The sequence below is a fragment of the Bacillus sp. ISL-35 genome, from assembly GCF_018613355.1.
Lineage (GTDB): Bacteria > Bacillota > Bacilli > Bacillales > Cytobacillaceae > Mesobacillus.
In genome coordinates this window covers 346,029-403,699 of record NZ_JAGGQK010000004.1, presented here as the reverse complement: position 1 = coordinate 403,699, position 57,671 = coordinate 346,029, and the positions used below count along the sequence as shown (strand labels likewise).

Here is a 57,671-nt window from a genome sequence, read left to right as displayed (position 1 = left end):
TGCGTCCGACCGAAATTTTTTCCGGGAACATGACATCCAGCATGACCATCAACGCAAAAGAAGTCTGTTCACCGATCTTCATCCGTAAAAATGTACGGTACAGCCAGTTTTTCATCCCGAGAAAGGGCGTGTAGCGTGCTGCCTGGATGACGACAAAATTCTTGACGACCTTCCAGAAAGGGACGGTCTTATAAACATGCCAGAGTGAATTGGCGCCTTCTACACGATAGCGTGTCGTCCGTCTCATCCTACACCCCGAGGATCGGCAGGATATCAGCCATATTTTCCAGCATATAATCCGGATTGTATTGCTCCAGATGCTCTCTCCCCTTGATGGACCAGGCTACAGCAGCAGTCTTTGTGCCGGCATTTTTGCCGCCAAGGATGTCATGGTGGTTATCGCCGACCATGATCGCGCGTTCAGGCGAGGAACCAAGCATGTCCAATGCTTTTAAAAGCGGCTCCGGATCCGGCTTTGCTTTTTCGACATGGTCCAATGCGACGACGACTTCGAAAAACTCATCAAGCCCTGTCAGCTTCATGCCCATCTGCACAACATCCGAAAGCTTTGTCGTGACGATTCCAAGGTGGAAGCCATTCTCTTTCAGCGTCCTCACTGTTTCGTACACACCTTCGAAACTTTTTACCAAGAGGTCATGGTTTGCCAGGTTGTAAGTACGGTAGGTTTTAATCATTTCCTCGTAGCCTTCGGGATCCATTGGCTCAAATGTATCCTTGAGCGATGGCCCTAAAAACGGAAGGACATCCTCCCGTTTGTACTGGCCCGGAAAATAAGTTTCCATTGTATGGAGGAAAGATGAAATAATCAATTCGTTGGTATCAATCAAAGTCCCGTCGAGATCGAACAGGACCGTATCTATTTTATTGCTCATATACTGCTTCCTTTCTCTTTGCAAGATCCGCGCGGTTCCACACGAATGCAACTACTGTTGTCAATAAAATTGCCACCCCAAGGCGGATCAGCAACAGCGGCAGCACCGGGATTCCAAGCGGAACAAAAATTAATGTATCCTCAACGACTGCGTGGCAGGAAACAAGGAAAATGAACGCAAGCGTGACATCCTTTTTGCTGACTCCATCCTCCTGGACTGCCTGGATCATTACACCCGCACCGTATGCGAGGCCGAACAGCAGGCCGGCTGCCATCGTCGTCGAGGTGTTCTCCTTCATGCCCAGTGCTCTTGTCGCCGGCGCCATCCATCTTGAAAAAACGGCAAGCCATTGTCGATCCTTCATGATCTGAACGATGACCATCAGCGGGATGACGATGATGGCCAGCTGGAAGATACCAATACCGGCTTTGGTGATGCTTTCAAGAAGAATCGGTCCCCAGCCAGAAACCTCTTCCCCTTTAGCAGGGATCATCCCATATTTTGCGATTTCAGTACCGCCATTCCAGACAAGGTTGATGATAATCGCCGATAAGAACGCAAGCCCCAGCCGGACAAAGACGATGATCCAAAGCTTGACGCCGACCTTGACGGCCACACTTGATTCCACCAGCATATTATGCGAAAAGCTCAGCATCACGGCGATGATGAACACTTCTTTTACCGTCAAATCAAGCGTCAGTATTGCTCCGATTGCCGCATACAGATTAAGGAAGTTCCCGATGACAAGCGGAATCGCCGCATCTCCCGACAAGCCGAGCAATGACATCAGCGGTGTAATAACGTCGATGATCCACGGCAGGACAGGAGTATATTTAAGGATTGAAACAATCAGTGTCACTGGAAAAATGACTTTTCCCAGTGCCCATGTTGTATTCAAGCCAACCATCAACCCTCTTTTCAATGAAGAACCCATTGAAGCATCTCTCCCATTTTTCAGCCTATATATAATGTATTGAGTTGGTTGCCTTTTTAGTAACCCGTAGTTTTTCTAGTTTTCTAAATATCTTACTTTTGAATAACCCTTGACTCTCCTGTAGACCCATACCCCAATTGCAAAAACAATCAGTGCGATCGAGATGGTCTGGGCAATCCTTAGCGTATCTGTCAGCATCAAGCTGTCGGTGCGCATGCCTTCGACAAAGAAGCGTCCGATTGAATACCAGATGACATAGCTGAGGAAAAGTTCGCCGCGGCCAAGGTTGACCCTGCGCAAGGACATAAGCAGGATGAAACCAAGCAAATTCCAGATCGATTCATACAAGAATGTTGGATGATAATAGGTTCCGTTGATATACATCTGGTTGATGATGAACTCCGGAAGATGCAGGTTCTCTAAAAATGCCCGGGTGACTTCCCCGCCATGCGCTTCCTGGTTCATGAAATTGCCCCAGCGGCCGATTGCCTGGCCAAGGATGATGCTTGGAGCAGCGATATCCGCAAGCTTCCAGAATGAAACATTCCTTGCCTTCGTAAAGAAATAGGTTGTGGCTACAGCTCCGATCAATGCGCCATGAATCGCAATCCCGCCATTCCAGACCTTAAAAATCTCGCCTGGATACTGTGCGTAATAATCCCACTGGAAGATAACATAATAAATCCTCGCTGAAATGATGGCGATCGGAATCGCCCAGAGCATCAAGTCTGCAAATATATCTTTTGGCAACCCGCGTCGTTCGGCTTCGCGCATGGCAATCCATAACGCCAGCGCAATTCCAAGTCCGATGATGACGCCGTACCAATGCACCTGGATCGGTCCAAGCGTAAAGGCAATCGGGTCGATCGGCTGAATATTCTTTTCCATATCATTTCCCCTTATTCTATATAAAAGTTAAATGTACCAGCACTTTGACCGTGTTTAATCAAACGTTTGATTAAGGCTCTTTTTGTAAACTTTCTTTCTTTTGTCATGCGTTCTACTATAGAAGTACTTATCAAAAGCGTTTCAATTTAATGTTCATCATGGTCGCCATCCTCAATGACGTCAGACAGCCTGTTGGTGAATTGTTCTGCTGCGTTCATCCCCATGCGCTTCAGCCTGAAGTTCATCGCGGCTACCTCAATGATGACAGCGAGGTTACGGCCTGGACGGACCGGAATCGTAAGCTTTGTGATATCGGTGTCGAGGATTCTCATTTTTTCTTCATCAAGACCCAATCTGTCATATGATTTTTTCTGGTCCCAGATTTCGAGATCGATGATCAGGGAAATGCGTTTATGTGAGCGTACAGCACCTGCTCCGAACAGTGTCATCACATTGATGATGCCCACGCCGCGAATTTCGAGCAGATGTTCAATGAGATCAGGCGAGTTTCCGACGAGTGTCCCGATATCCTCCTGGCGGATCTCAACACAATCATCCGCTACCAGACGGTGTCCGCGTTTGACCAGTTCCAGCGCGGTTTCACTTTTACCGACACCGCTTTTGCCTGTGATCAAAACGCCAATCCCATATAGATCGACCAGTACACCATGTACGGCAGTAGTTGGTGCCAGCTTGCTCTCCAGATAGTTTGTCAGATGACTTGAAAGCCTTGTTGTTTTTTGCTTCGACCTCATAACCGGAACAGATTCGCGTTCGGCCGCTTCAATCAATTCAGCCGGAACTTCCATGTCCCTTGTAACGATGATGCCCGGCGTAATATCTGTACAGAGCTTTTCCATCCGCTCTGTCCTTTCACGAGGGTTCAACTTTTCAAAGAAGGTCAATTCTGTTTTACCAAGCAACTGCAGGCGCTCTGCAGGATAATATTCAAAATAACCGGCAATCTCGAGTCCCGGCCTGGAGATATCAGTGGTCGTGATCGGACGGTTGATGCCTTCCTCTCCACTTAGCAATTCCATTTCGAATTTCTCGATGATGTCTTTAGTGCGGACTTTTGGCAAAGAAAGTTCCTCCTTTATTAGGACATTTTTTTCCACATGATCACAATACTTTATATTTTAGCACTTTTTCAGGCAGAACCAAATACAAGGAGTCAAAAAACACCATTGTTGTTATTCAATCTAAGTAAGGTTTTTTTGAAACAAATGTCTATACCAGTCACAGTTGATGTTAGTTTTTGTATAGTGGTATAGACAACCAAAAGTTTCTCTTTGTATAATGAAAGTAATTAGGACACATTTTTCGGGTGATAGGATGAAAGAATTATTGCTTGTTAACGCCAGGATTTTAACCGAAGAGACCCTGATCCAAAGAGGATATCTTTATATTAAAGATGGGAAAATTTCTGATATCGGGCCTGTTTCTTCCCTCCCCCAGCATCATGCAGACTTAGTGGACCTGCCCGAGGACAGCACCATCGTCCCCGGGTTCATTGACGTGCACATCCATGGAGCCGGCGGCGCTGATACGATGGACGCAACCATTGAAGCTCTGTCCACCATGGCTTCGATCCTGCCTGCGGAAGGCACCACCAGTTTTCTTGCTACAACAATCACTCAGGAGCAATCGTCCATTATCAAGGCTTTGGAGAATGCAGCCGAATATATGGGCGGTCATAATCATCCGGGAAAAGCGGAGATGCTCGGGATTCACCTGGAAGGACCCTTCATTAATGAAACTCGCAAAGGGGCCCAGCCTGAGGAATTCATCATCAAACCCGATATCGGACTTTTCGCGAACATGCAGCAAGCATCAGGGAACAATATCAGGCTTGTCACGCTGGCGCCGGAACAAGAGAACGGAATTGAATTTATAGCCTATTTAGTACAAAATGGCGTCATTGCTTCGGTTGGCCATTCAGACGCTACATATACACAGATGTTTGAAGCTGTAAAAGCCGGTGTGAGCCATGTAACCCATTTATTTAATGGAATGCGCGGCATGCACCACCGCGATCCGGGAGTCGCAGGGGCTGCGCTGCTTTTAGATGAGTTAAAAATCGAGCTGATTGCGGATGGAATCCATGTTGTACCAGAAATGCTTGATTTAGCGATCCGGACAAAGGGAAAAGATGGTGTCATTCTAATTACCGATTCCATGAGGGCGAAATGCCTTAAAAATGGTATATACGACCTTGGCGGGCAAGCAGTGAAGGTTGCGGACGGTAAAGCTCTTTTAGCAGATGGAACGCTTGCCGGCAGTATTTTAAAAATGAAGGATTCCTTGAAGAATATGATGGAATTCACTGGCATCAGTCTTGAGGATGCAGTAAAGCTCGCGAGCGAGAATCCTGCCAGACAGCTGAAGGTTTTCGATCGGAAAGGAAGCATTGCTGCCGGAAAGGATGCCGATCTTGTTGTGCTGGACAGCAGCCACGAAGTATCTATGACTATTTGCCGGGGGATCACCAGCTATATGCGCTTATAACCATACTGAAAGAGGTGATGATGTGAAACTGATCCAAATTATAAATTACGCAGAGCTTAGCCAGCAGGCAGCAGCGCAAATCATCTCCCGCCTCAAAGAGAATCCAGCGCTCAACCTTGGCCTTGCTACTGGAAGTACACCGACCGGACTTTATCAGGAACTTATAAAAGACCATCAGCAGAACGGGACTTCCTACCAACAAGTAAACACCTTCAATCTTGATGAATACATTGGCGTTCCGAAAAAGGATCAACACAGCTATCACTACTTCATGTGTGAGAAGCTGTTCGAACACATCGATATCCCGCTTGACCAGACCCATATACCTGATGGGACAGCAAAGGATTTTACCAAAGAATGTACACGTTATGAACAGTTCATTCAGGAGCATGGAGGTATCGACCTGCAGGTTCTCGGGATCGGACAGAATGGCCATATCGGTTTTAACGAACCAGGAACGTCCTTTGAGAGCAGGACGCACATCGTCGACCTGTCGGAAAGCACACTTAATGCAAATTCGAGGTTTTTCACTTCTATTGATGATGTCCCCAGACAGGCGATTACTATGGGAATTGCAACAATCATGGATAGCAGGGAAATCTTCTTGCTTGTATCCGGCACTGCCAAAGCTGAGGCGCTTGCCCGTTTGATGAATGGCGAAGTCAGTGAACAGTTTCCTGCTTCCATCCTGAAAAAGCACCAGAATGTGACGATATTTGCCGATAAAGAAGCAGCAGCTATGCTTTAATCATGCCATAAAGGAAACGATAGCAGTCAGGAGAATGACCGATGATTGATAAAAACTCACCCATACCGATATACCATCAGCTTGAAGAATATATTAAAAGTCAAATCGAAAGCGGCGAGCTCAAGCCTGATGAAGCCATTCCATCAGAACGCGTCTATGCCGAACAGTTCAAAATCAGCCGAATGACCATCAGGCAGGCGTTGACGAACCTTGTGAATGATGGCTATCTGTACCGTCATAAAGGAAAAGGCACCTTCGTCAATCAAAAGAAAGTCGAACAGCATTTGCAGGGAATGACAAGTTTCACCGAGGACATGAAGGAGCGAGGCCTTACTCCGGGCAGCAGGCTAGTGTCATTCGAAATCATCCCGGCCAGCCGAAAAATTGCCGATACGCTCCATCTCGGTGAACATACACCTCTATTTGAAATCAAGCGTGTCCGACTTGCCGATGATGCCCCGCTGGCTCTTGAAACCACCTATCTCCCGGCCAATCTGGCAAAGGGATTGACGGAGGAAATCATCAATCATTCCCTTTACAAGTACATCGAGGAAAAATTATCGCTGACGATCCATGAAGCGACACAGGAAATCGAGGCGGCAATCGCGAAGGAACACGAATTGCCACTGCTTGAAATTGACAAAGGCTCGCCTGTTTTGCTGATCCACAGAACTTCTTACTTAAAGGACGGCACACCTTTCGAATACGTAAAGTCAGCCTATCGCGCCGACCGCTATAAATTTGTTCATAGTATGCAGCGGTTATGACCATTTTGCAGAGACCCTAGAGCAGGGCCTTTTTTTTTTCGCTGATATTTAAAACTGAAAATCCCCCCTACTAAGAAAGCATCCATTCCAAAGCTCACCCAGCTTTTCATGCTTGTCGCGCCGTCCATATAAATTCCTACAAAAATTTTAGTTAAGGGCTCTATTGTCGATGCCATAAGAAAATTTAGCTTATTTCCACGGAAATAATCGAACGTCTTTGTCGAATAGTTTGTCTGATTGGCTTAAAATGGGGGTAATAAATGTTAAGGAGTAGATAAGATGCTTAAGAACTTCCAGATTGATGATTCTGCGAGGAATCAAATGACCGAAGAAATCAAAAGGTATTTCCTTGAAGAACGAGGGGAAGAGCTGGGGGATTTGGCTGCTATGTTGATTCTTGAATTTTTCGCGGACAAGCTCGCCCCTCAATTTTACAATAAAGGAATCCAGGACGGGCATGAGTTCATGTCACAGCGTCTGGACGACATATTTGAACTGAACAAATAAGGAAACACCGTATGGATAATCGCCTATATCCCATCTCACTATGTCCTTTTCCTGGCTTTGGTCATATATATACTGATGAGGAAATCTTTTATCGGAAGGTGTGAAAAACATGAAGATCATGCTTGATGCTGGGCATGGCTACAACACCCCGGGTAAGCGAAGTCCTGATGGTTTGAGAGAATATGAGTTTAACAGGGCCGTGGCGAACTACGCCAAACAGCTGCTGGAAAACTACAAGAATGTCACCGTGTACTTTTCTCATTCCGATCAGCGAGATGTGTCTTTGACAGCAAGGACTGACAAGGCAAACAGCCTGAATGTGGATATATTTGTATCAATTCATGCCAATGCGTTCGGCAGCGGGGGCTGGAATAATGTCGGCGGTATTGAGACATATGTCTATCCATCCAGGCCGCCTGTAGCGAATCAGCTGGCCCAAAAAATCCAGCGCAATCTTGTCATCGCTACAGGTCTCGAGAACCGAGGGGTAAGAACGGCCGATTTCCATGTCCTGAGGGAAACAAAAATGGATGCCGTCCTGGTGGAGGGCGGATTTATGACAAACCGGAACGAAGTGGAACTGCTGCGCTCCGAAACGTACCGAAGAACAGTAGCCGAAGGCATTGTCACGGCTTTGGCAGAGCAGTTCAAGCTCCAGAGAAAGGATAATGCGAAACCTGTTCCTGCTGCCTCTTCTGCGCCGGCAAAATCTGCTGCAGCAGCGAGAAAAGGCGGATTGTATAAAGTCCAGGCAGGGGCATTCGAAGATGAGCGTAACGCCGAAGAGCTTGCAGCACGTTTAAGGAAGGCGGGCTTTGAAGCCTTTATTGAACAAGAATAGGAAAAGGCCGACACTCCAAGTGCCGGCCTTTGCTTTTTTATTTAGCGAGATTCATTTATCAGCGCTTTTTATCCGATTCACGCAACACCGTGTTCTGGATAACCAGGTTTGCGATGGACATGATCACCGCTGTAAGCAGCGCCATGCCAAAACCATCTATTTCAAAAGAACTCCCCATCAGGCTGTCTGTCAGCATCAGCGTGACCGCGTTAATGACAAACAGGAACAGCCCCAGGCTAAGGACTGTGACAGGGAGCGTCAAAATGATTAAAATCGGCTTAACCAGTATATTCAAGATTGAAAGAATGAAGCTGGCGCCTAGTGCAGCACCGAATCCTGACAGATAAATTTCATTTTCGAAATACCCGGCAAGAGCCATGAAAAGAATGGCGTTAATGACGATCCCCAACAGCCATCTCATTTTTAATTGCCCTCCCTGTTCGGCAGTGCAAACACAAGCACAAGATACAGGAGGGCCATCGGAAAGAATGCGGTACTGAAAAGCAGAATCACAAACAGGATTCGCAGCAGGGCTGCCTTCACTCCAAAGGATTCTGCCATACCCCCTAGCACTCCTGCAAGCATCCGGTTCGTCCGGGAACGGGATAATTTCATGATTAACACCTTCCTACTGCTGTTGTATTAGTTTTTTCACCACTATCGAACCCGTTTTGGTGTCAGCGTGAAGCCTGACAGCTTTTTGCCCGCCATCAGCAGGCTTGAAGCGAAGGTGTTTCTGGACCATATCACTTTTCTCCTCAACGACCTGTATGCCATCGAGCTCGATGGTAAATCCGCCAAGATTCGATTTGAGCTCACCACTGGCCGGCGTTTTTTCCGGCAGGTGCACCTCGATGCTTCCTGTTGTCGCCTTCACTTCCACGCTTTCGCAATCCTTGTTATTTACAATGCATGTCACATTTCCATTAAAGGACTGAAGATCGACTTGGTCAAAAAAGCCATCCGCCTTGATTGCGCCATTGATTGTTTCAACTTCAAGATCCTTGATTGCGCTTCGCTGGATGCTGATTTGGCCACTCACCGTTTCCGTTTCCAGCTTGCCACACTCAAGATTCTCGAGAGACACTTTGCCGTTGGCTGTTTTTGCGCGGCAATCCTTTACGGTTAAGTTTTCACCTTCAATGGATCCATTAAACAAGCGGATCCGAACATTTTCATAGTCTTCTTTCGGAATATGGATAACAGCATCAACCTTCATCCATTTTTGCTGGACCGAAAACCGGAGCTTTTGATTTTCAACCGTAAAAATCGCGTCCTCTAAAAACTTCTTGCGTGCCTCATCCTGGTTTTCGACCCGGTACACTTTCGCACTACACTCGACCCGCACATCCTTTTGTTCCCACGGTACTACTTTTACCGAACCATTCGCCATATCAATGTCCACCTGGTTCAAATAAGTATCTCCCTGCTGGAAGATATGCGTGATATCAACGGAGTGGCCAAAATTCAGGTCCAAATCGAAATCCTTAATTTTTTTGAAGGCAGAATCAACAAAATCAAGTACTTTATCTTTTACAGAATTGAAATTATACGCAGTGAAATCTTCTTTTTTGAATTCTTCTTTCTTGGCTTCTTCAAAATTCACATTCGTTGATAGAGCAGTTGATTTTTGGGCCTGTGTTTTCCCCTGCTCCAGCTGCTCGATCAGGAACAATGCTTCATCCACCGTCATTTTTCCCTCTTCAACAAGCTTTAAAATCCGTTTTCTTTCCTCTTTCATGGTTCATCCTCCTCAATTTGTGTTAAGCACTTTTATTCCTTTAACCAAATTCCATACCAGGACAATGAAACTCAATATAACCATTAAAATCGCGCTGCTGAACATGAATATGGGGAATTCCCCTGCTCCTCCGTTAAAATCAATGAACACGGCAATTAAAATAAGCGGTAAAGGGATCAGTGGTATAAGATGCGACATCAGCGCTTTCTTCGCATGAAACTTAACATCACTATCATCTGAAGCAAAATAAGCAACCAGAGGGAACAAAATCCCGGCAAACATAATACTGAAATAGCACAAAGCTGACAGAATCCTTTTCGTATCCATCCTCTTCATCTCCTTAGCAATTAATACGCAGCGGAGTCTAAGAAGTTTCATTTATTTAGGCTCTTTTCTCAAATTTTGTTACTATTGCCTACAAAATAGGATTGAATTACCTAGGATTATTCACACCATTCACGACTATTGAGAAAAGAGCTTGCAAACTTAGTACCGATATCCAAAATGGCTATCATCACGTTAGAATCGGCTTTAGGATTTTAACAATAACCTTTACGAAAACAGCCGTTATTTAAGAAATTAGTTCGACAAATCGCCTAAAAACCCCTGTCACCTCCCGTTACATTTAACGAACCTTCTGTGAACTTCGGATTTATGAATTCCCACTATTTTCTTATTCAAATTAAGCTGGTATACTATTATCCTGTAATTATATAGAAATATTTCTGTAACAAACATGAAATATACACGTCTAAGTAAGTGAAAACATTTTAGAAATCAGCGAGGGATGCAGAGTGTTCAGCTTGAAAAGTAAAACAGCCAGATGGTGCACTGTTGTTTGTTTAGTTGGGGGACTAATCACTTCCTCTTCTGCCGTGGCAAGCCAGGTGAAAAAGCCTGTGGTCCAGGGATCCAGCGAGCATCAGGAACTCACATCAACTTATCATCGAACCGACGAAGTGTTAAAAAAACTTGAAACAAAGCCTCCTAGATTTATAGTAAGTGAAACCCAATATAAAGATCAACCGACTCCAGACGTAGCAGACCCTCCCTCTGAAGACCCAGCCAAAGCGCCTTCAAAAACTGTCTACCTAACATTTGATGACGGACCACATAAGGTCTCAGGCCAAATCTTATCGCTCCTGGATGAGTTTGACGCAAAGGCTACCTTTTTTATGCTGGACGGCAATATCAGGAACTTTCCAGACGCTGTAAAAAAGATGGCAGAAGCCGGCCACAGTCTCGGAGCGCATGGAGTCACCCATGACAAAACGAAAATCTATCAGTCTCCGCAAACCGTCGTCGCTGAAATGGACCAGACACTGAATACGATCAAAGAAATCACTGGGATTGATTCGACGCTGATTCGCACACCATATGGAAGCGCCCCTTATATGAAGGATCCTTATAAAAAAGCGGTCAGTGACAAAGGATACCAGCTGTGGGATTGGAATGTCGACAGCAAAGACTGGTATTACCGCGATAAACGGCTGGTTGACAACACAATTGCCCAGGTTGCTGAAAAGGCAAAGAAGGATGAGCCGCTCGTCATCCTCCTGCATGAAAGAGAAGAAACCCTTGCCCAACTTCCTGAATTGCTGGAGTACTTGAAAAAGCAAAACTATGATTTTAAAGCGCTCGATACCGAAATGATCCCCATTCAATTGAAATAGTGCAATTTAATTCTTCACGCAAAAAATCTCTTCCTGAAAAGGAAGAGATTTTTTCATATAGATTAAGCATTGCTCGTGCTTTTTTCTTTTTCCTGAATCTGTTCTTTCATCCGCAGTCTGTCTCGTTCCAATATTGGCTTAAGGTAACGGCCGGTATAGGATTCTTCCACTTCGGCGATTTTTTCCGGAGTGCCGGTAGCGACGATGGTGCCGCCGCGGTCTCCGCCTTCCGGTCCGAGGTCGACGATATAGTCGGCAGCCTTGATGACATCGAGATTATGCTCGATGACCAGCACGGTGTCACCATTTTCAACAAGACGCTGGAGGACCACAAGCAGACGGGAGATATCATCCACATGCAAACCGGTTGTCGGCTCATCGAGGATGTAAAGTGAACGTCCCGTTGAGCGCCGGTGAAGTTCGGATGCCAGCTTGACGCGCTGCGCTTCCCCGCCGGAAAGGGTTGTCGCCGGCTGGCCGAGTTTGATATAGCCAAGGCCGACATCGTAAATCGTCTGCAACTTGCGGGCGATTTTCGGGATGTTGGCGAAGAATTCGACCCCTGCTTCTACCGTCATATCAAGGATATCGGAAATATTCTTTCCTTTGTACTTCACTTCCAAAGTCTCACGGTTGTAACGCTTGCCATGGCAGACTTCACATGGGACGTAAACGTCAGGCAGGAAGTGCATCTCGATTTTGATGATGCCGTCCCCGCGGCAGGCTTCACAGCGTCCGCCTTTGACATTGAAGCTGAAGCGGCCTTTTTTATAGCCGCGCACTTTCGCTTCATTCGTCGATGCAAACACATCACGGATATCATCGAACACGCCGGTGTAGGTTGCCGGGTTTGATCTTGGCGTACGGCCGATTGGTGACTGGTCAATATCGATGACCTTGTCGAGGTGATCGACACCTTTCATTTCCTTGAACTCGCCTGGCTTGCTTTTTGCTCTGTGAAGCTTCATCGCCAGTGACTTATGAAGGATTTCGTTGATCAGCGTACTTTTACCGGAACCGGATACACCAGTGACGGCCATGAAGGTTCCGAGCGGGAACTTCACATTGACATTTTTCAGGTTGTTTTCCTTTGCACCTTTGATTTCGATATAGCGGCCGTCTGGTTTGCGGCGCTCGATTGGCAGCGGAATGAACTTTTTACCAGATAGATACTGGCCCGTCAGCGAATTCGGATCATCCATTACCTCAGCGGGCGTACCCTGGGAGATGATTTCCCCACCATGGACACCTGCGCCAGGGCCGATATCGATCAGGTGGTCAGCTGCAAGCATCGTATCTTCATCATGCTCGACAACAATCAAGGTGTTGCCGATGTCACGCATGTTTTTCAGGGTATCAATCAGCCTGTCATTGTCGCGCTGATGCAAACCGATGGACGGCTCATCCAGAATGTATAGAACTCCGGTGAGACGCGAACCAATCTGGGTTGCCAGCCGGATTCGCTGGGCTTCCCCGCCGGATAACGTCCCGGCAGCTCGGCTCAACGTCAGATAATCCAGACCCACATTTATCAGGAAGCCAAGTCGCTCCGTGATTTCACGGAAAATCATGTTCGCAATCTTCATTTCTTTTTCAGAAAGTTCAAGGCCCTCGAAAAATTGGTGTGCTTCCTCAACCGACAATGCTGTCACTTCACCGATATGGCGGCCATCAACTAGTACTGCCAGGGTTTCACGCTTCAGCCTGTAGCCCTTGCATGTCGGGCAAGCATGCTCGCCCATATACTTCTCCATCTGCTCGCGGATAAAGTCAGAGCTGGTTTCTTTATAGCGGCGTTCAACATTTTTCAACACGCCCTCAAATACAATATAGTTCTCGCGGACCTGTCCCCAGTCATTTTCGTAACGGAAATAAATCCGGTCCTTTTCCGAACCATACAGGATTTTTTCCAGCTGATTGTCAGGCAGATCCTTTACCGGCATATCCATATCGATTCCATAATGATTGCAGACAGCCTCAAGCAACTGCGGATAGTATTGCGAGCTGGTTGGCTCCCATGGGGCGATCGCATGCTGCTTTAATGAAAGCTCCTTATTGGGAATGACCAGGTCGACATCAACCTCCAGCTTTGCGCCGAGCCCGTCACATTCCGGGCAGGCACCGAATGGGCTGTTGAATGAGAACATGCGAGGCTCAAGCTCGCCGATTGAAAAACCGCAAATCGGGCAGGCATGGTTCTCGCTGAACATCAATTCCTCCTCACCCATTACGTCAATCAGCACATTCCCTTCACCAAGCTTGAGCGCCGATTCAAGGGAATCCGCCAAACGTGCAGCAATCCCTTCCTTGATGACAATCCGGTCGATGACGACTTCAATCGAATGCTTCTTGTTCTTTTCAAGCTCGATTTCATCACCCAGGTCGAGCATCTCCCCGTCAACACGGACACGGACATAGCCCTGCTTTTTGACATCCTCGAGGACTTTGGCATGGGTGCCCTTACGGCCGGATACGAGCGGTGCCATGATTTGCAGCTTTGTTCTCTCCGGATATTCCAGCACGCGGTCGACCATCTGTTCAATCGTCTGTGAGGTAATCTCGATATTATGCACCGGGCAGGTTGGTCTTCCCACCCTTGCAAATAACAGTCGTAAGTAATCATAAATCTCAGTCACCGTTCCCACAGTTGAACGCGGGTTCCGGCTTGTTGTTTTCTGGTCGATGGAAATCGCCGGGGACAATCCTTCGATCGAATCGACATCCGGCTTGTCCATCTGGCCGAGGAACTGGCGTGCGTATGCAGACAATGATTCCACATAACGGCGCTGCCCTTCAGCGTAAATCGTATCGAACGCCAGCGAGGACTTCCCTGAACCGGAAAGTCCTGTCAGCACAACAAGCTTGTCTCTCGGAATGGTGACATCTATATTTTTCAAATTGTGGGCCCTGGCGCCTTTGACAATCAGTTTATCCATAGCCATATTATCGTCATCCTTCCGCTTTTAACTCAAGAATGAGGTCACGCAGCTCGGCCGCCCGTTCGAAGTTGAGAGCCTTCGCTGCTTCCTTCATTTCCTTTTCCATATTTAAAATCACTTGTTCGCGATCTTTCTTTGTCAGCTTCTTCAGACCTTCTGCCGGACTGTATGCTTCCTGATCCTCGGCAGCAATCGTCGCACGAATTACGTCGCGGATACTCTTCTGGATCGTCTGCGGTGTGATGCCATGCTTTTTGTTATATGCTTCCTGGATTTCACGGCGGCGCTTCGTTTCACTGATCGCCTTTGTCATCGAATCGGTCATTTTGTCAGCATACATGATGACATGCCCGTTCGAATTCCTCGCCGCACGTCCAATCGTCTGGATGAGAGATCTTTCTGAACGGAGGAAGCCTTCCTTATCGGCATCGAGAATCGTCACCAGCGAAACCTCAGGGATATCCAATCCTTCTCTCAAAAGGTTGATTCCGATCAGGACATCATATTTACCAAGCCGCAGCTCGCGGATGATTTCAATCCGCTCAAGCGTCTTGACCTCTGAGTGGAGATACTGGACCTTGATGCCGATTTCCTTCAGGTAATCGGTGAGATCTTCGGACATTTTCTTCGTCAAAGTTGTTACCAGTACACGCTCGTTCCGCTTCGTCCGCTCCTGGATTTCACCAATCAGGTCATCGATCTGGCCTTCAATCGGCCTAACATCGATCGTCGGATCAAGCAATCCAGTCGGACGGATGATTTGCTGAACCATTTCCGGCGTATGCTCCAGTTCGTACGGACCTGGAGTTGCCGATACAAACACAGCTTGTTTGACATGTGTCTCAAATTCGGCAAAAGTCAGCGGACGGTTGTCCATCGCTGACGGCAGGCGGAAGCCATGGTCTACCAGCACCTGCTTACGTGCCTGGTCACCATTAAACATTCCCCGTATTTGCGGCAATGTAACATGCGACTCATCGACAACAATCAAAAAGTCATCTGGGAAGTAATCAAGCAATGTATATGGAGTCGCACCCGCAGGCCTTAAAGTCAGGTGGCGCGAGTAGTTTTCGATGCCGGAACAGAAGCCCATTTCGCGCATCATTTCAAGGTCATACCTTGTACGCTGTTCAAGCCTTTGGGCCTCAAGCAATTTCTCCTCGGCACGAAGCACTTCTAGGCGCTCCTCCAATTCTTTTTCGATATTCTCAATGGCAATCTTCATCTTTTCTTCGCGGGTTACGAAGTGGGATGCCGGGAAGATCGCGACATGGTCACGTTCACCGATGATCTCGCCAGTGAGCGCATCGACCTCGCGGATCCGGTCAATCTCATCACCGAAAAACTCGATCCTCATGCAATGCTCATCACGCGATGCCGGGAAGATCTCGACGACATCCCCGCGGACACGGAACGTCCCGCGCTTGAAGTCAATGTCATTCCGTTCATACTGGACATCGACCAGCTTGTGGAGCAGTTTGTTCCTTTCTATCTCCATGCCGGTCCTCAAAGACACGACCATGTCACGGTATTCATCTGGATTACCGAGACCATAGATGCAGGATACACTGGCAATGATTATGACATCCTTGCGCTCGAATAACGACGATGTAGCCGAGTGTCGCAGCTTGTCGATCTCATCATTGATGCTCGCATCTTTTTCAATGAATGTATCTGTTTGAGGCACATATGCTTCTGGCTGGTAGTAATCATAGTAACTGACAAAATACTCAACAGCATTGTTCGGGAAAAATTCCTTGAACTCACTGTAGAGCTGCCCTGCCAATGTCTTGTTGTGGGCAATGACAAGCGTGGGCTTGTTCACTTCCTTGATGACATTTGAAATCGTGAACGTCTTCCCTGTTCCTGTCGCACCAAGAAGCGTCTGATGCTTCTTGTTATCGCGAATGCCTTTCACCAGCTCAGTTATTGCCGCAGGCTGGTCTCCCTGCGGGGAATATTTCGAGACTAATTCAAATTGGTCCTTCACAGAAAAGCCTCCTGTAATTAAATTTCTGTCGGCTCTATTTCGTAACGAAATAAGAACCTTCCTATATATAAGCCTTACATGGTTGTCAAAAAAGTCATATCCTCATTCTACCACAAAGCAGGTAAAACAAACCAACAAAAAGCGAACAAACATTCGAATTGTTATTCTTCTTTCATAAGAGCTGTTGAGCCATGTCGAATGATTGTTAATCAAATGTTTGATTGAACTTCGTTTTGACTTGCTGCAATAGGAAAAACCTGCCGAATAGAATTCGACAGGCTTGATTTCACTTTTTTCAGCTATTTCTTATTCCGTCTCCTCATCTGATTGGCCAGAAAGAAGCCGAACGTCAAAGAGAACGCATCGACGACAATCAGCAGGAAGGAATCCGTATACCCTTTATAAACAGAAGCCGCGATCAACGCGACCGTCAATACAAGCGCAAGGACATGGTTATAGGCAACCCGGGTAAAAAACACGACCATGAAACCAGGCAGGAGCAGTGCGGATAAATATTTCAGCACCAATGGAAAAACACCTCATTCAGAGAGAATTTCGAACTTTTTCAAAATGACTTTATCTATGTAAAAAATATAGCTTTTTTGGCGGCAGGTTACAAGAATTTACTTTACAAAAGAAAAAAGCATGCAGCTGCATGCTTTAAAGATTATGGATTCACTTCAGTCAAAACCTTGGCGGCCCAGTCACTTGCTTCGCCATACAGCCTGAAAAGCTCTTCCTTTGTCATCGTGGTCGGGTTAAAAGCAAGCTCAAGATTTTCATGGAAGGCTTGCTCAATATCTTTTAAAAACTCAAGCATAGCGTATTCGTCATTCTTTTCACCGGATAAGGCATCCTTCAATTCATTGCTCAGCGGCAAGTCATCCAGCAAGTCCTCCATTGGGTGGTGCAGCAAAGAATCCATCAGGGAAAACATTCCAAGCAGGAAGTATTTGGAGGCAAGCACTTCTCTTCCTACCTTCCTGCCAATCAGTTCCCCAAGCTTTCCCCGCTTAAGGGACAATTCGATGATTTCCCGTTCCTTGGAATTGCCGGCTCCTTTGTCTGCTCCTCTTATTGCCAATACATAAATCCATTTTTTGATTTCATTTAGACCCAATAGAATGATCGCCTGCTTTATAGAGGAGACCTGGTTTCTTGGCCGGAATACCGGATTATTGATCAACCTTAATAGTTTATAGGAAAGCGAGATATCCTTTTCAATGACATTCTTGATTTTTTCAAGGTCAGGTTCAGGATTCTCGACTTCTTTTAAGATTTGAAAATAGGAATGGTAGTATGACGGAATATCATAGCTATTTAAAATAACCGGCTTGCTGAAGTAAAAACCCTGGAAATAGACGAAGCCATCTTCTTTCGCTTCCAAGTATTCTTCGATTGTTTCAACTTTTTCAGCAAGAAACTGGATGTCCCTGCCCTTTAAAAACCGAACCATTTCCTGCCTGTCCGTTCGGCTTGTCGACCGGAAATCAATCTTGATGATATCAATATAGTCCAATAACTGGACAGTCAATTCATTCCACTGGGAAACAAAAAAATCATCAAGTGCGATTGTGTATCCATGAGACTTCAACTCTTGGCAAATATTTAAAATCTCTTCATTCAGCTCAACGGTCTCAAGAATTTCCACAACGATTGATAATGGATTAAAATAAGAAGGCACACCAAGTTTTAATAGTTTTTCAGTAAAATTAATAAAGCAAGGTTTGCCATTCGATAACTCTTTAACACCGATATTCAAGAAACTATTTACAATGACATCCGTTGTAGCCTGGTCCCCATCAGTGTGCTGATAATTATTGACCGTGCTGCTTCTATATAGCAATTCATAAGCTACAGTTTTTTCATTCAGATCAAAAATAGGCTGCCTGGCAACATAAATATCCATACTGACTCCTCCTGGGGACAAGAACCACCATACCTGTAAAAATTAAACAATATTATTATAGGAAAAATATACTATTAATTTACAAGTATTACAAGATGATTCTTTATTTACCAGAAATTGTGAGTTCAAGAATGAATAATCCGTTTGATTTTCTTGCGGATTGATTCTCGCGTCCTCCCGAGCTTTTCCGAGATTTCTCCGAGTGACTTGCCGCAGCAGTAAAATTCCATCAGGAGCTTTTCTTCTTTCTTGGTCCAGGATTTATAATTCGTGACTTGCTTGTCTATTTTGCGCTCCTCTGCCACCCACTCCGGTTCAGGAGGAAGTGTATCAGGTTCAAGTTTGGAAAAATCAATTTTATGGCGGTTGCTTTCCGCCCATGTCCAAAATTCATCGATGTTGATGAAGGTGAATTTCTTCTTATTTCGGGTAATCCGCTGATGGGAATCCAACTCGTGATTAAGGATCCATTGCATGACGGTATTTCGGTCAATCTTGAGGATGTTTGCCAGTTCTCCGGCGGTCAGCATTCCTGTGTATGATTTGGTGTGGGATAGGCCCAATCGGGTGATCTTTACTTCAAGGGCTGTCATACTTCGATTAAGTCTTCTGGCAATGGTAGATAAAGATTGGCTGCCAAGCTGGTCTTTGATTAGCTGTATCTCTTCAGGTGCGTATTTCATTTTAGAACTCAACCGTCCTTTAAACTATCATCATTTTTCTTTAGCTAATTAAAGCACATTTGAACCCGTTAAATAATACCCCATTATGTAAATTTAATAATATTCCAGTAAAGTAATAAACATACCATTTTTATCCACAACTCACCACTTTTTTACAAGGTATCGTTGAAAGTGACGAGACCTTCTTTCTTGAGTCTTTGAAAGGTCGCGAGGTCAAACATCGTAAGGCGAAAAACGTGTGACAAAAGACGAAAAGAGAGGGTTTCTAATCTTAAAATTGCAGTTGTAGTTGCACAAGATAGAAACCACAATATCATAGCTGTTAAGGCAGGAACAGGGCGTGTTAAGGCAGAAGAAATAGATGCTGCAATTGGGAAGTATATTGAACCATCCTCTTTGTTATGTACGGATACAGCCACCAACTAAAAGAAGACCGCTAAACTAAAAGGATTGCAACACGAAACCGTGAATGAACGCCAGAAGCAACGCGTAAAAAAGGGGATTTATCACGTTCAGAATGTGAACAATTTTCATAGCCGTTTAAAAACTTGGATTGACCGCTTTCAAGGTGTTGCGACTAAGTATTTAGATAACTACCTGTACTGGTTCTGTTGGTTGGAGTTGGACAAGCATTTATCCTTTGATAAACAAGTCGAACAAATGCTTATTTCAGCGTGTCAAAAATCCAATAATACTACTGTAAATATGTTTAGATGTGCCTAGTTTGTAAATTAAAATGGAAAAAGACCCCCTATTAGAGGTCCTCAGTTTTGTATATCTTTTTTTCTTTACTTTTTATTCTGTAATAACGAATTATCCAAAAGAAAATTAAAGGAATAATCCAATATCCTTCTTTTCCATTAGGGGTTAAGTAGATTATTGATATTCCAACAAGTAAAGTAACTACAAACAAAATTTTTTCAAATTTATCTTTCAAGTAATTCACCCCAGTCAAGGTTAAAAATTCGAGAGTGTTTTCTGAAATTTTGCAAACTCGAATTCCTAATTGATATTATCATATATCAAAAAATTGTTAAGAAAAACAACAAGGTTTACGAAAATGAGCCTTTAAAAAACAAAGCAGCTAACCCTGATTAGCTGCTTCCTATCAAAAATCAACTATATTTTAAAATTACCTGATAGTTTCTTCAGTTTCTCCGCCATATTGGAGAGGCCTTCAACCGTATGAGCCAGGTCTGTGATGAGGTGGCCTTGCCGGTTGGTAATCGCAACTGTTTGCTGGGTGCTTGCAGCAGCTTGTTCTGCAATCTTTGCTGTCTCAATGGCAGAAGCGGTGATTTCTTCTGCAGAAGCCGACATTTCCTCGGAAGTTGTTGTCACTTCTTGAATTTGGCACGATACACCCTCAACAGATGATTGTATGGAATTGAATACCTCACCTGCCTCTGACACTGCGCTCATCCCCTTATTCACATCTTCGAGGACAGTCTCCATGGCAACAACTGTATGATTTGTATCACCATTTATGCGCTCGATAATATCTTTAATGTTTTCAGTCGACTTTGAAGAGAGCTCAGCCAGCTTCCTGACTTCCTCAGCGACAACTGCAAAGCCTTTTCCCGCTTCACCTGCACGCGCTGCCTCAATTGCAGCATTCAAAGCCAGTAAATTTGTTTGGGAAGAAATACCGTTTATGATTTCAACAATATTTGATATTTCATTCGAATGTCCTTTTAATGTTTGAATCATCAAAGATGAGTAATTGACCGATTCGCTAATTTTCTGCATTTGTCCAATGACGTTTTCCAGCTTCTCATTCCCCATGCTTACTTCATTTAATGTACTGACAGCTAATTTCGAGGCTGTTGAAGTAGATCCCGCAATATCGTTCACACCCGTGGACATCTCTTCGACGACCCGAACACTTTCAATCAGGCTCTGATGCTGCGAAGCCGACCTTCCCGAGATTTCTTCCATGGTGCTTGCAATTTCCATGCTGGCTGATTTCGTGTCATTTGCCTTAGCCAATAATTCAGCTGATGTTTCGTTCAGCTCCAGACTATAATCATTAAGCGTTTGGATAATGACTCGCAAATCTTGCAACATCTTGTTAAAGGAACTTGTTAAGATGCCAATCTCATCCTTCCGCCGGGACTCAACAGGAACCGTTAAATCACCTTTACCCACCGCTTCAGCATTTTTAGCTAGTAGCTGGATTGGTTTAGTAATCGAAAAAGTGACGGTAGTCGTGATCAAGATACTTATTAATAGTGTCACTCCAATGATGGCAAGCATCTTTAGCGTATTTGCTTCTATTCCGTCATAGACATTGGTTACATCCAGGTCAGAGCCGACAATCCCGATGATTTCCCCGGTTTCTGATTTAATTGGAACATAGGCAGAGACCAATCCACCATACTCCGCTGTATTGGTCATTTCGATTTCCGTCTTACCGGTTTCGAATGCCCTGACAATGGCAGGGTACTCCTCAATCCCATCCTCTTCATCGCCAAGCTGGGAGGCGTCCTCGGAATCAAAAGGCATTCCATCCACTATATAATAATATTTATAACTGTCTCCAGACTTTTCACGCTTCAGCGTATATAAATAGGTAAGTCCATTCGCTTCCCGAATGTCATTTAACTGACTGCGCAGTTCTTTGTAGTACTCTGTTTCACCTGATTCCAAAATCTCTTGATAGTCTTCTATGTTTATCATCTTTGCCGCTCGCTGAGAAATTCCGGCCGCTTGTTCACTGACAGTTTCTTCAACCAGGCTTGCCGTCGATTTAATAGAAACATATCCAATGATTAAACCAGAAATTAGAATCAACCCTGAAAAAATTAGCAACATCTTCAACTTGATGCTCTTGCCCATGCAGTTTTCTCTCCTTAGGAATATTAATAGGAATAAAGACCTACTATGGTATTTTACTTTATTTGGTTATATTGTAAAATACTTCTCCAGGTAAAAACTTCATGATTTTTCTTAGAAGACTATCTCCTTGATAACGGACATCCAACTACTCCTTGTTCCAGCTTGAAATAAATTCACCAATAAAAAACAGCCTTGATTGGCTGTTCAATACTTTCGATACATTCCATGAGAGGTTGGATACGTATATTCAAACCCATATTGTTCATAAAGTTTATTTGCCGGATCATCAGCGATCAGGCTTACATAAGACCCTTCATATGTATGTTCATCCAAATAGTTCATAAGTTCGCTCATGACCAGCTTTCCCAATCCCCTACCCTGATAGGCTGGCTTGACAGCGATATCAACAATCTGAAAAAACGCCCCGCCATCGCCAATGATCCGGCCCATGGCCACCAGGACAGAATCATCATAAATGGAGACGACGAATAATGAATTCTTCAATCCAATCTGGGCCGCCTCGAGAGACTTACCGCTCATTCCTGCTTGGATTCGAAGATTGATATAATCTGCAGCTTCTGGTGGATCATACGAAACCTTAATTTTGCTCATACAAAACAACTCCTTCTAAAGTGATACTAAACAATTCAGCTAAATCTTCTATGATAAAATCGGCCTCAGCCTCTTCCCAATAGTCATCTCGCTTCCAGATTCCAACCATCCCTATGTCCCGGGCCGCTCTCACGTCATTTTCAGGGTGGTCTCCGACAAATATACTGTGTGCTGCCTTTACTCCAAGTTCGTCAAGCGCTTTCTGGAAAATCCTCTGGTCTGGTTTTCTCAGCCCCACCGCTTCCGAAATCAGGATTGAATGAAAGAACCCTTCAATTCCCAATGCTTTTACATTGTCCATCTGGAAAAGAGTTTTGCCATTCGAGACCAAGCCAAGTTTAATCCCCATTTGTCGGAGATTCCTAAGAACCTCATGCAAATGCGGAAAACCAATGCATGAATGCTTAAAATTCTTTACGTAGTCCTCGAGGAGATCTTCCCATGTCAAACCCGTGATGTTGAATTCTTTCAAAAGCTGGCTGTACACTTTGTCTTTCCACACATAACCCCTTGCGTCCAACTCTATGAATCTGTTTATATAGCTTTCCTTCTCTATCAAGCTTAATTCATGATTAAAACGGTCATACTGGCTTCCAATAAATTTTAGAAGAGATGATTCCCGGTCGAGTAAGGTTCCGTCCAAATCGAATAATACCGCTGAAACTTTGCGCAAACAGATTCCTCCCTTCCATAAAAAAGAACAGACCAGATTGACTGGCCTGCCCTTATTCTACCTTACTTTAAAAATGCATTATAGTACCGTGTCATCGCAACTGCAAAGTCGCCGCGTGTGTTTTTTACATTTGGGCTGAAGCTTACTGTTACCTTTGGTTTCAGGTCATACGGTCCTTGTGTTACAGCGAATTTAGCATTGAGGATATTCAGGTCTAGCGCTATCTGTACATAGCCTCTCAGATGTTCTGGTACTTCTGCTGCATCTGAGATCGCGATTCTTTCATCGTTATACTGGACGGTCAGCTGGCCGTCGAATTCTTCGGCTTCTTTTTGCAGTCCTAATGCCTGGACGAGCGAGTATGCCAATTCGGCGCGAGTCACGCCATCTTTTGGCACAAATTTGCCTGTTGCTTTAGGAAGAATGACTCCGTTCTGGATCTGCTGCTGGTCGCGGAAGGAGGCTCCTTTTGCAGTTGCTGCTTCAATGAATGGAAGGTCTGAGCTTGAAACATCCGAGAAACTTGGCGCTGCTGGGAGTGATTGCTTGATTTCTGCCCCCATCACCAGGTATTTTGCCAGTTCAGCTCTTGTTAAAAGTGCATCAGGTTTGAAAGCCCCATTTGAAAATCCATCGAATAAACGCTCGCTAACTCCCATTTTAATCGCTTCAGCTGCTGGGTGTCCGGCAATATCATTCAATCCAGAGAAGCCGCTGACCTTCGTGAACGCCATCTCTCCTTTTACCGTTTCAGGCAGAGCCAAGCCCAGCGGATTGGCATCTGCCCCGCGAAGCCCGCGGACTTCAGCCTTCCATGCACCAGGTACAGGCGATGTGACCGATACGGTGCGGTCATAGTAAAGCGGGAACAGCAGGCTAACACCTGAGCTGTATTCCGTGCCGTCCGGTGCAATCAGCACAAGGTTGATCGGATTGCCCGTTTGTTCCATGATGCCCGCTCCGTCTACCTTTGCCACAATGCTGGACATGCCTTCGCCGACAGTGAATTCATATTGATTATCAGAAAGGAATGTCAACGGGTTGTAATCAACCGAAAACTCCTTGCGTTCTGTAGATGATTCAACATTGCTGTAGAATGTCTGGGTTGAATTTAGTGTAGCACCATATGCAGTACCATTAAATGCCTGATCGATTGCTGCATAGGCATTCACATAGCCTGCGCCGACTTCCCATGTTTCATAGCCTGACATATTCGTAGCTGTCAGTTCAAGAATCGATTTGATTTCACCCGGTGATAATTGCGGGTTCGCTTCGAGCATCAAAGCGACGATCCCGGCAACATGCGGGGTCGCCATCGATGTTCCGCTCATCGTTGTGTAATAAGGCAAGTACGCTGTCTCAATTGTTTGCGCATCCTGGTCGGCAGACAGGCTGGATACCGGCGCGAGGACACGGGTCGAAATGATATCCACTCCTGGTGCGGTCACAGTCGGTTCATCCTTCCATGTCCATTCCTTTCCATCCATTGTAAAAGTACCGCCGACACCCTTTGTTCCTCTTGAAGAAAAATCAGCCAGCGTACCATCTTTCACTCCGGCTGCCACTGAAATGACCCATGGAGCTTTTGCGTATGGGTTATGAGTGTTTTCCCCTGGTCCTTCATTCCCCGCCGCAAAAAGGACTGTGATCCCGCGGTCATGTGCTTTTTTACTGGCAATATTGATTGGATCATTGGGATCAAAATCACCTGATGAACCCCATGAATTCGTAATGACACGGATATTGTATTGCGATTGATGGGTGATCGCGTAGTCAAAGCCGCCGATTCCATCAAGGACAAATAATGCTGCTCCTGAGCCATAGCCGATCAGGTCGGCACCCGGTGCGGCTCCTTCGTATTTGCCGCCGGACATTGCACCCGTTCCGCCAACCGTTCCGGCAACATGTGTACCATGTCCGGAGTTCGTGTCAGTGTTCGGGACGTTTTCCTGGTAGCTGATTGGCAGCAGACCAGGAGCCAGTGCATTCAGATTCGTCTGGGCCATTACGTTCTGGACTAGATTTTTACCAAACTCGTGATCCTTATGCGTACCGTCAACACCACTGTCATTCACGACAACGCCGACACCCTTGCCTGTAACCGGCAGTCCGCCATTCGCCTTGCGGAAGCCGTCGTCGGTCCTCGCTTTATCGACGCCGGTGATCGCTGTGGCATCTGCGTTGAAGTAAGAGAGTTTCTTGTTCATGTAAATGGATTGCACTTCAGGATTTGCAGCCAGTTTCTCGATTTGTGCTTTTGTCGCAATGACTCCTGCAATCGGCAGGGACTTCATACTAACTCCCGTTTCAATTCCGAGCGTTTTTAACAAGGATAACTGAGAGCTTGTCGGAGCGCTGTCCCCCTTGAAAGTGACGATGACTTGCAGCGAACTAGCCGTGTCAAGTGCCTTGGTGACAAGCGGGTCAATTACCGCAAGACTGCTCGCCTTCCCCTGGGGAACGGCAAAAAACGGAATAAAAAGCAAAAAAGCCAACAACAGATACATAAAGCGTTTCATCATATTCTCCTCTCACTCTATAAAATTTTGAATATTCCTAACTTAATTATCATGAAATCAAAGCCGGATAACTATTCTTCAAAGGTTATAAACTTCATTTCCGGAATATCTATTTTGGCATCGTACAAAATTTGTAGATGGAGTAGTGCTGATGTCTTCTTCTAAATTTAGGTTGACAGTGCAATAATAAAAATCTCCCTTGCCGGGGCAAGGGAGATCAACAAATCATCACTTTTTCATTTTAAAAGCTGCATCCACCGCTTTATAAGCGTTCACATAGCCGGCGCCAACTTCCCAGGCTTCATAATCTGGCATGGCTGTGGCGGTTTTTTCAAGGATTGATTTTACCTCTGAAGGCGACAGCAGCGGATTTGCATCCAGCATCAAGGCAATGATGCCAGCGACATGCGGTGCTGCCATTGATGTTCCGCTCATTGTGGTGTAATAAGGCAGATAGGCTGGCTCGATAAACTCAGCATCAGATGTGGCTCCGAGCAACACAAGCGGGCTGATGACTCTCGTTGAAATGATGTCGACGCCTGGTGATGTCACTGTCGGCTGATCTACCCAGTTCCATGTCTGACCGTCGACTGTGACATTTCCTCCGCGGCCTGCTTCTCCGCGTGATGAAAAGTCCGCAAGCTTTCCGGATTTATCCCCGGCAGCAACAGTCACTACCCATGGTGCCTTCTTATAATTGCCGGAAATGGTCTTAGCGTCCGGCCCGGAATTCCCTGCGGAGAATACGGTCACGATTCCGCGGTCGTACAGTTTCTTGGTTGCGATATTAATAGGATTATATGGATCAAAGTCAGTGCCGGCGTCACCTGTGTCTCCCCATGAATTGGTGATGACGCGAATATTGTATTGCTGTTGATGGGTCAGGGCATAATCAAAGCCGCCGATTGTATCAAGCATTGCGACCGCAGCTCCGGATCCATAGCCAATCAGGTTCGCCCCCGGTGCAACACCTTCATATTTGCCGCCGGACATTTCGCCAGTTCCACCGACAATCCCAGCAACATGTGTACCGTGTCCTGAGCTGGAATCGGTATTCGGTACATTCTCCACATAGGAGACAGGCAGCAGGGCGCTAAGCGCATTCAGATTTGTCGAACCCAGCACATTCTGTACCAGATGGCTGCCAAACTCAAGATCCCTGTGGGTACCATCGACGCCGCTGTCATTGATGACGACACCGATTCCTTTGCCTGTTACCGGCAATCCGCCGTTCAGCTTTCTCATACTGTCATCTGTCCGAACCTGGTCCACGCCAGTTAGGTCGGTCGCTTCGGCATTCTCGTATGAAAGTTTCTTATTCAGATAAATCGAAACCACCTGGTCGCTCTCTGCCAACCTGTCGATTTGCGTTTTCGTCGCCAATACACCTGCGATTGGCAGGCTTTTCAATGTCAAACCCTTGGTGATGCCGATTTCTTCAAGAAGCTTTACCTGTCCCGGCAGCACCCCTTCATCACTTTTAAACGTAACAATCGCTTCCACCGGACCCACCGCTGATAAAAGTGACTTCGCCAACTCGGCATCTACCACCGCTTTTGCAGGCTCAATCGCCTTTGTCGATGTTCCAGGGGCGATCGTTGCGAAAATGGTCGCAGCCATGAGAATACATGAAAAAAATGCAGCTTTCCACTTCATTCAGTTTTTCAGCTCCTTCGCTATTTTTCTTAATATTCCCACAATATTTACATAAAAACCATTCTGCTTTGGGTTTAAAAAATAATAACCTCCGTACTAATCTGGGATACTACCAAAGTAGTATCCAAAAGAAAGAGAGCCCTCCTTATGAGGACTCTCTTTATAATCCGCTCGATGTCGGCGGGATTGGTACGAGCTGATGCTGGACGGCATGGATGACGACTTGCGAGCGGCTTTTGACATTTAGCTTCTTAAAGATTTTGCTGACATGGATTTTAACCGTTTTGTCGCTGATGAACAGGCGGTCGGCAATTTCCTTATTGCTTAGTCCTTCCACTAGACATAGCAACACCTCTTTCTCCCTTTCCGTCAGCGTACTGTCCTCCTGCTCGGTCTGTTTTTGCTGGTGGAAGGCGAGAAGCTTCCTCGTCATCGAAGGATGGATGACGGATTCACCTCGGGCCACGGTCCGGATTGCTTCTACGACCTGGTCGGATGGCGCATCCTTCAATAAATAACCGTCCGCTCCTTCACGGATCGCCGACATAAAATATTCTTCATGGCTATGCATCGTCAACACAAGGATTTTGATATGTGGATATTTCTTTTTCAGGATCCCTGTCACTTCCACTCCATTTTTTGCCGGCATGTTGATGTCCATAAGGATCATGTCCGGCTTGCATTTTTCCACCTGTAAAAGGGCTTCGTCTCCAGAGATGGCTTCCCCGACGACTTCGATATCTTCTTCAACAGACAGGATATTGCGCAGCCCGTCGCGCAGTACGGCATGGTCATCCACTAGCATGAGCCTGATCATGGTTGCTTTCCCCCTCGATTCCCATTTTTGGAACGGTGATGCTTACTTCCGTCCCTGTGCCTTCCTTGCTGTCAATTTGCAAGGAAGCGTTGATTTTTTCAGCAGCATCGTTCATTTGCAGGATGCCGAAATGCGGCTGGTTCCTGGCCTTCAGCATCGCCTGAAACAGCGAGAACCCTTTTCCATCATCCTTGATTTTCAAAAGGATATGCTCGGATTGATAGCTTAAGAGAACTTCTACCTTTGTTGCCTGTGAATGCTTGATGGCATTGTGAAGGCTTTCCTGGAAGGTATCGAACAGGACCTTTTCAACCATCGGGCTGAGATCCTGCTCCTGCCCTCTGATTTCAAATTGGATTGCCTGCCCGTATTCCTTCTGGACCGCTTCGATTTTCCGCAGAATTGCTTCCGCCAGCGTTGCTTTCTGCGTCGGATATGGCCGCAATGCATAAATCGACTCGCGGACCTCCTTCAGGCTTTCCCTGAGGCCAATTACACTTTCATCGACAAGCTTCCGCGTCTCTTCCGGATTTTTGTTGAACTTCTTTCCGGCGGTCTCCAGCTTCATCACTGCTCCGGCAAGCGTCTGGGCGACACCATCATGGATATCACGGGCAATCCGGTTCCGTTCCTCGAGGACAATCCGCTTTTCCTTTTCGGTAAAAAGCATCCGCGTTTTGATGATGACCGCAAGCTGGTTGGAGAGTGTCGCAATCGATTGGACATCATGGTCCTCAAAGCTTTTGGTCCGGCTGCGGGCGACAATGAACATCCCAATCGTCTCGTTCTCGATGACCAGCGGCGAGTAAACGAATGCCTTCACATCTTCTTCAAAGCAAGAAGCAGCAACACCGCCATCCTTCTTTCGGTCATTGTAAATCACCGGGCGGCGCATCCCCTCAAATTCAGTAAATGAGTCAGGAAGCAGGCTGCATTCTGAACGTGTCCTCCCATCCTTGAAACTCAGCTCCCAATCCCCTTCCTTTTTGATCCATAATATACTTGCCTCCGCGCCAATCAGTTCATTGAAGCTTCCCTTCAATGCTAAAAGCCAGTCCTGGGAAGGAAGCATTTGGTTCAGCTCTGATGTGATCGAAAAAAGCAGTTTCAGCCGATTCTTCTCTCTTTTCAGCCTGGCAATCGTCGCACTTAAAAGCGAAATCCCGACAAGCGGTGAAAAGAAGAAGAAATAAGCAAATACATCGATCTCCCCGCGATTCTGGCTGCCGACAACATACAGGGTGATTCCATAAACCAGGGAAATTGCGGCACTATTCAGTTCCGTAAGCGATTTTTGCTTCCAAAACTGAAAGGAATAAGGCTGTGGCCTGATAAGCAATACAAGGTCCACAATCAGGTTATTGAGGATGACATACACAGCAAGCAGGAAAAAGTAGCTAAGGATGCCCTGGAAAATCGGCTCCAGTGCCAGTTTTTCCAGGAGGGATTCCACAACCGGCAGCATGGCTGAAGCCCCATAAAAACTGAGTACAAGCTGGGCCGGATTGAACAATACCGTCCGGAGCGGCCTTCTGTGCAGGAGATTGACGATCAGGACGGCCCCTGCATAGGCTAGTGCTGTGTAGGAAAAGCCATACAGTAAAAACAACACATAAACGACCGGGAAAGTAATGGCCGTATGCCCTCGCCACACCGGCATCGGGTAGTACTCGCTAATCAGTAAAAAGATAAATAAAAGTGCTAAAACAACCGGTTCGCCAGGATACTCCAATTTTATAAAGGAAGAAAGGATGAGCATCCAGCCTATCAGTGTAACTGAATTCATAAACAGCTTTGCATATCTCTCCCTTTTTTGTTTCACGCTTTTCACCCCCTCTTATTTTAGAATTTTCAGTTAATTAATTTTATAACGGGAGATTCTATAATACAAATAAAACCCACTCACTGGCCGAATGGGGGTGCCACTAGCCAATGAATGGGCCAAACTCATAAAGAGTTTCGTTGAACACTATTATGACAAATGCTTTGGGTGCTGACTATGCATCAAACGGGGTATTTTTATAGTACAAAAGTGTTATGCCCCCTTGTTCTTCCTCACCATGTCCTTATGACTGAAAAAATCGCTCAAGGCTTTGTTGATCATTGCCACACTCAGGGCGGTCAAAGCGAAAAACAGGATCGGCACATAGACAATCCATTCGTAAGCTAGCATGAATCTTTTGTTCAGGCCAATTAATCCTGACCACTCATGTGTGACGGATGAAGGCGGACCTTCGCCCATGATTGTCCCTCCGAAGAGGACGAGCATGACGCCAAGATGCACGAGCAGCGTCAGCACCTGTAAAAACTGCTGGCTGAACATCAAAATCCATTCTTCGTACAACTGCGGCAGGATGTGCTTGAAGTAGATATGGCGCTTGCTTCCTCCAAGCGTAATCGCCGATTCAATGAATTCTTCCCTCCAAACGCTGCGTTTTTGTTCGATCAGCTGGACGGTCAAGGATGGCAGCGCGATCACGACCAAAATGATGAACTCATAGACCACCCTGACCCACAAAGGGTGATGGAAGCCGTTGATTGTATACATGACGACAGTGGCCAGCAGGAAGTAGGCAATCAGCGTCTGCGGAAAAAACGACAAAGGCTCGGCGATCGCTTTTAGCAGATTGAAGATCCGCTCTGGCACCCGGAAAAGAAAATAACTGAGCACAATCGAAAGGAGCATTCGTAAAAAAGCGACAATCAAGACGATGCCGATCGAGTATTTCGCCCCTTCAATGACCGTATGCAGCATGTCATAGCCATACATGTCCGATCCCAAAAGAAAAACATCCAATGGTGGATACGGAGGTGCCTTTTCCAGGGTCCCATCTTCATTGTAAACAAACTGGACCTGCCTGATTTTCCCATCGTTCAAAACCGTGTTCAAAATGCTCAGAACCAGAATGATCGACAAAAAGGAGACTCCAAATATGAATTTCTTCGTTTTCAGCAATTTGCTCATAGTGTTAACCTTCTAAAATCTATTAGTCTGTAAATCAGGAAGAACGGTGTAAAAAATAGAATGCAGCTAAACACGAATAGCTCGACGGATATATGCTTGATATTGAACAGCATCAACCCGTCCAGGTTAAATATGTATTCGACCATGACAAGCGTCGAGAGCATCATCCAGACAATCGTCTTGAAATGCCCCTGCAGGTCCTGGCTGATATTGCGAATCACATGGACATTCAGCATATAAAAATAGGACAGGCCTTTCGCTTTTGCCAGCAAGATGTACTGCTGATCCAGCTCTTCAAAGATTTTAAGGACGATAACCTGCGTCAAAAACAAAAAAATTGGCAGGCTTAAGCTGATCAGCGGCAGCAGGACAGCCTGATGCTCACTTCCAAGTGAAGTCGTCTGGACGAACTTCACACCGAAGGTCTTAAAAATCCAAATCACCCCTGCCTGCAGCAGGAACATCCACAGCACATCAGGAACGGACCGGATGATTTCTATAAAACTTAAAATATAGTCTTTTTGCTTTTCAAAAAAGAGAACGAGCAAATAGGACAGCAGGAACGCCGCCGCTGCAGCCGCGATCAGGGCCATGCCCAATGTGGTCATCGAATAGGAAAAGCGGCCCATCACCGCCGGCAGCATGTCATGCTGGCCATCGTACGTCAGGCCGGTCAATGTAAAAACCTTAATGGCGAGGTCCTTTATGCCTTTAAAATAACCTTCTGTATCGTAGGTCAAATCCCTCAGGAGGATTGGCAGACTGCCGATGACAATAAAAATGAACACACCTATTATGTATTGGACAAGGAGTCGGGTCAAACGCATGAAACTTGTCTTAATCATCTAAATATTTCTCCTTTATATGAACTCCTTCCTAATTATATGAAATTTTTAAAGAATATGACAGTACCCCCCTCAGTTCCGATTCTTTTTAACAAGGTGATAAAAAGCCAGCAGCAGGCTTTGGACAAAAAGATAAATGGGGAAAGACCAGTACATTTTATATCCTTTGTCATAATGCATCATGCCAATCTGGACACCAACCCATTCCATCAGCATTGAAAATGCCGACCAGATCAACACATATAAAATCACTTTAACACCGGAAATCTTGTATTTTTCATAAAAGTAAATAAAGAAATAACTGTATGGCCCATATGTTATATAACTAAGGAAATCCATGAACTGAAAGGCAGAACGATCATTCACATCATAAAAATCCCACGGCTTCACACTGATGGTATGATCGAAAAATAAGACAACATTAACCCCAAAAAAGTAGTAGGCGATCGTTTCCAGCTTATTGAAAAGCTTCGGCGCAAACCAAAGGGCGCCATGCAGCGCAATGAGGCTGCCAATGATGAACCACTCATTCTGGTTAAAAGCATCCTCATAAATTTTCATCTTTATTGCTCTCCTGGACATTGATATTCAGCAGCATCTTCAAGACTCCAAGGGCAATCAACAAGTATAAGGCATTAACAATACCACTGTAAAAAAGGTTCCAGCGGGTAAATATAATGATCCTTAGATAGTCGTTCAGCCAATCCAGACCAACCAAGATAAATAAAATGAAGAAAAAAAGAAAAACTTTGTTTTCACCCGATATTCGCTGTAAGTAATGATTGATAAAAATCATGACAACCACAGGCAGCAACAGGTTGCGATAAAGCAGAAATGAAATGTAATCCAGATGACCGCTGGACTTCTCCATTAAATGAAGTTCCATCCGCACGATTGTGATGAACAGTGTCGCCAAAAACACAATGACCATATATATAGTGGCATTCTGTAGAAAGTTCAGCGGTTTCTCCATGAAAAATAAATAAAGAATCACTATGATTGCCATTGAAAGATAAATTGGAAGAGGCATATAAACACCCTTAATAATAGGATTTCATCATCTTTTAGCTTTCTCCCTCATTAGGTGTTTTTATCCATAAACTGAACAGATGTCTGTGTCTGTTCCTGATCACCTTCATTCCCTATTGGTTCGGACTACTACACAAAAATGCATATTTTGCTGATAAGGTGTCTATCGGTTGCTTAATTAAAAAAAGTGTTTATAAAATACAGTATGAGGTATTACGGATGAAATAAAACAATGTGTATAAAATGACATCAAAGGGAGGCGCAAAAATGAAAAAGGTTGCCATAGCAGCAATCATTCTTATTGTTTTGGTCATTGGCGGCGGTTGGTTTTTCATGAGGATGATGAGCGGTGGCGCTGGCGGAAACATGCCTGGCCAGGGAGGCGGGATGATGAATGGCGGCGGCATGGGTAATGGCGGCATGATGGGCGGCGGTTCCGATGCTGTTGAAGATATGAAAAATAACTCTTTTTCAGGGGAAGAAAAGCCACTGCCGATCCCGCCAATCCTTGAAGACGAAAATCCTGACCCGGACAAAGCAGAATTCACTCTTGTATCGCAAAAAGGATCGATGGAATTTCTAAAAGGAAGGTCCACTGACACCTTTGGGTACAATGGCGATTATTTAGGGCCGGTGATTCGAGTCAAAAAGGGCGACGATGTTTCCATTAAAGTGAAAAATGAGCTTGATGAAGCGACAACTCTTCACTGGCATGGGCTCGAAGTGGATGGCGAGGATGATGGCGGGCCACATAACGGAATCCAGCCAGGCACTACATGGAATCCCCAGTTTAAAATTGAACAAAATGCCGCCACATTATGGTACCACCCCCACCTGCTCCATAAAACCGGTGAACATGTGTACAAGGGGCTTGCGGGTTTATTTTTAATCGATGATGAAGAAAGTGAGAAGCTCAATCTCCCTGACGAATATGGCGTGAACGATATCCCGCTGATTGTCCAGGACAAGCAGCTCGATGAAAACGGTCAGTTTAAATATGACCTGGGCATGCATGATGTGATGATGGGGCTTCAGGGCGACACGATTATGGTCAATGGCGCCATCAATCCTTATGTCGAAGTGCCAAAGGGCAAGGTTCGATTCAGGCTGCTGAATGGCTCGAATGCACGGATCTATCAATTTGCTTTAAGCAATGGACAGGAATTTTACCAGATTGGAACAGATGGCGGTCTGATGGAAGAGCCTGTAAAGCTGAGCAGCCTCATTTTAAGTTCAGCTGAGCGGGCAGAGTTGATTGTCGATTTTTCGAAATATAAAGAGGGAGAAACCATCGAACTGACAGACCAGGGGATGCCATTCATGAAATTTATCGTCACCGGTGAGGAAAAGGGACCAAAAGAGATTCCTTCGCAATTGGCAGACATCCCTGAAGTGGACGAATCGATGGCCGCGAACACCAGAGAGTTTGTGATGTCTGGGATGGGCCGAAACGTCACGATCAATGGCAAACAAATGGACATGGACCGCATTGATGAGCAGCTCAAGCTTCATGATACCGAGATTTGGGAAATCACCAATGAAGGCATGGGCATGATGGGCAATAATATGGGCATGGCCCACCCATTCCACGGCCACGGCACCCAGTTCCTAATTTTAGACAGGGACGGCAATCCCCCGCCGCCAAACGAACGCGGCTGGAAGGATACAATTCTGGTTTCACCGGGTGAAAAAGTGAGGGTGATAGCGACATTTGATCACAAAGGACTTTTCATGTATCACTGCCATATCCTAGAGCATGAGGACTCCGGGATGATGGGACAGTTCACGGTAGAAGAGTAAGACTCCGGACATTTCTGGAGTCTTTTTTTTAGACCTTAACCGAACAGGAGATGAGCACCTAATGCAATCCCAAACACAATTGCGAATGCCTGGTGGATTTTTTTATACGCGAGATACTTCTTCCCCTTGGCCCACTTGTCCAGGATCAAGCCAAAGGTTACAAGGAAAGCAAACCCAATCAATGTCGCTAATCCGCTGTAGATGCTTTCCCATTCTTCATTTGTTTGCAGGAAAAAATAAGAGCCATGCGCAAGCGCTCCTGAAAAAGCAGCCCAGCCAATGAGTGTATGATGCTCTCTTAAAAGCTTGAAGGCTAACTGGACCCACTTCAGAAATCCAACTTTCCGTTTTTTTAATTGCAGGAATAAGATTCTGGCCAGCCAGAGTGCAAAGGCTGCGATTGCTCCTATTTCGGCTATTGATCCAACCTTCTCGTAAAGCTCGCTCATTAAATCTGTTTCACCAGTGAAGAAGCCTGGGATCAATAGACCAGCAAACAATGCAGTAACTATGTAGCCGCCAAACTTTATCCATTTTGACAAAGCATCTTTGGACATTCGCTTCACTCCTTGTCTCACTATTTTATCCTATACCCCAAAACCCATTCTGCCGAGGGAAAATGAATAAGCATAAGGACCAACCCACTTAGCAGGCCCTTATGCTTATTTTTACACCCATCCAAAGAAATTTGCCAGTTGCGCGATGACAAAGGTTACGAGTAAAGCGATGACAGTCGGTATCGCGAATGCCATAAAGGTCCATTTCTTGCTTTTGGTCTCTTTATAAATATTGATCAATGTGGTTCCGCAAGGATAATGCAGGAGTGAAAACAACATCATATTGAGAGCTGTCAGCCAGGTCCAGCCATGGTCAAGGAAGATTTGCTTCAAATCCCCGATTCCTTCCACATCAATCAATTCGCCTGTTGATAAATATCCCATCAACAGGACGGGGAGCACGATTTCATTTGCTGGCAAGCCAATCAAGAAAGCCATCAGGATATATCCATCCAGCCCCAGTATTTGTCCCAAGGGATCCAAAAAGTGAACGATGTGCAGGAGGATGCTAGTGCCGCCTATATCGATGTTGGCGAAGACCCATGTCAGCACGGCGGCGGGTGCGGCGACTTTTACAGCCCTATTTAACACGGAAAGCGATTTTGTAAGAGAAGCCCTGATCACGGTATCGAATATTTTCGGTTTACGATATGGAGGCAGTTCCAGTGTATAATGTGTCGGAACTCCTTTTAGCATTGTTTTTGAAAGGACCCATGATACGAAGAATGTCACGATGATTCCAAACAATACAATTCCCACGATGACCGAAGTGGTCACGACCATCGCCATTCCGCCCGTGAAGCCTGAAGCCATGAACAATGAAGCAAGGACAATCAGTGTGCCCCATCTTCCGTTGCAAGGTACAAAATTATTCGTTAGAATCGCCAGCATTCTTTCCCGTGGCGATTCGATGATCCTCGTTGACAACATCGCAGCTGCATTACACCCAAAACCCATTGCCATTGTCAGCGATTGCTTTCCATGAGCGCCAACAGATTTAAAAAGTCGGTCCATATTGAAGGCAACTCGTGGGAGATAGCCATAGTTTTCTAGGAGGGCAAATGTCGGGAAAAAAATTGCCATCGGCGGGAGCATGACACTGATTACCCATGTTGTGCCACGATAGAACCCTAGGACAAGTACACCATGAAGCCATTCAGGGGCATGGATCATTTCAAAAAACAAGGTGACATAACCTTCTATCCATCCAAAAAATTCAGCCAGCTTGGCAGATGGAACATTGGCCCCGGCAATTGTTAAATAAAAGACCACCCCGAGCATCACTAACATAATCGGGAAACCAAGGAATGGGGAAGTAAAAATGGCATCTAATTTTTCTGTGCGCTGAGCATGCTTATTTTTCGTGTAAGTAACTCCAGCCTGCACCAATTGGCTGCTATTCTGGTAGAGCTTCTCGACGATGCGGTCACGGGAATCAGAGGTTGATAGTTTTTCAGCTTGATGAAGAATTTCGTCAAGGAGCCGATTATGATTCAATGATTGAGATTCCATTTTCACAATACCTCCTCAGGCTGCTGCCGCTTGCTGATTTCATCAAGTAAAGCTTTATCTCCATCAAGCAATCGCAAAGCAAGCCATCGGGATGGGATTTGGCTATTCCCGAGCTGTTTGAGCAACGGCATGAGGACGGCAATCTTTTCTTCGATTTCTTCATCATAGGTGATCGGTATAGGATTACAGGTGATTTCACCACTCATCAGCCGGTCCATAGCATCGAGCAGGGCTGGGATGCCAGTTTTATTCCTGGCGGAGATCTTGATGACCGGTACCCCCAGCCGTCTCATTAAGATTTTTTCATTAATTTTAATGCCCATTTTCTCGGCCTCATCGATTAAATTGATGCAGATGATTACCTGGCCGGTCATCTCAAGTACTTGCAGAGCCAGGTTAAAGTTCCTTTCCAATGCAGTAGCGTCTAATACGACGAGTGTGAGATCAGGTTTTTCGAACACGATATAGTTGCGGGCCACTTCTTCATCAAGAGAATTGGAATAAAGCGAATAGGTACCAGGCAAATCCACTAGATTAAAAGTGTTGCCTTTGTATTGAAAGGAACCTTCCTTTAATTCGACCGTCTTTCCTGCCCAGTTTCCCGTGTGCTGTTTCAATCCCGTCAGTGCATTGAACAATGTGCTTTTCCCCGTATTAGGGTTTCCAGCCAGCGCGACACGAAATTGTCTGCTCATAAGTCCATCAGCTCTCCTTCGATTTTTATGCTTTCATCTTTTCTTAAAGCAATTGTAGTATTGCTTACTCGAAAGGCAATTGGATCACCCAAAGGACTTTTCCTGACCACTTCCACGATGGCGCCGGGCACGAACCCTAAATCAAGCAGCCTTCTCCGCATGACCCCTTCGACTGTTATGCAAGTCAACTTAATGACATCTCCTTTTTCACTATCGGATAAACGGACTTTTTTTGATTTACCCATCAATATTTCCTCCACCTCAAAAAGTTTCCTTAGTGCAACTTTTGTTTTTATTATATGTAAGTGGATGGAAAGTGTCAAAATTATTTATATAAAACAAGAAAGCATATGGACAAATCCAGAAAATTGGATTTGTCCATATGCTAATAATGTCTACTCTCTACCCTTGGATATCGGAATTAGAAATCACCTGCTGTATTGATTTTCTCCAACAGCTTACCTTTTCCAAATCGGGCTATGAATTTATGAACCGACTCGCGCTTTTTCCTGTTCTCCGCATATATTTCTATAAGCCTATCTACCTTTTGATACAGCTCATCCGAGGTAAGTTGTTCGTATAACAGGCTTCCTGGCGCAGCATCCTGCCCCTTTGACTTTCCCCCTGCGTACAGGTTATAACCGTCCTTCACTTTCATGATGCCGATATCATTGATCAGCGGTTCACCGCAGCCAACTGGGCAGCCTGTATAAGCTGGTTTCAGAGTGAACGGCACCGGTTTGCCGGCAATCCTTTTGTTGAGTTCGATTGCTACCGGCATCCCTTCCTCCTCCGCTCCTTTGCAAAAATTACATGTGCGGAGACTTTTCACAAAGCTCCCCACTGGATAACAGCTGAGGCCAGCCTGTGCAAACTCTGCTATTGCCTCTTCTTTTCGATTTCCGGTATTTCGATATAGAGCTGCTGAAACGTCGTCAACTCCAGCTCCTGATCCTCTCCCAGATATTTCGCCAGGACGATCAGCTGCCTGGCATTCAATTTGGAGCCAAAATCAATGCCGCCATTAACGGCCAGCTTTATTGTTTTTTTAGTTGATTCCACTTAATCTCCATCCTCTTTCGCCGCTTGTTTAGAATGAATTTATTTCCATCATACCGTGAAAAAGTGGAGAATGTGTGGATTTCTTGAATCAATTCATGATCGTGATTCCATTAGGCACTTCCCCGACCTCAATTGTTTTTGCCTGCTTCTTGTCGAGATCAATGACGCTGACTGTGTTATCGAACATATTCGTTACATAGGCGAATTTCCCGTCATTGCTTACAGTAACACCATGGGCTCCATTTCCTGTCTTGATTTCATCGACAACTGTTTTCGATTCCAAATCTACTATTGACATGGAACTTGATGGTGATTCCTCAGTGCCCTGGTTCGCGACATAAGCGTATTTGCTGTCAGGACCAATATAGACCTGTGCCGGGCCTTTGCCAACTTCCACCTTGACCACTTGGTTCGTTTCGAGATCAACTATGGCCAGTGCGTTTTCAGAGAAAAGAGTTACTGCCAAGGTCTTACCGTCCTTAGTCACTCCTGTTGTAACAGGCATCTTGCCTATTTGAATTCTTTCTTCTTGGAATGTTTCCAGATTAATAGCACTTACTGTATCCTCACCCATATTGGCGACATAGGCAAATTTGCTGTCGGCTGACATTCTGAAACCATGGGGGCCATTGCCTGTTGGAATGGTTTTGACAACTTTAAAGGTTACCGCGTCAATGACCGAAACTGTGTCATCTTCGTTGTTTGTTGCCATTACATATTTCCCATCCCCTGAATACACAACATGTGCCGGATGATTCCCAACTTCGACTTCTTTTAACAGTTCATTTGTAAAGGCATCATAGAATAGTACTCTTCCAGAAGCTCCGCCCCCGTGACCGCCATGCCCATGCCCAGACTCTGGAATGAGTGTGCGGCAACCACCTTTCCGTCAGGTGATAGCTGGATATTATGAACCACTCCATTAGCCTTGATGGTTTCAGAAACCTTATTGTCTTTGACATTGACCTTGCTGATTGTACCCCCCTCATTCGCTGTAAAATAATATTTTTCTATGGTTTGTTCTTGTTTGTCCCTCTTTACTTCAGGTTTCTCCTCGGCCTTAGAATCCGCACCTGCTCCACATCCCCCAAGGACGAGTCCGACAGAAGCAAACAGGCTAATCATTTTTACATTTAAACGACTCATGTTGAGCCCTCCTTTTTAGAAATCTACCATCATGATAATCCCCACTATCCAGGCAGAAATGTTAAGTTCATCACAAACCAAAATTTATCCCCGAAAGATTTTACAGCTTTTTGAAATTGATAAAATCTGCAAATTTCTGAAGTAGAATTTACTTTTTATTCTTCGACAGGTAAAGGGTAAAAGTAAATAAGTTGATTAATTTGCCTGATAAGTTAAAATGATATCGAGTTTCGTTATTGGATTTCGATAACAATGAAAGAAGGAATTTCACATGGAGGATAAAGTCCTCAGAAAGCTTTTTCTCGGATTCATCCAGATTCATATCCTGCACCATGCGAAGGAGCAGCCAATTTTCGGCCTATGGATGCTGGAGGAGCTTAAGGAGCATGGCTACAGCCTGAGCGCAGGCACCCTTTACCCGATTCTCCACAGTATGGAGTCTGACGGTCTGCTTTTAAAAGAAGAGAGAAATGTCGAAGGGAAAATACGCAAATACTATCGGACGACGGAAAAAGGGAACAACGTCCTTGAGGAAGCCCAGAACAAGGCCTATGAATTGTTCAAGGAAATCAAGGATTGATCAGAGACCAGGGGATGTGAACCAGAATTCAACGGATGATGGGGAGTGAAACAGATTGTTTGTACTTAAGAATGTGACGGTAAACGGCATTTTACAAATCGAACAGTTGGTGATTCCGGAAAATCAATTCACCTGCATTCTTGGACCGAGCGGGAGCGGCAAGTCGACGCTATTGAGGCTTTTGAATGATCTGTCCAGCCCCGACGAAGGTGAGATTGCCTATGAAAACAAGTCCGTCAGTGAAATCGACCCGCTCCAGCTTAGAAGAACAGTTGTAATGGTACCGCAGATGCCAGTCATCTTTCCGGGCAGTATTGAAGATAATTTGCAGATTGGTCTTGCTTTTTCCGAAAAAGAAACGGCCAGTGCTGGAGAAATGGAATCATTGTTGAAGATGTTCATGCTTGATAAAAAGCTGGGTGATGACGCCGAGAACCTTTCCGGCGGTGAAAAACAGCGGCTGTCCTGGGCTCGCGCGATGCTGCTGGATCCGGAAGTATTTTTGCTGGACGAGCCGACCTCTGCATTGGATGAGGATACGGCCAGGACGGTGTTGCAGCGATTCCGGGAATACGCCGAGCAGCATTCGAAGACGGTGGTTATGATTACCCACTCGAAAGAGCTCGCTGAAATAGTCGCGGAGAATACAATTGACATGTCGCAGTACTCGATTGAAAGCAGGGTAAGCAGATGAAAAATGACATAGATTTAACGTTTTTGCAGCTTGCTGCTGCGTATATTTTCATCCTGATTTTAATCGTCATCGTCAGGGTTCGCGGGATTCCCCGGGAAAAAGAAATCCTCGTAGCGACGGCCCGGATGTCGATTCAGCTCATCCTTGTCGGCTATCTGCTGATCTATCTGTTTGATAATCCGAGTCCCTGGTATACCTTGCTGATTGTCGCCATCATGCAGATCTTTGCGATTTATAATGTGTATAAACGGACAAAGCATCCGCTGGGCAGCGGGATGAAAAAACATATTGCTTATGCGATGGCAATCGGCATCCTTTCGAGTTTGTTCTTTTTCATACTGTTTGTCCTGGATGTTACTCCATGGTACGAACCGCGTTACTTCATCCCAATTGCCGGGATGATCATCGGAAACTCGATGACTGGTGTGTCGCTTGGAGTGAATAACCTGATTTCAGGCTTCGAAGACAACAAAGCTCAGATTGAGGGTGCCTTGATGCTCGGAGCAACCCCGAAGCAGGCTGCCAAAAAGGTGGTCAACCAGGCCTTCGACGCCGCGATGCTGCCGACAATCAACTCAATGGTCGGCATGGGCATTATTTTTCTGCCTGGCATGATGACAGGGCAGATCCTGTCCGGAACGTCGCCGATTGTGGCAGTGGAGTATCAAATCGCGATCATGCTTGGAATCGTCGGGAGTGTGTCTTTGACGGTGATTCTTTATTTGCAGCTCGCCTATCAATCATTTTTCAATGATCGCTTACAATTAGTTATGAAGGAGAAAAAGAAATGACAGAGAAAAAAAGCGTTACTTTCCAGTCACTGCTGGAGATTCTGATGGTGTCCACCAGGCTCGGACTGACATCTTTCGGCGGGCCTGTTGCCCACCTCGGCTATTTCCATGAAGAATATGTCCGCCGCAGGAAGTGGATGGACGAAAAGAGTTATGCCGATTTGGTGGCATTATGCCAGTTCCTGCCCGGCCCGGCAAGCAGCCAGGTTGGAATCGGCGTAGGATTGATGCGCGGAGGATTGCTTGGAGGATTGTTCGCCTTCCTCGGGTTTACCCTGCCTTCTGTTTTGGCACTTATTCTATTTGCTCTTATTTTACAGGGGTTCGATGTGGCCGACGCAGGCTGGATCCACGGACTGAAAATTGTTGCTGTCGCCGTCGTGGCACACGCCATCCTCGGTATGGCGCAAAAACTGACGCCCGACCTGCCTCGTAAGACGATTGCTTTATTCGCGCTAGCTGCCACACTGCTTTGGCAGACCGCGTTTACGCAAATTGGCGTTATCATCATTGCTGGTATTCTAGGATATTTGCTATTTAAATCACACAATGCCGCAGATGATGGCAGGATGACTTTTTCCATTTCCAAAACGGTTGGCTATGTCAGTCTTGCTTTGTTTTTCGGTTTGCTGATCCTCCTGCCGATTTTAAGGGAAGCGACTTCCCTTAATTGGATTGCCATGTTCGATAGCTTTTATCGTTCAGGTTCGCTCGTTTTCGGCGGAGGCCATGTGGTATTGCCATTGCTCGAGCGCGAATTCGTGCCGACTGGCTGGCTGAGTGAGGAAGCCTTCCTTGCGGGATATGGCGCAGCCCAGGCAGTACCTGGACCTTTGTTCACCTTTGCTGCTTATATCGGGGCGGTCATCAGCGGCTGGAAGGGCGGACTGCTCGCGACAGCGGCGATCTTTCTGCCGGCCTTCCTGCTGATCCTCGGGACACTGCCATTCTGGGATGCGTTACGACGGAACAGCAAGATTAGCAGGGCGCTTATGGGCGTGAATGCCGCTGTTGTCGGCATCCTGATTGCGGCTTTCTATCACCCTATTTGGACGAGTTCAATTCTCGCGCCGGTTGATTTCGTATTTGCCGCTGTTTTGTTCAGCATGCTCGTGTATTGGAAGCTCGCACCGTGGATTGTCGTTGTTACCGGAGCAGTTGGCGGAATGATTTTGTCTATGATTTTTTAAAAAATGCGGGCTTTTGCCCGTTTTTTTGTTTTTTTACAAAGGTTTTGTTATTTCCGCACTCACATATCGGCTTCCGCTTAACAGCTAAATGGGTTAATTGGCGAAAATCTAATTTTATCGACCACATTTTTGATTATTTCGGCGGATTTTCAAATATATCGACCACTTTTACGAATTTATCGACCACATTTACAGATATATCGACCAAGTGAAAAAGAACCTTGACCGCACACGGTCAAGGTTCTTCTATTCATTCAAATGTCCCTCTCACCAACGGAACTTTATCTTCTACCATCACTTTCCCCATTGTGATGACCGTATCAATCTCCAGGTTCTCATCGAGGAGCACCAGGTCTGCGTCACGTCCAGCTTCAATCCGGCCTTTTTGCGCAAGCTTTAAAACGGTTGCCGGGTTTGCTGTGATGACTCGGATGGCGACCTCAAGCGGGATTCCCTCCGTCACTATCGCTTCCTTCACCGCATCATACAAAGAGGAAACCCGGCCGATCTGCAAACCGATCAATTCACCATTTTCATCAAAATCAGGCAGGCTCGCCTGTCCGTCTGATGTGAAGGTAATCTGGCTGATCTCGACGCCCGCTTCAAGCATCCGCTTCAGGCCGACACTGCATTTGACCTCTCCCTCTTCCAAAAACTTCGGGATGGAGCTGGTGGTGAAATCGACCCAGCCACCCTTTTTCGCGTACTCGATGCCCGCTTCAAACAAGTGCGGATTCCGGTTGATGTGTGTCGGATAAAATTGCCGGATTGGAATGTCGGTATTCTCGACAACCTCCTCAATCAGCTTCAAATGATCAAGACTGTCCCCAACATGAACATTGACGATTCCAGCTTTCCCTGCGAGCATGCCGCCAATCCTCGCAGCCGAAGCGATCTTAGCCAGCTCCTCAACAGTCGGCTGGGATGAACGATGATCAGCAATCGCAATCTCGCCCGCCCCGATGACTTTATCAATCAAAATGATATCGTCCTCAATTTTGCCGGTAAGCGTTTTGACCGGGACCTGGTAGGAGCCAGTCTGCACATAGGTGGTAATCCCCTCTTCTTCCAATCCACGCGCCTTGGCAATCAGACTCGGCATCGTCCGTGTCGTTCCGTCCGTGCCGAGAACGCCGACAAGCGTCGTAATACCGGCAGTTGTCGCCTGGGTCAGCTGAATCTCCGGCGTCCTGGTGCGGAACCCTCCTTCCCCGCCGCCGCCGATCAGGTGGACATGGGAATCGATGAAGCCCGGAACGACTTTTTTACCACTTGCGTCTATGACTTTGATCGGAACGAAGTCCTCAGGAATTTTAATCTCATCCTGGATCAATCCAATTTTCCGGTCAACTAGTAGTATATCTTTTTTCCCAAGGTAATCAGGAGCGTAAATCTCTCCATTCTTAATCAGTGTCAGCATATGCTTTCCTCCAAGTTCCAGCTGTTTCCTCAATTATAGCCTGTTTCAATTCTCTGAAAAAGACGCTTGACAGTATATTCTTATCATACTATAATTTCGAGTATTACATTTTAATAAGTTGAAGCATTGAAGAGAGTCTATTAAGCCGGTCTCCCTGTTACTAGAGAATCAGTGGTTGGTGGAAACTGATACAAAGGCCTGGTGAATTTCGTTCTTGGAGCTTTTCCTTAACTACAAGCTGTTTTCGCATTGTATAAAAGGAACGGACTTGGCCGTTATCCAATTAACTTGAGCGGGAAGCGTATTTTTGCTTCCAAATAGGGTGGTACCGCGTGTTCAGCCACGTCCCTATCCAGATCGTTGGATAGCGGCGTGGCTTTTTATTTTGCCCGGACGTCCAGCGGCCCAGCTGAAAAAGAGAGAAAAAAGGAGAATCAACATGGAGAAAGAGCAATGGTCATCAAAGATTGGATTTATCCTTGCCGCAGCCGGTTCAGCAATCGGAATCGGGGCGATCTGGAAGCTTCCATATGTAACGGGGGTCAGCGGCGGCGGAGCATTTTTCCTCATGTTCATCTTATTTTCGCTGTTCATCGGCCTGCCTCTGCTGCTTGCGGAATTCGTGATAGGCCGAAGCACCGGGAAGGAAGCGATTCGTGCTTATTTAGAAATCGCGCCTAAAAGCAAATGGTATTTCATCGGGATCCTCGGTGTTGTCACCAGCTTCGTGCTGCTCAGCTTTTACAGTGTGGTCGGCGGCTGGATCAGCCTTTATTTCATAAAAGGGCTTGCTGGCGGAGTGGTCCAGGAAGGCGCCGATTACGGTGAACTGTTCGGGAAGACAATCAGCGATCCGTGGAGCGTACTCGCTGCACAGGCTGCGTTCTTGCTAGTCACCATCGTTGTGGTTGCGAAAGGCATTCAGTCCGGGATTGAAAAAGCGAGCAAAATCCTGATGCCGGCCTTGTTCCTGCTTTTCATCATCCTGATCGTCCGTTCACTCACGCTCGACAATGCATTAGCTGGAGTAAAGTTCTTCCTCGCTCCGGACTTTTCAAGCATCACCTCTGAAAGCATTTTGTTCGCAATGGGACAATCCTTTTTCTCCCTGAGCATCGGAGTATCAGTGATGGTGACATACAGCTCGTACCTGCCGAAAAAAGGCAGCCTCGTACAGCCGGCCCTGTCGGTTGTCGGGATGAACCTGTTCATCGCTTTACTTGCCGGACTGGCAATCTTTCCTGCTGTATTCTCACTAGGATTCGAACCGGCAGAAGGTCCTGGCCTGCTATTCGTCGTCCTGCCAGCGGTTTTTGAAAAAATGGTTTTCGGCGAGCTGTTCCTGCTGCTGTTTTTAGCGTTATTCCTGTTCGCGACATTGACCTCGGCATTTTCAATGCTTGAAATTGTCGTCGCCACTCTGGCAAAAGGCGATCGTAAAAAGCGCGTCAGATTCGCATGGATTGCCGGCGGTTTGATCTTCCTGCTCGGCATCCCATCCGCCCTGTCATTTGGAACACTGGCAGAGGCAACGGTTTTCGGGAAAAACATCTTCGACACAGCCGATTTCCTGGTAAGCAATATCTTAATGCCGCTCGGAGTCCTGCTGATTTCGATTTTCGTTCCGCTGAAAATCAGGAAAGAAGTGTTAAGACAGGAACTGCTGCAGAATTCGAAAGCCGACAGCTTGCTCTTCACTCTCTGGTACAATGTCATGAGATTCATCGTTCCAGTCGTCATTATCATTGTTTTCTTGGATTCACTGGGCATCATTTAAATGATTTCGACTTCTTTCTTTAAGCAGTGGCTATAGCACCTTCGCTTTCGATCACAGTATAATTTTTCCCTTTAATGCAAAACCTCTCAAGTAGAGGAATGCATCGGAGGGATTTTTTTATGTTCTTCAAGAAAAAGAAACCTGAAGCTCCTGACCGCCTGAATGAAAAAAATCTCGACGACAAGGAATTGATTCCTGTCCAAAAAGAGGACTTCATCCAAAGAATGAAAGACCTCTTCCATCATAGTGCCGACCTGAACATTAAGGAATTGCCAAATGGGTTTACACTGATCTACCTTGACACCATGACGGATAACACGATGATTAACGAGGATATCCTTCGCCAGCTTGAAGGAGTCCAGGCTTCGCCAGATGAAGCTTATAAAAAGATCACCCTCGGAACCGTTTCAAAGGTGAAGTATATTGAGGATTGTATTGAAAAAATCTTAAAAGGATCGGCGCTCGTCCACTCCCAGGGCTTTCCCGTCATTATCGAGGCAGCGGTCGGAACCCAGGAAAACCGATCCCTGACACGCCCGGAAAACGAATCACAAGTGTTGGGGCCGCAAATCGCTTTCAATGAAAGTCTTGCTACGAATATCTCGCTGATCAGGAGATATATTTCTAACCCGAATGTATGCAATGAAAGTTTCACATTGGGCACACAGACGAATTCAGCAGTATCCCTTCTATATATAAAACATATTGCCGATGAAGAAATGGTCGATCGAATGAGGGAACGAATCCAGAAAATCCAGATCGACAGTGTCATTGACAGCTCGATGCTCGTTCAACTGGTCGAGGACAATTCGTTCGCGATCTTCCCGCAGCTTCTGATGACAGAAAGACCGGATCGCGCCTGCTCCTGGCTGTTGAACGGGAAGGTGGCATTGCTGGTGGATGGCAGCGTACAGGTGATTGGAGCGCCATTAAGTTTTTTCGAATTTTTCCAGAGCATGGAGGATGAAAGTGTCAGATGGCAAATCGGCACCTTTTTGCGTCTGCTAAGAGTATTTTCGATGGTTGTTTCAATTTTTTTCACGGCCATCTATGTGGCAGCCCTGACCTTCCACTATGAAATCATTCCGCAGACACTCCTGATCCCGCTAGGGGAATCAAGGTCCCTTGTCCCCTTCCCTCCTATCATCGAGGCTTTGCTTTTGGAAGTCATGATTGAACTGCTGCGGGAGGCAGGGGCCCGTTTGCCGACAAAGGTTGGCCAGACGATGGGTATCGTAGGCGGTATCGTTGTCGGGACGGCTGCGGTTGATGCCGGATTCACGAGCAATATCCTGATTATTATCATTGCTGTCAGCGCGCTGGCCTCGTTCACGACACCAAACTATATGATGGGCAATGTTATCCGGATCTTGCGGTTTCCGCTGATCATTTTAGCTGGCTTCTGGGGTTTTTACGGGCTGATGATCGGCTTTTGTTTCCTGCTGATTCACCTGATCAGACAGACAAGTATGGGCGTCCCGTTCCTGACACCCTTTTATCCGCCGCGTTTTTCAGATTGGCGCGACAGCATCTTCCGGCTGCCGATGGCCTGGACCAATAAAAGGCCTTATCAAACAAGACCTGTTGACAGCATGAAATTCCAGACTAAGAAAACCAAAGAGTAAAGTTGTGGTGTTATGAATGAAGGTTTTAATCCAGCCCAAACCCCAGCAGATGTTCAACACATTCCTGCTGTTCTTCATCGTCCATTCCATGCAGCTCGGAGTCGGAGTCCAGGGTTTCCAGCGCATTATCTACCTTGAGGCAAAACATGATGCCTGGGTTTCCGTCATTCTTAGCGGAGCAGCCACGGCTGTCGTCGGTTTCGTGATGGTGAAAACCCTTGCTGCCTATGAAACAGCGGATTTATACGGTATTCAATATGATGTGCTTGGAAAATGGCTTGGAAACTTATTGAATTTTATTTTCGTCCTCTATTGCCTTGGCAGCTTCCATGTCATCGTCAGAAACTATATCGAGGTCATCCAGGCATGGATTTTCCCGGAGGTCCCGAACTGGCTGCTCGCGCTCACGCTTATCTACCTTGTGTATTACGCTTTGAACGGCGGTTTGAGGACAATCGTGGGTGTCAGTTTTTTCAGCGTCGTCCTTTCCTTGTGGATCATCCTGCTGCTCGCCTATCCCTTCCAGTTTGCGAAGTGGGACTATCTGTTCCCGATATTCGAAGCGAGCATCCCCGACATGCTGCGAGGAGCAAAGCAGATGACCTTCACCGTCGTAGGCTTTGAGATCCTCTATATCATTTATCCTTTTTTAAAAGAAAAGGACAGTGTGCACAGGCATATGCAATATGGATTGTTGTTCACAACGGTCCTCTATCTTGCGCTCATGGTCATTTCTCTTGCCTACTTCAGCGGAGGCCAGCTTGAAAGGACCATCTGGGGCACCTTATCCCTTTTCAAAATCGTCCGCTTCCCGTTCATCGAGAGATTCGAATATGTGGCGATCACGTTCTGGGTCCTGCTGATCCTGCCGAATCTGATGTTCTATATGTGGTCGGCCGCTCGCGGGATAGCCCGGATGTTCAATAAAAAAGAACAGAAAATCAGCTGGCTGCTTTTAGTCATGATGTATTTGACCCTGCTTTACCCAATGAACAGGCTGCAAATCAACATGATGAATGACTATTTTGCGAGGGGAGCGTTTTATTTAATTTTCGGATATCCGTTCGTCCTTTATGCCGCTGTCCTGATTAAGCAGAAACTTTTTTCGAAAAAAGGTGAGGGAAATGCTGCGAAAAACATGGAGTAGGATAAGTGTTCTATTGATCTCTGCCTTCCTGACGACCGGCTGTGCAGATCCAAAGACGTTGGAACGGATGGGCCTCATCACCACGGTAGGCTATGATGTCACTGAGGATGGAGAGCTCCAGACAACCTTCGTGATGCTGCAAATCGATCCAAATGCACCGCAAAATTCTGTTGTCCTTACGACCAAAGCCCTGACAAGTAAAGGGGCGCGTATAGAAGCCGATTTAAAAAGCCCGAAAAAATTGCAGTCAGGCCAGTTGCGTGTAGCCCTTTTTAGCGAAGAAGTCGTCAAACTCGGATTGATCAATCTCGCGGATACACTGTCACGTGACCCTTCCATCAGCGACCTTACCTACCTGGCTGTCGTGGAAGGAAACACAAAAAAACTTCTCGACCAGAAAAATTCAAAGTTCGCTGATATCAGCCAGATGATTTATAAACAGCTCGACCAGAACACCAAGGGAGAAACAGTTCCCTCCTCGACCCTACAGGAAACAATGCACGACTATTATGCACCCGGTGTGGATCCAAGCATGCCATTGATTAAAGATAGAGGAGGAGAAATCGTCATAACCGGGATGGCACTGATCAGTGATGATAAAATGGTAGGCAAAATCAATCCAGAGGAAGCCTTTTTCCTGAAACTGATCAATGACCGCTATAAGGCAGGTTCGATTGAGCTAACCGTATCCCCCGATGGACTCCATTATACAAAGGCCGTCGAGGGGCCAGATGAACTCGCCGTTGTCCTTGATACCATCAACAGCAAAACGGATATCAAGCTGATTGATAAAGACACCCCGAAATTCGAACTGAAGATCACACTCAAAACCAGGCTGCTTGAAGTCAACCAGGCGCTCGACCTGAAAAGTCCGGACAGCCTCAAGCAGCTGGAGAAAAAACTCAGCGGTAAGATAAAATCCGATATTGAAGGCTTAATAACAAAAGCTCAGGAACTTAACTCAGACCCGTTCGGATTCGGCGAAATCTACCGAAAAAACGTCCGCCATTCCAATCTGACTACTAAGAGTTGGCATGAAATATACCCCGACAGCAAAGTCGATGTCAAAATCAAATTTGAGATCTTGAGGACCGGGGTTGTGGAATAATGCAAAAGCGGGAGCCTCAAGGCAAAGTGATGTCTATATTGACTTTGATGTTCTTGAGGACCGGGGCTGTGAAATAATGCAAAAGCGGGAGTCTCAAGGCAAAGTGATATCATTTTGACTTTGATGTTCTTGAGGACCGGGGCTGTGAAATAATGCAAAAGCGGGAGTCTCAAGACGAAGTGATATCAATATTGACTTTGTTGATTTTGAGGGCCGGGGTTGCGGAATAATGCAAAGGCGGGAAGCCTCTAGGCAAATTGGTATCAATATTGACTTTGTTGATCTTGAGGACCGTGGTTGTGACATAAAACAAAAAACGGGAGCCTTTTGTGATGGCTCCTGTTTTGGTTCCTTATCCAACTTCACTGTCCCACTTTTTCTCATCCTGTACGAAGAGGATGCCCAGCTCATGGTGATCCCCTTCATATAACGCCCGTTGCACAAAGCGAATCTGCCCGTTCGTATCAAGAACTTCCAGCTTACAATGCGCCCTGTTTCGAGACAGAGCCTCGTAAAATGTTTTTTCGTCATTGACGTTCGTGCCATTGACCTTTGTGACAAGCTCCCCAACTTCCAGAGCCATTTTATCGGCCGGCGATTCTGGCAGAATGCCGAGAATCATCACGCCATGATTCTTTTTTGAAAAATAGAACGGCCTGCTCTCTTCGTGCATTCGCTGTGTGTAAGTCAAAACTTCGCGGCCGATGATAGCAATCGACACAGCTGCAATGGATGCAATTGGGTACCAGTATCCGGTTGCCGAAATGAGGGTGGTCAGGATGCCAAGTCCGATTACACGGCTGCCCTGCTGCTGAATGGCCTCCCTCGGCAGCATGCCCTGAATTTGCTGGTGCATGCCGATCGCGAATGGAACGAGAAGCAATGAATATGTATTGTCGCCAAGTGTGAACACCGGCCACCACTCGAACGGCATGGTCAGGATGTTTCCCGGAATGAGCATGAATGCCGGAACCAGCCACAGCCGTTTCACCTCGTGGACACCAACCATCTGGCCACGCTTGCTTTTAATCAGCTTAGGAGAAGTCCCCTTTTTGCCATTCTTTAAAATCAGGAATCCCTCGCCAATTGTCAGCAACGCCAACAAAATTGCAATGGATGGATATATTTTTTCATCCAAATTTGCAAACAAGTCGCCTACCAGCGGAAGCTCGATCTTTTTGCCAGACAGAAAAGCCAGAGCAAAGAAAGCAGCGCCAACCGTATAGGCAGGAGCCAGCAGCCTGACTCTCGTGGTAAAGCTCAATAGCAATGTCGCAGCCGCAATTAACACAATCGCCGCGAATGGAATCGTAATCCCTGCAGCTACTGTGATGAGCGAAATCACCAGACCGACAAGCAGCCCGACCGGAAACAGCTGCCTGAGCTCAAAATAAGCATCCTCCGACCGGACCGTGAAGTTCTTCCGCTCCCGTTTCACGCGCGAAACACCAATAACCGCAGCTATAAAGAAAGAATAATAGAACACAGGGTGAAGCAGAAGCCTGCCCGTCCCTTTCAAAAGCTCAATGAACCAATCCTGTGCCACCCCTATGTCACCATCCCCGTAAAATTACATGATATTAAGCTTATTCTATCAAATCTGGGGGGTAAAACCTATTAATAGTTGCGGAAATGGGATGGGATTTTTTTCTTGCGGGGAATTATTAGGGCGTACGCAACTAATCTCTAGGGAATCCGGGTTATTCTCTATGGTTTGGTCTGGAATCTCTACGAAATGTTACTTATTCTCTACGAAAGCGGCCATATTCTCTACGAAATGATGCATATTCTCTACGTTTTCCATAAACTAACAAAAATACGCTGCACCCCTGTCTAAGGTACAGCGCATTTTCACCAGCAGTCTATCCTAAACTTGAAATTGGAGGTCATTACCCGGACAGCAGTCTAACACTCAATCCAACTGAATGTTATTTCGCCAGCAGCCTCAACGCGGTCTGCAGCTGCAAATCGTTCTCTTCCTGCTTCATCGCTTCTCTTGCGGCTTCCTCCAGCGCGGAGGCCGTTTTAGCGTCAATCACGCCTGTTACATTCATGCTCTTATTACGCTGAAACGCCTTGACGGCGATTTCAGTCTTGTCGCTGAAGTAGCCATCTGTACGACCAGGCTCGAATCCAAGGCCTGCAAGGATTTGCTGGGCGTTCTTGACCTGCTCGTTATTCATATCCAGCCTTAGCGGTTTTTCAGCCTGGATTGGATGCGTGTCATACAACGCCGGCTGGTTGACTTCGACGGTTGGCTCGATGCCTTTCTTATGAATCCAGTTTCCGTCCGGCGTCAGCCATTTGAACAGCGTCAGCTTGATATTGCTGCCATCACCCATCGGCACAGCCTGCTGGACTGTTCCCTTGCCAAAGGTCTTCTCGCCGATAACAGGATATCCGCCCGCTTCCTTCAATGCCCCGGCCAATATTTCCGATGCGGATGCACTGCCGTCATTTGTCAGCACGCCAATTGGATAGTCTTTTGCTTTATCCAAATTGGAAAAATAACGTGTCTTATCACCGCTGCGTTCCTCTATTTGATAAAGCGGCTTATCTTTAGGTATCAGCACACGTAAAATCTCTTCGACGCTCGAAAGCAGCCCGCCAGGATTGCCGCGCACATCGATCAGCAGCGCATCCATTCCCTCTTTTTCCAAAGCCTTCAGTTCTTTATTGAACTCCTTGGATGTATCTTCGGAAAATGAAGTAATCTCAAGATAACCAATTTTTTCGCCATTTACCTTTTTCATATCACTATAAACGGTAATCTGAGGGATTTCATCACGGACGACTTTTACCTGCAGTGGATCCTTCAAGCCTTTTCGTCCAATCTCGAGTACGACAGGTGTCCCTTTTTTTCCGCGTATTTTCGTTGTCGCTTCGAACAAGTCCAAGCCTTCAATACTTTCACCATCAACCTTTAGAATTTGGTCGTTCGGCTTCAAACCTGCTTTTTCCGCAGGTGAATTTTTAAAAGGCGAAACAATCACGATTTTTCCATCGACTGAACTGACTTCAGCGCCAATCCCCTCAAATGATGACTCCAGAGTCTGATTGAATTGCTTGGCGGTTTCCTTGTCCATATAGACCGAATAAGGATCCTCCAAGGTTGACAACATGCCCTTAATCGCACCTTCAACCAGCTTATCTTCCTCTACTTTTTCCACATAACTATTAAAAATCAAACTGTAAGCCTGCTCCACTTTTTCAAGACTGCCCTGCTCGCCTGATTCTGCTCTCGCATTATCCTTGAAAGGGACAATCTGGCGATCCAGCACCCCAGCCTTGCTCTCGTACCATTGCATTCCGGCGTATGTACTCCCCGCACCAGTCAGCAGCGAGCCCGCCATCAAAATGGCAATCCACTTACGTTCCATTGCCAAACTCCTTCCTGTTTACCGCATCAACTGCTCCTCTGCCGTAAAATTTTCTATGATTCCCATTATATGACGAAGAGGGACAGGGTATGAAGGATTAATTTCAGGCAAAAATCGTTTCTGGTTTTATTTTACAAGTTTCCGAGACTATTAAACGGGAAAATAAAAAAGGAAGAGATGCGAAATCTCTTCCTTAAAGTGATTATCTCAAATATGGAATTGGATTGACATAGTTTCTCTTGTCAGGAGTCCAAGGTCCTTTGTGCAATTCGAAGTGCAAGTGCTGACCTGTCGATTGGCCTGTGCTGCCCATTGTACCAATTCTTTGTCCTTTTGATACTACTGAACCTTGCCCTACTTTTCTTGAACCAGATCTCATGTGTGCATAAACAGTCGTATAAATCTGTCCGTTAATAGAATGGGTGATAAAGATAACTTCTCCATAACTGCTGGATGTATAAGATTGGCTGACATACCCATCCGCTGCGGCTACGATTGGAACAGTTCCACCGCTAGCAATATCGATTCCATAGTGATAAGCTCCCCATCTTGAACCAGTGTTTGAAGAAACATAACCACGAGCAGGCCACATGAACATGCCATTCGATACTGGAGGGGCAGAAACTTCAGGAGCTGGTGCAGTTGAAGCGGAAGCAGATGATCCGCTGTTTTTCTGTTTCGCTGCCGCCGCTGCTCTTTCCCTAGCTAATTTAGCTTGTCTCTCACGCTCGGCTGCAATCTCAGCCTGACGCTTCTTCTCAAGGGCGATCGCTTTTTCGATTGCTGCTGCTTGTGAAGCTAAGATTTGCTGCTGTTCGGCAATATCATTGATTTCTCCGTGCATTTTGTGCTCTTCGTGTTCAAGCTCTTTCATCAATTCTTTCTGTTTAGCAATTTTCCCTTTAAGCTGAACTTTCAAGTCTTCCAAGTCTTTCTTCATCGATTGAAGGTTTGCAAGCTTTGTTTCAACTTCCTTTTGCTTTTTCTCCAAGTCGTCTTTATCTTTTTGATGCTGCTCAAGAATACCTCTGTCAGCTTGTACAATGGTCGTAACCGCATTTACTCGGTCGATGAAATCACTGAAGCTTTGTGCACCCAGGAGAACGTCCATATAACTTACCGTTCCCCCGCTTTCCTGCATAGAGCGGGCCTTTTCCTTCAATAATTCATTTCTTTTTTCAATACGCTCAATCAGTTCTGCGATTTCAACTTTCAACTGCTCAATTTCAGCCGTTGTTTGGGCGATCTGTGCAGTTTTATCTTGAATTTTCTTTTCGGTATCTTTCACTGAATTATCTAATGCACTGATTTCATTCTTGACTTGATCTTGTTCAGATTGAATCTCAGTTATTTTAGATTTTTTCTCATCAATTTCACTGTTTAAACCGGAACGCTTATTTAAAGCTTCCTGCCTTTGTTTTTCCAGATTCGAAATTGATTCTGCATTCGCATGATTCGTATAAAATGGGCTTACAATGGCCCCCAGGCTTAAAGTACTGACTACTGCTAGTGAGAGTATCTGCTTTTTCACTAGATCTTTCCCCTCTCTTACTCATGATAGTTTCGTAACTTTGTCTTTCTATCTATCGTCTATTATTTATGTAGTGTTAAGGAAGAATTTCAATCTCCCTTACACCTTCAAGAACTTACGGACGGACATGAGACTTCCCCAGATTCCAATTGCAGCACCCATAATGATCAGGATGGCTGATAACTGGTAAACAAACGGGTTAAATTCAAGCAATCTTATGAAATGATCTTTTAGCTTTTCGTTCAAGAAGTCGTAAGCGTAATAATACGCTGCTGATACGACGGCGATCGGAATCACCGCTCCAAGAATACCCAACCATAGTCCTTCAAGGAAGAACGGCCACCTGATAAAACCGTTTGTCGCTCCAACGAGTCTCATAATCTCAATCTCTCGTTTACGCGCCATAATTGTGATTTTAATTGTATTGGAAATCAGGAACATGGCAGTAAAAAGAAGTCCGACAATGAGGACGAGTCCGACATTACGGCTTACTTTGATAAAACCGAATAGTTTTTCAACCTTGCCCTGACCATATTTTACAGTTGCTACATAATTCAGCTTCTCGATCTTCTTTGCGACTTTCATTGTGTCAGTAGGATTTTTCGTCTTTACGACGAACACATCGTTCAAAGGATTGTCCTGCTCAAACAGCTGGAAGGCTTCACCCTGGTCTCCAAGACTGTCGATCAGATTCTCAAGCTCTTTTTCCTTAGGAGAAAAAGTTACATTCTTGATACCAGAAACCTGATTGATTTGCTGTTCCAATACCTTTTTATCTTTGTCATTCGCTGCTGCATCCACATGGACTCGGATTTCTACATCCTCCTCAATTGTGGTTGCGACTTTATTTAAATTCATCATAATGACGAAAAAGACACCGACCAAAAGCAAGGTAACCGTTACGGCACTTACGGATGCGAACGTCATCCAGCCATTCCGGCCTAAGCTTTTAAAGCTTTCACGAATGTGGCGGCGGAATGTTCTAGCTTTCATATCCGTAATCACCTTTCATTTCATCACGCGCAATCCGGCCGTTCTCGATCGCAATAACGCGATGCTTGATTGTGTTGACGATTTCTTTGTTGTGGGTAGCCATGACAATCGTGGTTCCCCTCATATTGATTTCTTCAAAGATGTTCATGATTTCCCATGAAGTGTCCGGATCAAGGTTACCCGTTGGCTCATCGGCAATCACCACTTTCGGTGCGTTCACTATTGAACGAGCGATAGCAACGCGCTGCTGCTCCCCGCCTGAAAGCTCAGTCGGTAGCGCTCTGGCCTTATGCTTCAACCCGACAAGTTCCAAAGTCTCCATTACCCGCTTTTTGATATATTGTGGTGATTCCTCAATAACCTCCATCGCAAACGCGACATTTTCATAGACTGAAAGAGTATTGAGCAATTTGAAGTCCTGGAATACCACGCCAATATTGCGGCGAAGCAATGGCACTTTGCTGTCCTTAAGCTTTGCGAGATTGACACCATTTATAATGATGGAACCTTTTGAAGGCTTCACTTCCCGGTACATCATTTTTATAAAAGTAGATTTCCCGGCACCGCTGGGTCCTACCACGTATAAAAATTCACCTGCATCTATATGAACATTAAATCCATTCGCGGCCATGATGCCGTTGGAATAAGTCTTGTAAACATCCTGCATATCGATCATTTTTGTATCACCTTAGATAGTTAGTCTTATCACACGGCTATTCTTCGACAATTTGTAACAAACCTATTATAGCATCTCACACTATCAAAAAAACCCCTTATTATATTACAGTTTCTTTTCAAATTACATAAAAAATACCACTTTATACCTATTGAGGGTAATTTATGAACCTATTTATTGTGCTAAGTTAGCTATTTATCTAGTAAAATCCGCACCTCTTCAACACTTCTCCATTTGTCGAATTTTCAGTTTTATTACTGATATGTAACAAAAAATGCTATAACTTGTATGTACAAATTGTGAAGCTTGCTGAATTGCTAAATAATTTGGCGATTTTACAAAAATGCATAAGGACAGCAATAACCCTCGTATCAGACTGGTAAAATCGGCGTAAAAAAAACGTCCTGATGATGATCAGAACGTTTCCCTCATAGACCTTATTTCTTGTTTGCCAGCCATTCAGCCACTGCGGAAGCGTCGTCACCTTCCAATAATTTTGGAGGCATTGACCCTTTACCATTGGCGATTGTGCTTTCAATCTCATCCTGTGATAGACGTGAACCTACATCACTTAACTTTGGTCCTACGCCGCCTTCAAGATTGCCGCCATGGCAGCTTGAGCATTTTTGGTTAAAAAGCTTTTCCGGATCTGCACCAGCTTTGTCGCCGCCAGCTTCATCGCCGCCACCACCGCCGCAGGCTGCCAGTGCCAAGGAGGTTCCCATTAATAGAGCTAATAATTTCTTCTTCAAACTTAACTCCCCCTAAGAAAATTTTGCATACACGACTATTTTATACCAATACTAAGCCCTTTTAAAACCCTCGCCCAATACCTCTGAAGCATCCATTACGATCACAAATGCAGCAGGATCAATGGATTGGACCAATTGTTTCAATTTTGTGAACTCCGTCTGGTCCACAACACACATAATGATTGGCCGTTCCTGGTCCGTATAGCCGCCGTATGCTGATAGTTTTGTCACTCCACGGTCAATTTTATTCAAAATCGCTT

Annotated in this window: 54 protein-coding genes, 3 pseudogenes and 1 other annotated feature (2 of these 58 cut by a window edge); of the genes and pseudogenes, 16 read left to right on the top strand and 41 right to left on the bottom strand. The window is 45.7% G+C overall.

Features of this window, described 5'->3' with window-relative positions; all coding sequences use genetic code 11:
• The 5 genes from J7E38_RS07920 to hprK form a co-directional block, all read right to left on the bottom strand.
• Positions 1-247, bottom strand: partial view of an acyltransferase gene (locus J7E38_RS07920; protein WP_214706353.1) — the 5' portion only. Its footprint begins 296 nt before the window's first position; 247 of the gene's 543 nt are visible here — the first part of the coding sequence; its start codon is at positions 245-247; its stop codon lies beyond the left edge, outside the window.
• Position 248: 1 nt separating this feature from the next.
• A complete protein-coding gene (gene ppaX, locus J7E38_RS07915; protein WP_214706351.1) occupies positions 249-893 on the bottom strand; it encodes a pyrophosphatase PpaX in 645 nt (214 codons plus the stop codon).
• The gene (locus J7E38_RS07910; RefSeq protein ID WP_214706349.1) at positions 883-1,827 is read right to left on the bottom strand and encodes a nucleoside recognition domain-containing protein; all 945 of its coding nucleotides are present in this window, start codon (positions 1,825-1,827) and stop codon (positions 883-885) included. The genes ppaX and J7E38_RS07910 overlap by 11 nt, the downstream gene beginning before the upstream one ends.
• Positions 1,828-1,902: 75 nt before the next feature.
• Complete coding sequence (gene lgt, locus J7E38_RS07905; protein WP_214706347.1) at positions 1,903-2,715, bottom strand: prolipoprotein diacylglyceryl transferase; 813 nt, start codon at positions 2,713-2,715, stop codon at positions 1,903-1,905.
• Positions 2,716-2,861: 146 nt separating this feature from the next.
• The gene (gene hprK, locus J7E38_RS07900; RefSeq protein ID WP_214706345.1) at positions 2,862-3,797 is read right to left on the bottom strand and encodes an HPr(Ser) kinase/phosphatase; all 936 of its coding nucleotides are present in this window, start codon (positions 3,795-3,797) and stop codon (positions 2,862-2,864) included.
• Positions 3,798-4,050: 253 nt separating this feature from the next.
• On the opposite strand from hprK, the gene nagA reads away from it, so the two are divergent.
• The 5 genes from nagA to J7E38_RS07875 all read left to right on the top strand — a co-directional run bounded on the left by nagA (position 4,051) and on the right by J7E38_RS07875 (position 8,086).
• The gene (gene nagA / locus J7E38_RS07895) at positions 4,051-5,223 is read left to right on the top strand and encodes an N-acetylglucosamine-6-phosphate deacetylase (RefSeq protein WP_214706343.1); all 1,173 of its coding nucleotides are present in this window, start codon (positions 4,051-4,053) and stop codon (positions 5,221-5,223) included.
• Positions 5,224-5,245: 22 nt separating this feature from the next.
• Complete coding sequence (nagB, locus tag J7E38_RS07890; RefSeq protein ID WP_214706341.1) at positions 5,246-5,971, top strand: glucosamine-6-phosphate deaminase; 726 nt, start codon at positions 5,246-5,248, stop codon at positions 5,969-5,971.
• 41 nt (positions 5,972-6,012) lie between these two features.
• Positions 6,013-6,738 carry a GntR family transcriptional regulator gene (locus J7E38_RS07885; RefSeq protein ID WP_214706340.1) on the top strand — a complete coding sequence of 242 codons (726 nt, stop codon included), beginning with the start codon at positions 6,013-6,015 and terminating at the stop codon, positions 6,736-6,738.
• A 279-nt stretch (positions 6,739-7,017) separates the two neighbouring features.
• On the top strand, positions 7,018-7,245 hold the full coding sequence (locus J7E38_RS07880; protein WP_214706339.1) for a DUF2164 domain-containing protein: 228 nt from the start codon (positions 7,018-7,020) through the stop codon (positions 7,243-7,245).
• A gap of 109 nt (positions 7,246-7,354) precedes the next feature.
• The gene (locus tag J7E38_RS07875; protein ID WP_214706338.1) at positions 7,355-8,086 is read left to right on the top strand and encodes an N-acetylmuramoyl-L-alanine amidase; all 732 of its coding nucleotides are present in this window, start codon (positions 7,355-7,357) and stop codon (positions 8,084-8,086) included.
• Between the two features lie 58 nt (positions 8,087-8,144).
• Here the strand turns inward: J7E38_RS07875 and J7E38_RS07870 are convergent, their stop codons facing one another.
• The 4 genes from J7E38_RS07870 to J7E38_RS07855 are packed head-to-tail and all read right to left on the bottom strand — an operon-like array spanning position 8,145 to position 10,154.
• Complete coding sequence (locus J7E38_RS07870) at positions 8,145-8,507, bottom strand: phage holin family protein (protein WP_214706337.1); 363 nt, start codon at positions 8,505-8,507, stop codon at positions 8,145-8,147.
• 2 nt (positions 8,508-8,509) lie between these two features.
• A complete protein-coding gene (locus J7E38_RS07865; RefSeq protein WP_214706336.1) occupies positions 8,510-8,701 on the bottom strand; it encodes a PspC domain-containing protein in 192 nt (63 codons plus the stop codon).
• Between the two features lie 13 nt (positions 8,702-8,714).
• On the bottom strand, positions 8,715-9,827 hold the full coding sequence (locus J7E38_RS07860) for a DUF4097 family beta strand repeat-containing protein (protein ID WP_214706335.1): 1,113 nt from the start codon (positions 9,825-9,827) through the stop codon (positions 8,715-8,717).
• 12 nt (positions 9,828-9,839) lie between these two features.
• The gene (locus J7E38_RS07855; RefSeq protein ID WP_214706333.1) at positions 9,840-10,154 is read right to left on the bottom strand and encodes a magnetosome magnetite crystal formation protein family; all 315 of its coding nucleotides are present in this window, start codon (positions 10,152-10,154) and stop codon (positions 9,840-9,842) included.
• A gap of 476 nt (positions 10,155-10,630) precedes the next feature.
• Here J7E38_RS07855 and J7E38_RS07850 point away from each other — a divergent pair, with 476 nt between their 5' ends.
• Positions 10,631-11,500: a polysaccharide deacetylase family protein gene (locus J7E38_RS07850; RefSeq protein WP_214706331.1), complete on the top strand. Its 870-nt coding sequence runs from the start codon at positions 10,631-10,633 to the stop codon at positions 11,498-11,500.
• Between the two features lie 62 nt (positions 11,501-11,562).
• On the opposite strand, the gene uvrA is transcribed toward J7E38_RS07850, so the two are convergent.
• The 5 genes from uvrA to J7E38_RS07825 form a co-directional block, all read right to left on the bottom strand.
• Positions 11,563-14,442, bottom strand: a complete 2,880-nt coding sequence (uvrA, locus tag J7E38_RS07845; protein ID WP_214706330.1) for an excinuclease ABC subunit UvrA — start codon at positions 14,440-14,442, stop codon at positions 11,563-11,565.
• Positions 14,443-14,449: 7 nt separating this feature from the next.
• Complete coding sequence (uvrB, locus tag J7E38_RS07840; protein ID WP_214706329.1) at positions 14,450-16,429, bottom strand: excinuclease ABC subunit UvrB; 1,980 nt, start codon at positions 16,427-16,429, stop codon at positions 14,450-14,452.
• Between the two features lie 299 nt (positions 16,430-16,728).
• On the bottom strand, positions 16,729-16,956 hold the full coding sequence (locus tag J7E38_RS07835) for a CsbA family protein (RefSeq protein ID WP_214706328.1): 228 nt from the start codon (positions 16,954-16,956) through the stop codon (positions 16,729-16,731).
• A 140-nt stretch (positions 16,957-17,096) separates the two neighbouring features.
• Positions 17,097-18,338: an EAL and HDOD domain-containing protein gene (locus J7E38_RS07830; RefSeq protein ID WP_214706327.1), complete on the bottom strand. Its 1,242-nt coding sequence runs from the start codon at positions 18,336-18,338 to the stop codon at positions 17,097-17,099.
• A 125-nt stretch (positions 18,339-18,463) separates the two neighbouring features.
• A complete protein-coding gene (locus J7E38_RS07825; protein WP_214706326.1) occupies positions 18,464-19,021 on the bottom strand; it encodes a helix-turn-helix domain-containing protein in 558 nt (185 codons plus the stop codon).
• Positions 19,022-19,173: 152 nt separating this feature from the next.
• On the opposite strand from J7E38_RS07825, the pseudogene J7E38_RS07820 reads away from it, so the two are divergent.
• A pseudogene (locus J7E38_RS07820) lies at positions 19,174-19,744 on the top strand (IS1595 family transposase); the annotation flags it as partial.
• Positions 19,745-20,140: 396 nt separating this feature from the next.
• Here the strand turns inward: J7E38_RS07820 and J7E38_RS24460 are convergent.
• The 12 genes and pseudogenes from J7E38_RS24460 to J7E38_RS07765 form a co-directional block, all read right to left on the bottom strand.
• Complete coding sequence (locus tag J7E38_RS24460) at positions 20,141-20,959, bottom strand: methyl-accepting chemotaxis protein (protein WP_483297163.1); 819 nt, start codon at positions 20,957-20,959, stop codon at positions 20,141-20,143.
• 123 nt (positions 20,960-21,082) lie between these two features.
• Positions 21,083-21,277: pseudogene (locus tag J7E38_RS24455) on the bottom strand (HAMP domain-containing protein); the annotation flags it as partial.
• Positions 21,278-22,063: 786 nt separating this feature from the next.
• The gene (locus J7E38_RS07810) at positions 22,064-22,471 is read right to left on the bottom strand and encodes a GNAT family N-acetyltransferase (RefSeq protein WP_214706322.1); all 408 of its coding nucleotides are present in this window, start codon (positions 22,469-22,471) and stop codon (positions 22,064-22,066) included.
• Entirely contained in the window at positions 22,458-23,144 is a 687-nt protein-coding gene (locus J7E38_RS07805) for an HAD family hydrolase (RefSeq protein WP_214706321.1), read from the bottom strand. The genes J7E38_RS07810 and J7E38_RS07805 overlap by 14 nt, the downstream gene beginning before the upstream one ends.
• Positions 23,145-23,206: 62 nt before the next feature.
• Positions 23,207-25,663: a S8 family serine peptidase gene (locus tag J7E38_RS07800; RefSeq protein WP_215038303.1), complete on the bottom strand. Its 2,457-nt coding sequence runs from the start codon at positions 25,661-25,663 to the stop codon at positions 23,207-23,209.
• A 228-nt stretch (positions 25,664-25,891) separates the two neighbouring features.
• The gene (locus J7E38_RS07795; protein ID WP_214706319.1) at positions 25,892-27,319 is read right to left on the bottom strand and encodes a S8 family serine peptidase; all 1,428 of its coding nucleotides are present in this window, start codon (positions 27,317-27,319) and stop codon (positions 25,892-25,894) included.
• A gap of 160 nt (positions 27,320-27,479) precedes the next feature.
• Positions 27,480-28,136 (bottom strand): response regulator, encoded by a 657-nt coding sequence (locus J7E38_RS07790; protein ID WP_214706318.1) that lies wholly within the window; start codon positions 28,134-28,136, stop codon positions 27,480-27,482.
• Positions 28,111-29,958, bottom strand: coding sequence for a GAF domain-containing sensor histidine kinase (locus J7E38_RS07785; protein ID WP_214706317.1), 1,848 nt, complete (start codon positions 29,956-29,958; stop codon positions 28,111-28,113). Before J7E38_RS07785 ends, J7E38_RS07790 begins: the two co-directional genes overlap by 26 nt.
• A gap of 213 nt (positions 29,959-30,171) precedes the next feature.
• Positions 30,172-31,101 carry a hypothetical protein gene (locus J7E38_RS07780; protein WP_214706315.1) on the bottom strand — a complete coding sequence of 310 codons (930 nt, stop codon included), beginning with the start codon at positions 31,099-31,101 and terminating at the stop codon, positions 30,172-30,174.
• Positions 31,098-31,946, bottom strand: coding sequence for an ABC transporter permease subunit (locus J7E38_RS07775; RefSeq protein ID WP_214706313.1), 849 nt, complete (start codon positions 31,944-31,946; stop codon positions 31,098-31,100). The genes J7E38_RS07780 and J7E38_RS07775 overlap by 4 nt, the downstream gene beginning before the upstream one ends.
• A gap of 72 nt (positions 31,947-32,018) precedes the next feature.
• On the bottom strand, positions 32,019-32,507 hold the full coding sequence (locus tag J7E38_RS07770; protein ID WP_214706311.1) for a hypothetical protein: 489 nt from the start codon (positions 32,505-32,507) through the stop codon (positions 32,019-32,021).
• Complete coding sequence (locus J7E38_RS07765; RefSeq protein ID WP_214706309.1) at positions 32,494-32,976, bottom strand: hypothetical protein; 483 nt, start codon at positions 32,974-32,976, stop codon at positions 32,494-32,496. Before J7E38_RS07765 ends, J7E38_RS07770 begins: the two co-directional genes overlap by 14 nt.
• Positions 32,977-33,242: 266 nt before the next feature.
• Between J7E38_RS07765 and J7E38_RS07760 the strand changes: the two genes are divergently transcribed.
• Positions 33,243-34,775, top strand: coding sequence for a multicopper oxidase family protein (locus J7E38_RS07760; protein ID WP_214706307.1), 1,533 nt, complete (start codon positions 33,243-33,245; stop codon positions 34,773-34,775).
• Between the two features lie 35 nt (positions 34,776-34,810).
• Here the strand turns inward: J7E38_RS07760 and J7E38_RS07755 are convergent, their stop codons facing one another.
• From J7E38_RS07755 to J7E38_RS23860, 7 genes and pseudogenes are all read right to left on the bottom strand, one after another.
• The gene (locus J7E38_RS07755) at positions 34,811-35,332 is read right to left on the bottom strand and encodes a hypothetical protein (protein WP_214706305.1); all 522 of its coding nucleotides are present in this window, start codon (positions 35,330-35,332) and stop codon (positions 34,811-34,813) included.
• A gap of 111 nt (positions 35,333-35,443) precedes the next feature.
• A complete protein-coding gene (locus J7E38_RS07750; protein ID WP_214706303.1) occupies positions 35,444-36,844 on the bottom strand; it encodes a nucleoside recognition domain-containing protein in 1,401 nt (466 codons plus the stop codon).
• A gap of 2 nt (positions 36,845-36,846) precedes the next feature.
• A complete protein-coding gene (locus J7E38_RS07745) occupies positions 36,847-37,539 on the bottom strand; it encodes a FeoB small GTPase domain-containing protein (RefSeq protein ID WP_214706302.1) in 693 nt (230 codons plus the stop codon).
• The gene (locus J7E38_RS07740; protein ID WP_214706301.1) at positions 37,536-37,784 is read right to left on the bottom strand and encodes a FeoA family protein; all 249 of its coding nucleotides are present in this window, start codon (positions 37,782-37,784) and stop codon (positions 37,536-37,538) included. Before J7E38_RS07740 ends, J7E38_RS07745 begins: the two co-directional genes overlap by 4 nt.
• Positions 37,785-37,960: 176 nt before the next feature.
• Positions 37,961-38,601 (bottom strand): annotated as a pseudogene (locus tag J7E38_RS07735) (nitrite reductase).
• Between the two features lie 88 nt (positions 38,602-38,689).
• Complete coding sequence (locus J7E38_RS07730) at positions 38,690-39,382, bottom strand: YncE family protein (protein ID WP_251030269.1); 693 nt, start codon at positions 39,380-39,382, stop codon at positions 38,690-38,692.
• Positions 39,376-39,747 (bottom strand): hypothetical protein, encoded by a 372-nt coding sequence (locus tag J7E38_RS23860; RefSeq protein WP_214706298.1) that lies wholly within the window; start codon positions 39,745-39,747, stop codon positions 39,376-39,378. Before J7E38_RS23860 ends, J7E38_RS07730 begins: the two co-directional genes overlap by 7 nt.
• Positions 39,748-40,018: 271 nt before the next feature.
• Between J7E38_RS23860 and J7E38_RS07725 the strand changes: the two genes are divergently transcribed.
• From J7E38_RS07725 to chrA, 4 genes are read left to right on the top strand one after another with little or no spacing between them, the layout of a single operon-like run.
• Positions 40,019-40,327 carry a PadR family transcriptional regulator gene (locus J7E38_RS07725; RefSeq protein WP_214706297.1) on the top strand — a complete coding sequence of 103 codons (309 nt, stop codon included), beginning with the start codon at positions 40,019-40,021 and terminating at the stop codon, positions 40,325-40,327.
• Positions 40,328-40,382: 55 nt separating this feature from the next.
• Entirely contained in the window at positions 40,383-41,021 is a 639-nt protein-coding gene (locus tag J7E38_RS07720; RefSeq protein ID WP_214706295.1) for an ABC transporter ATP-binding protein, read from the top strand.
• The gene (locus J7E38_RS07715) at positions 41,018-41,812 is read left to right on the top strand and encodes an ABC transporter permease (protein ID WP_214706293.1); all 795 of its coding nucleotides are present in this window, start codon (positions 41,018-41,020) and stop codon (positions 41,810-41,812) included. Before J7E38_RS07720 ends, J7E38_RS07715 begins: the two co-directional genes overlap by 4 nt.
• Complete coding sequence (gene chrA, locus J7E38_RS07710) at positions 41,809-43,002, top strand: chromate efflux transporter (protein ID WP_214706292.1); 1,194 nt, start codon at positions 41,809-41,811, stop codon at positions 43,000-43,002. The genes J7E38_RS07715 and chrA overlap by 4 nt, the downstream gene beginning before the upstream one ends.
• Positions 43,003-43,252: 250 nt before the next feature.
• On the opposite strand, the gene iadA is transcribed toward chrA, so the two are convergent.
• Positions 43,253-44,422, bottom strand: a complete 1,170-nt coding sequence (gene iadA / locus J7E38_RS07705) for a beta-aspartyl-peptidase (protein ID WP_214706291.1) — start codon at positions 44,420-44,422, stop codon at positions 43,253-43,255.
• A gap of 117 nt (positions 44,423-44,539) precedes the next feature.
• Positions 44,540-44,775: a binding site (T-box leader), on the top strand.
• Positions 44,776-44,861: 86 nt separating this feature from the next.
• Here iadA and J7E38_RS07700 point away from each other — a divergent pair.
• The 4 genes from J7E38_RS07700 to J7E38_RS07685 all read left to right on the top strand — a co-directional run bounded on the left by J7E38_RS07700 (position 44,862) and on the right by J7E38_RS07685 (position 50,079).
• Positions 44,862-46,199 (top strand): sodium-dependent transporter, encoded by a 1,338-nt coding sequence (locus J7E38_RS07700; RefSeq protein ID WP_214706290.1) that lies wholly within the window; start codon positions 44,862-44,864, stop codon positions 46,197-46,199.
• 119 nt (positions 46,200-46,318) lie between these two features.
• Entirely contained in the window at positions 46,319-47,824 is a 1,506-nt protein-coding gene (locus tag J7E38_RS07695; RefSeq protein ID WP_214706289.1) for a spore germination protein, read from the top strand.
• A gap of 16 nt (positions 47,825-47,840) precedes the next feature.
• Positions 47,841-48,971 (top strand): GerAB/ArcD/ProY family transporter, encoded by a 1,131-nt coding sequence (locus J7E38_RS07690; protein WP_214706288.1) that lies wholly within the window; start codon positions 47,841-47,843, stop codon positions 48,969-48,971.
• Positions 48,949-50,079 carry a Ger(x)C family spore germination protein gene (locus J7E38_RS07685; protein ID WP_214706287.1) on the top strand — a complete coding sequence of 377 codons (1,131 nt, stop codon included), beginning with the start codon at positions 48,949-48,951 and terminating at the stop codon, positions 50,077-50,079. The genes J7E38_RS07690 and J7E38_RS07685 overlap by 23 nt, the downstream gene beginning before the upstream one ends.
• A gap of 352 nt (positions 50,080-50,431) precedes the next feature.
• Here the strand turns inward: J7E38_RS07685 and J7E38_RS07680 are convergent, their stop codons facing one another.
• The 7 genes from J7E38_RS07680 to J7E38_RS07650 form a co-directional block, all read right to left on the bottom strand.
• Positions 50,432-51,625, bottom strand: coding sequence for a PDZ domain-containing protein (locus J7E38_RS07680; protein ID WP_214706285.1), 1,194 nt, complete (start codon positions 51,623-51,625; stop codon positions 50,432-50,434).
• 382 nt (positions 51,626-52,007) lie between these two features.
• Positions 52,008-53,459 carry a S41 family peptidase gene (locus J7E38_RS07675; RefSeq protein WP_214706283.1) on the bottom strand — a complete coding sequence of 484 codons (1,452 nt, stop codon included), beginning with the start codon at positions 53,457-53,459 and terminating at the stop codon, positions 52,008-52,010.
• 202 nt (positions 53,460-53,661) lie between these two features.
• The gene (locus J7E38_RS07670) at positions 53,662-54,990 is read right to left on the bottom strand and encodes a murein hydrolase activator EnvC family protein (protein ID WP_214706281.1); all 1,329 of its coding nucleotides are present in this window, start codon (positions 54,988-54,990) and stop codon (positions 53,662-53,664) included.
• 99 nt (positions 54,991-55,089) lie between these two features.
• Entirely contained in the window at positions 55,090-55,983 is an 894-nt protein-coding gene (ftsX, locus tag J7E38_RS07665) for a permease-like cell division protein FtsX (RefSeq protein WP_214706279.1), read from the bottom strand.
• Entirely contained in the window at positions 55,973-56,659 is a 687-nt protein-coding gene (gene ftsE, locus J7E38_RS07660; RefSeq protein WP_214706277.1) for a cell division ATP-binding protein FtsE, read from the bottom strand. The genes ftsX and ftsE overlap by 11 nt, the downstream gene beginning before the upstream one ends.
• A 437-nt stretch (positions 56,660-57,096) precedes the next feature.
• Entirely contained in the window at positions 57,097-57,411 is a 315-nt protein-coding gene (cccB, locus tag J7E38_RS07655; protein WP_214706276.1) for a cytochrome c551, read from the bottom strand.
• A gap of 51 nt (positions 57,412-57,462) precedes the next feature.
• Positions 57,463-57,671 carry the 3' end of a YitT family protein gene (locus tag J7E38_RS07650; RefSeq protein WP_215038299.1) on the bottom strand. The gene runs 700 nt beyond the window's last position, so the window shows 209 of its 909 coding nt (coding positions 701-909); its start codon lies off the right edge, out of view — the gene reads right to left on this strand; the stop codon is at positions 57,463-57,465.

What these genes read in the sequence shown, in the direction of transcription:
- J7E38_RS07695 (WP_214706289.1), top strand. Translation starts at nt 46,319, where the DNA reads ATGTTCTTCAAGAAAAAGAAACCTGAAGCTCCTGACCGCCTGAATGAA.
- iadA (WP_214706291.1), bottom strand. Translation starts at nt 44,422, where the DNA reads ATGCTGACACTGATTAAGAATGGAGAGATTTACGCTCCTGATTACCTT.
- J7E38_RS07750 (WP_214706303.1), bottom strand. Translation starts at nt 36,844, where the DNA reads ATGGAATCTCAATCATTGAATCATAATCGGCTCCTTGACGAAATTCTT.
- J7E38_RS07725 (WP_214706297.1), top strand. Translation starts at nt 40,019, where the DNA reads ATGGAGGATAAAGTCCTCAGAAAGCTTTTTCTCGGATTCATCCAGATT.
- J7E38_RS07800 (WP_215038303.1), bottom strand. Translation starts at nt 25,663, where the DNA reads ATGAAACGCTTTATGTATCTGTTGTTGGCTTTTTTGCTTTTTATTCCG.
- J7E38_RS07910 (WP_214706349.1), bottom strand. Translation starts at nt 1,827, where the DNA reads ATGGGTTCTTCATTGAAAAGAGGGTTGATGGTTGGCTTGAATACAACA.
- ftsE (WP_214706277.1), bottom strand. Translation starts at nt 56,659, where the DNA reads ATGATCGATATGCAGGATGTTTACAAGACTTATTCCAACGGCATCATG.
- J7E38_RS07700 (WP_214706290.1), top strand. Translation starts at nt 44,862, where the DNA reads ATGGAGAAAGAGCAATGGTCATCAAAGATTGGATTTATCCTTGCCGCA.
- J7E38_RS07795 (WP_214706319.1), bottom strand. Translation starts at nt 27,319, where the DNA reads ATGAAGTGGAAAGCTGCATTTTTTTCATGTATTCTCATGGCTGCGACC.
- J7E38_RS07875 (WP_214706338.1), top strand. Translation starts at nt 7,355, where the DNA reads ATGAAGATCATGCTTGATGCTGGGCATGGCTACAACACCCCGGGTAAG.
- J7E38_RS24460 (WP_483297163.1), bottom strand. Translation starts at nt 20,959, where the DNA reads ATGGAAGAAATCTCGGGAAGGTCGGCTTCGCAGCATCAGAGCCTGATT.
- J7E38_RS07780 (WP_214706315.1), bottom strand. Translation starts at nt 31,101, where the DNA reads ATGAGCAAATTGCTGAAAACGAAGAAATTCATATTTGGAGTCTCCTTT.
- J7E38_RS07745 (WP_214706302.1), bottom strand. Translation starts at nt 37,539, where the DNA reads ATGAGCAGACAATTTCGTGTCGCGCTGGCTGGAAACCCTAATACGGGG.
- ftsX (WP_214706279.1), bottom strand. Translation starts at nt 55,983, where the DNA reads ATGAAAGCTAGAACATTCCGCCGCCACATTCGTGAAAGCTTTAAAAGC.
- J7E38_RS07885 (WP_214706340.1), top strand. Translation starts at nt 6,013, where the DNA reads ATGATTGATAAAAACTCACCCATACCGATATACCATCAGCTTGAAGAA.
- J7E38_RS07770 (WP_214706311.1), bottom strand. Translation starts at nt 32,507, where the DNA reads ATGAAAATTTATGAGGATGCTTTTAACCAGAATGAGTGGTTCATCATT.
- J7E38_RS07880 (WP_214706339.1), top strand. Translation starts at nt 7,018, where the DNA reads ATGCTTAAGAACTTCCAGATTGATGATTCTGCGAGGAATCAAATGACC.
- J7E38_RS07755 (WP_214706305.1), bottom strand. Translation starts at nt 35,332, where the DNA reads ATGTCCAAAGATGCTTTGTCAAAATGGATAAAGTTTGGCGGCTACATA.
- J7E38_RS07740 (WP_214706301.1), bottom strand. Translation starts at nt 37,784, where the DNA reads ATGGGTAAATCAAAAAAAGTCCGTTTATCCGATAGTGAAAAAGGAGAT.
- J7E38_RS07790 (WP_214706318.1), bottom strand. Translation starts at nt 28,136, where the DNA reads ATGATCAGGCTCATGCTAGTGGATGACCATGCCGTACTGCGCGACGGG.
- J7E38_RS07675 (WP_214706283.1), bottom strand. Translation starts at nt 53,459, where the DNA reads ATGGAACGTAAGTGGATTGCCATTTTGATGGCGGGCTCGCTGCTGACT.
- J7E38_RS07810 (WP_214706322.1), bottom strand. Translation starts at nt 22,471, where the DNA reads ATGAGCAAAATTAAGGTTTCGTATGATCCACCAGAAGCTGCAGATTAT.
- J7E38_RS23860 (WP_214706298.1), bottom strand. Translation starts at nt 39,747, where the DNA reads ATGAGTCGTTTAAATGTAAAAATGATTAGCCTGTTTGCTTCTGTCGGA.
- lgt (WP_214706347.1), bottom strand. Translation starts at nt 2,715, where the DNA reads ATGGAAAAGAATATTCAGCCGATCGACCCGATTGCCTTTACGCTTGGA.
- J7E38_RS07860 (WP_214706335.1), bottom strand. Translation starts at nt 9,827, where the DNA reads ATGAAAGAGGAAAGAAAACGGATTTTAAAGCTTGTTGAAGAGGGAAAA.
- nagA (WP_214706343.1), top strand. Translation starts at nt 4,051, where the DNA reads ATGAAAGAATTATTGCTTGTTAACGCCAGGATTTTAACCGAAGAGACC.
- J7E38_RS07765 (WP_214706309.1), bottom strand. Translation starts at nt 32,976, where the DNA reads ATGCCTCTTCCAATTTATCTTTCAATGGCAATCATAGTGATTCTTTAT.
- chrA (WP_214706292.1), top strand. Translation starts at nt 41,809, where the DNA reads ATGACAGAGAAAAAAAGCGTTACTTTCCAGTCACTGCTGGAGATTCTG.
- J7E38_RS07690 (WP_214706288.1), top strand. Translation starts at nt 47,841, where the DNA reads ATGAAGGTTTTAATCCAGCCCAAACCCCAGCAGATGTTCAACACATTC.
- J7E38_RS07825 (WP_214706326.1), bottom strand. Translation starts at nt 19,021, where the DNA reads ATGAAATACGCACCTGAAGAGATACAGCTAATCAAAGACCAGCTTGGC.
- J7E38_RS07830 (WP_214706327.1), bottom strand. Translation starts at nt 18,338, where the DNA reads ATGGATATTTATGTTGCCAGGCAGCCTATTTTTGATCTGAATGAAAAA.
- J7E38_RS07865 (WP_214706336.1), bottom strand. Translation starts at nt 8,701, where the DNA reads ATGAAATTATCCCGTTCCCGGACGAACCGGATGCTTGCAGGAGTGCTA.
- J7E38_RS07715 (WP_214706293.1), top strand. Translation starts at nt 41,018, where the DNA reads ATGAAAAATGACATAGATTTAACGTTTTTGCAGCTTGCTGCTGCGTAT.
- J7E38_RS07855 (WP_214706333.1), bottom strand. Translation starts at nt 10,154, where the DNA reads ATGGATACGAAAAGGATTCTGTCAGCTTTGTGCTATTTCAGTATTATG.
- J7E38_RS07685 (WP_214706287.1), top strand. Translation starts at nt 48,949, where the DNA reads ATGCTGCGAAAAACATGGAGTAGGATAAGTGTTCTATTGATCTCTGCC.
- ppaX (WP_214706351.1), bottom strand. Translation starts at nt 893, where the DNA reads ATGAGCAATAAAATAGATACGGTCCTGTTCGATCTCGACGGGACTTTG.
- J7E38_RS07870 (WP_214706337.1), bottom strand. Translation starts at nt 8,507, where the DNA reads ATGAGATGGCTGTTGGGGATCGTCATTAACGCCATTCTTTTCATGGCT.
- uvrA (WP_214706330.1), bottom strand. Translation starts at nt 14,442, where the DNA reads ATGGCTATGGATAAACTGATTGTCAAAGGCGCCAGGGCCCACAATTTG.
- J7E38_RS07775 (WP_214706313.1), bottom strand. Translation starts at nt 31,946, where the DNA reads ATGATTAAGACAAGTTTCATGCGTTTGACCCGACTCCTTGTCCAATAC.
- J7E38_RS07760 (WP_214706307.1), top strand. Translation starts at nt 33,243, where the DNA reads ATGAAAAAGGTTGCCATAGCAGCAATCATTCTTATTGTTTTGGTCATT.